General features: G+C 36.7%; 44 protein-coding genes and 2 tRNA genes (1 of these 46 running past the window's edge). 14 read left to right on the top strand and 32 right to left on the bottom strand.

Annotated elements, in window-relative coordinates; translation table 11 throughout:
• Positions 1 to 447: 447 nt before the first annotated feature.
• Positions 448 to 523: transfer RNA gene (locus ACFINE_RS01445), tRNA-Lys, on the bottom strand.
• Positions 524 to 960: 437 nt separating this feature from the next.
• Here ACFINE_RS01445 and ACFINE_RS01440 point away from each other — a divergent pair.
• Complete coding sequence (locus tag ACFINE_RS01440; RefSeq protein WP_375612149.1) at positions 961 to 2,529, top strand: TerC family protein; 1,569 nt, start codon at positions 961 to 963, stop codon at positions 2,527 to 2,529.
• A gap of 529 nt (positions 2,530 to 3,058) precedes the next feature.
• Here ACFINE_RS01440 and ACFINE_RS01435 read toward each other — a convergent pair.
• The 5 genes from ACFINE_RS01435 to ACFINE_RS01415 all read right to left on the bottom strand — a co-directional run bounded on the left by ACFINE_RS01435 (position 3,059) and on the right by ACFINE_RS01415 (position 7,096).
• Positions 3,059 to 3,283: a hypothetical protein gene (locus tag ACFINE_RS01435; protein WP_375620816.1), complete on the bottom strand. Its 225-nt coding sequence runs from the start codon at positions 3,281 to 3,283 to the stop codon at positions 3,059 to 3,061.
• 2,172 nt (positions 3,284 to 5,455) lie between these two features.
• Positions 5,456 to 5,662: a hypothetical protein gene (locus ACFINE_RS01430; protein WP_375620801.1), complete on the bottom strand. Its 207-nt coding sequence runs from the start codon at positions 5,660 to 5,662 to the stop codon at positions 5,456 to 5,458.
• A gap of 397 nt (positions 5,663 to 6,059) precedes the next feature.
• Positions 6,060 to 6,164 carry a hypothetical protein gene (locus tag ACFINE_RS01425; RefSeq protein WP_375613508.1) on the bottom strand — a complete coding sequence of 35 codons (105 nt, stop codon included), beginning with the start codon at positions 6,162 to 6,164 and terminating at the stop codon, positions 6,060 to 6,062.
• A gap of 127 nt (positions 6,165 to 6,291) precedes the next feature.
• Positions 6,292 to 6,483, bottom strand: coding sequence for a hypothetical protein (locus ACFINE_RS01420; protein ID WP_375620800.1), 192 nt, complete (start codon positions 6,481 to 6,483; stop codon positions 6,292 to 6,294).
• A gap of 536 nt (positions 6,484 to 7,019) precedes the next feature.
• Positions 7,020 to 7,096: transfer RNA gene (locus tag ACFINE_RS01415), tRNA-Arg, on the bottom strand.
• A 263-nt stretch (positions 7,097 to 7,359) separates the two neighbouring features.
• Here ACFINE_RS01415 and ACFINE_RS01410 point away from each other — a divergent pair.
• Together ACFINE_RS01410 and ACFINE_RS01405 are read left to right on the top strand one after the other, a co-directional pair.
• Positions 7,360 to 8,133 (top strand): NAD kinase, encoded by a 774-nt coding sequence (locus tag ACFINE_RS01410; RefSeq protein WP_375620799.1) that lies wholly within the window; start codon positions 7,360 to 7,362, stop codon positions 8,131 to 8,133.
• 146 nt (positions 8,134 to 8,279) lie between these two features.
• Positions 8,280 to 9,683 carry a DEAD/DEAH box helicase gene (locus ACFINE_RS01405; RefSeq protein ID WP_375620798.1) on the top strand — a complete coding sequence of 468 codons (1,404 nt, stop codon included), beginning with the start codon at positions 8,280 to 8,282 and terminating at the stop codon, positions 9,681 to 9,683.
• A gap of 57 nt (positions 9,684 to 9,740) precedes the next feature.
• Here ACFINE_RS01405 and gltX (ACFINE_RS01400) read toward each other — a convergent pair whose 3' ends face one another.
• The 7 genes from gltX (ACFINE_RS01400) to ACFINE_RS01370 form a co-directional block, all read right to left on the bottom strand.
• Positions 9,741 to 11,114 (bottom strand): glutamate--tRNA ligase, encoded by a 1,374-nt coding sequence (gene gltX / locus ACFINE_RS01400; RefSeq protein ID WP_375620797.1) that lies wholly within the window; start codon positions 11,112 to 11,114, stop codon positions 9,741 to 9,743.
• A gap of 10 nt (positions 11,115 to 11,124) precedes the next feature.
• The gene (locus ACFINE_RS01395) at positions 11,125 to 12,786 is read right to left on the bottom strand and encodes an NAD+ synthase (protein WP_375620796.1); all 1,662 of its coding nucleotides are present in this window, start codon (positions 12,784 to 12,786) and stop codon (positions 11,125 to 11,127) included.
• Between the two features lie 119 nt (positions 12,787 to 12,905).
• Positions 12,906 to 14,285 carry a class II 3-deoxy-7-phosphoheptulonate synthase gene (locus tag ACFINE_RS01390; protein WP_375620795.1) on the bottom strand — a complete coding sequence of 460 codons (1,380 nt, stop codon included), beginning with the start codon at positions 14,283 to 14,285 and terminating at the stop codon, positions 12,906 to 12,908.
• Between the two features lie 68 nt (positions 14,286 to 14,353).
• Positions 14,354 to 15,745 carry a glutathione-disulfide reductase gene (gor, locus tag ACFINE_RS01385; RefSeq protein WP_375620794.1) on the bottom strand — a complete coding sequence of 464 codons (1,392 nt, stop codon included), beginning with the start codon at positions 15,743 to 15,745 and terminating at the stop codon, positions 14,354 to 14,356.
• A 203-nt stretch (positions 15,746 to 15,948) separates the two neighbouring features.
• Positions 15,949 to 16,518: a DUF2059 domain-containing protein gene (locus tag ACFINE_RS01380; RefSeq protein WP_375612140.1), complete on the bottom strand. Its 570-nt coding sequence runs from the start codon at positions 16,516 to 16,518 to the stop codon at positions 15,949 to 15,951.
• A gap of 106 nt (positions 16,519 to 16,624) precedes the next feature.
• Positions 16,625 to 17,329: a ribose-5-phosphate isomerase RpiA gene (rpiA, locus tag ACFINE_RS01375; protein WP_375613478.1), complete on the bottom strand. Its 705-nt coding sequence runs from the start codon at positions 17,327 to 17,329 to the stop codon at positions 16,625 to 16,627.
• Positions 17,330 to 17,811: 482 nt separating this feature from the next.
• Entirely contained in the window at positions 17,812 to 20,070 is a 2,259-nt protein-coding gene (locus ACFINE_RS01370; protein WP_375620793.1) for a ComEC/Rec2 family competence protein, read from the bottom strand.
• Between the two features lie 111 nt (positions 20,071 to 20,181).
• On the opposite strand from ACFINE_RS01370, the gene gltX (ACFINE_RS01365) reads away from it, so the two are divergent.
• From gltX (ACFINE_RS01365) to ACFINE_RS01335, 7 genes are all read left to right on the top strand, one after another.
• Positions 20,182 to 21,612 carry a glutamate--tRNA ligase gene (gene gltX, locus ACFINE_RS01365; protein ID WP_375620792.1) on the top strand — a complete coding sequence of 477 codons (1,431 nt, stop codon included), beginning with the start codon at positions 20,182 to 20,184 and terminating at the stop codon, positions 21,610 to 21,612.
• Between the two features lie 261 nt (positions 21,613 to 21,873).
• Positions 21,874 to 23,169 carry a citrate synthase gene (gene gltA, locus ACFINE_RS01360; RefSeq protein ID WP_375613475.1) on the top strand — a complete coding sequence of 432 codons (1,296 nt, stop codon included), beginning with the start codon at positions 21,874 to 21,876 and terminating at the stop codon, positions 23,167 to 23,169.
• 707 nt (positions 23,170 to 23,876) lie between these two features.
• The gene (locus ACFINE_RS01355) at positions 23,877 to 24,629 is read left to right on the top strand and encodes a transporter substrate-binding domain-containing protein (protein WP_375620791.1); all 753 of its coding nucleotides are present in this window, start codon (positions 23,877 to 23,879) and stop codon (positions 24,627 to 24,629) included.
• 468 nt (positions 24,630 to 25,097) lie between these two features.
• Positions 25,098 to 25,850, top strand: a complete 753-nt coding sequence (locus ACFINE_RS01350; protein WP_375620790.1) for a transporter substrate-binding domain-containing protein — start codon at positions 25,098 to 25,100, stop codon at positions 25,848 to 25,850.
• Between the two features lie 79 nt (positions 25,851 to 25,929).
• Entirely contained in the window at positions 25,930 to 26,652 is a 723-nt protein-coding gene (locus ACFINE_RS01345) for an ABC transporter permease (RefSeq protein WP_375620789.1), read from the top strand.
• A complete protein-coding gene (locus tag ACFINE_RS01340) occupies positions 26,649 to 27,356 on the top strand; it encodes an ABC transporter permease (protein WP_375620788.1) in 708 nt (235 codons plus the stop codon). The genes ACFINE_RS01345 and ACFINE_RS01340 overlap by 4 nt, the downstream gene beginning before the upstream one ends.
• A gap of 79 nt (positions 27,357 to 27,435) precedes the next feature.
• Positions 27,436 to 28,209, top strand: a complete 774-nt coding sequence (locus ACFINE_RS01335) for an amino acid ABC transporter ATP-binding protein (protein WP_375620787.1) — start codon at positions 27,436 to 27,438, stop codon at positions 28,207 to 28,209.
• 20 nt (positions 28,210 to 28,229) lie between these two features.
• Here the strand turns inward: ACFINE_RS01335 and lpxB are convergent, their stop codons facing one another.
• The 13 genes from lpxB to ACFINE_RS01270 form a co-directional block, all read right to left on the bottom strand.
• On the bottom strand, positions 28,230 to 29,426 hold the full coding sequence (lpxB, locus tag ACFINE_RS01330) for a lipid-A-disaccharide synthase (protein WP_375620786.1): 1,197 nt from the start codon (positions 29,424 to 29,426) through the stop codon (positions 28,230 to 28,232).
• On the bottom strand, positions 29,419 to 30,291 hold the full coding sequence (locus tag ACFINE_RS01325) for an LpxI family protein (protein ID WP_375612129.1): 873 nt from the start codon (positions 30,289 to 30,291) through the stop codon (positions 29,419 to 29,421). Before ACFINE_RS01325 ends, lpxB begins: the two co-directional genes overlap by 8 nt.
• Before the next feature lie 2 nt (positions 30,292 to 30,293).
• On the bottom strand, positions 30,294 to 31,118 hold the full coding sequence (lpxA, locus tag ACFINE_RS01320) for an acyl-ACP--UDP-N-acetylglucosamine O-acyltransferase (protein ID WP_375609506.1): 825 nt from the start codon (positions 31,116 to 31,118) through the stop codon (positions 30,294 to 30,296).
• Positions 31,119 to 31,142: 24 nt separating this feature from the next.
• Positions 31,143 to 31,610: a 3-hydroxyacyl-ACP dehydratase FabZ gene (gene fabZ / locus ACFINE_RS01315; RefSeq protein WP_375620785.1), complete on the bottom strand. Its 468-nt coding sequence runs from the start codon at positions 31,608 to 31,610 to the stop codon at positions 31,143 to 31,145.
• A gap of 1 nt (position 31,611) precedes the next feature.
• The gene (gene lpxD / locus ACFINE_RS01310; RefSeq protein WP_375612127.1) at positions 31,612 to 32,658 is read right to left on the bottom strand and encodes a UDP-3-O-(3-hydroxymyristoyl)glucosamine N-acyltransferase; all 1,047 of its coding nucleotides are present in this window, start codon (positions 32,656 to 32,658) and stop codon (positions 31,612 to 31,614) included.
• 65 nt (positions 32,659 to 32,723) lie between these two features.
• A complete protein-coding gene (gene bamA, locus ACFINE_RS01305) occupies positions 32,724 to 35,120 on the bottom strand; it encodes an outer membrane protein assembly factor BamA (RefSeq protein ID WP_375613471.1) in 2,397 nt (798 codons plus the stop codon).
• Positions 35,121 to 35,322: 202 nt separating this feature from the next.
• Positions 35,323 to 36,471, bottom strand: a complete 1,149-nt coding sequence (locus ACFINE_RS01300) for an RIP metalloprotease (protein WP_375613470.1) — start codon at positions 36,469 to 36,471, stop codon at positions 35,323 to 35,325.
• A gap of 15 nt (positions 36,472 to 36,486) precedes the next feature.
• Positions 36,487 to 37,302: a phosphatidate cytidylyltransferase gene (locus tag ACFINE_RS01295; RefSeq protein WP_375613469.1), complete on the bottom strand. Its 816-nt coding sequence runs from the start codon at positions 37,300 to 37,302 to the stop codon at positions 36,487 to 36,489.
• A 732-nt stretch (positions 37,303 to 38,034) separates the two neighbouring features.
• On the bottom strand, positions 38,035 to 38,595 hold the full coding sequence (frr, locus tag ACFINE_RS01290) for a ribosome recycling factor (RefSeq protein WP_273790667.1): 561 nt from the start codon (positions 38,593 to 38,595) through the stop codon (positions 38,035 to 38,037).
• Positions 38,596 to 38,632: 37 nt separating this feature from the next.
• On the bottom strand, positions 38,633 to 39,352 hold the full coding sequence (gene pyrH / locus ACFINE_RS01285; protein WP_273790666.1) for a UMP kinase: 720 nt from the start codon (positions 39,350 to 39,352) through the stop codon (positions 38,633 to 38,635).
• 157 nt (positions 39,353 to 39,509) lie between these two features.
• Positions 39,510 to 40,433 carry a translation elongation factor Ts gene (gene tsf / locus ACFINE_RS01280; RefSeq protein ID WP_375620784.1) on the bottom strand — a complete coding sequence of 308 codons (924 nt, stop codon included), beginning with the start codon at positions 40,431 to 40,433 and terminating at the stop codon, positions 39,510 to 39,512.
• 102 nt (positions 40,434 to 40,535) lie between these two features.
• Positions 40,536 to 41,315, bottom strand: a complete 780-nt coding sequence (rpsB, locus tag ACFINE_RS01275) for a 30S ribosomal protein S2 (protein WP_273788135.1) — start codon at positions 41,313 to 41,315, stop codon at positions 40,536 to 40,538.
• A 167-nt stretch (positions 41,316 to 41,482) separates the two neighbouring features.
• Positions 41,483 to 42,319 carry a cell envelope integrity EipB family protein gene (locus ACFINE_RS01270; RefSeq protein ID WP_375620783.1) on the bottom strand — a complete coding sequence of 279 codons (837 nt, stop codon included), beginning with the start codon at positions 42,317 to 42,319 and terminating at the stop codon, positions 41,483 to 41,485.
• Positions 42,320 to 42,464: 145 nt separating this feature from the next.
• Here ACFINE_RS01270 and ACFINE_RS01265 point away from each other — a divergent pair, with 145 nt between their 5' ends.
• Complete coding sequence (locus ACFINE_RS01265; RefSeq protein WP_375620782.1) at positions 42,465 to 42,926, top strand: RidA family protein; 462 nt, start codon at positions 42,465 to 42,467, stop codon at positions 42,924 to 42,926.
• A gap of 134 nt (positions 42,927 to 43,060) precedes the next feature.
• Positions 43,061 to 43,483 (top strand): HIT family protein, encoded by a 423-nt coding sequence (locus tag ACFINE_RS01260; RefSeq protein WP_375607220.1) that lies wholly within the window; start codon positions 43,061 to 43,063, stop codon positions 43,481 to 43,483.
• A 7-nt stretch (positions 43,484 to 43,490) separates the two neighbouring features.
• On the opposite strand, the gene clpA is transcribed toward ACFINE_RS01260, so the two are convergent.
• On the bottom strand, positions 43,491 to 45,842 hold the full coding sequence (gene clpA, locus ACFINE_RS01255; protein ID WP_375613468.1) for an ATP-dependent Clp protease ATP-binding subunit ClpA: 2,352 nt from the start codon (positions 45,840 to 45,842) through the stop codon (positions 43,491 to 43,493).
• Between the two features lie 6 nt (positions 45,843 to 45,848).
• On the bottom strand, positions 45,849 to 46,220 hold the full coding sequence (clpS, locus tag ACFINE_RS01250) for an ATP-dependent Clp protease adapter ClpS (protein WP_375612119.1): 372 nt from the start codon (positions 46,218 to 46,220) through the stop codon (positions 45,849 to 45,851).
• A gap of 235 nt (positions 46,221 to 46,455) precedes the next feature.
• Between clpS and ACFINE_RS01245 the strand changes: the two genes are divergently transcribed.
• Together ACFINE_RS01245 and ACFINE_RS01240 are read left to right on the top strand one after the other, a co-directional pair.
• The gene (locus ACFINE_RS01245; RefSeq protein WP_375620781.1) at positions 46,456 to 47,805 is read left to right on the top strand and encodes a D-alanyl-D-alanine carboxypeptidase; all 1,350 of its coding nucleotides are present in this window, start codon (positions 46,456 to 46,458) and stop codon (positions 47,803 to 47,805) included.
• A 32-nt stretch (positions 47,806 to 47,837) separates the two neighbouring features.
• Positions 47,838 to 48,116, top strand: a complete 279-nt coding sequence (locus ACFINE_RS01240; RefSeq protein ID WP_375612117.1) for a hypothetical protein — start codon at positions 47,838 to 47,840, stop codon at positions 48,114 to 48,116.
• Positions 48,117 to 49,948: 1,832 nt separating this feature from the next.
• Here ACFINE_RS01240 and ACFINE_RS01235 read toward each other — a convergent pair.
• The 4 genes from ACFINE_RS01235 to rpoC all read right to left on the bottom strand — a co-directional run.
• On the bottom strand, positions 49,949 to 51,340 hold the full coding sequence (locus ACFINE_RS01235; RefSeq protein ID WP_375620780.1) for an L-serine ammonia-lyase: 1,392 nt from the start codon (positions 51,338 to 51,340) through the stop codon (positions 49,949 to 49,951).
• A gap of 340 nt (positions 51,341 to 51,680) precedes the next feature.
• Positions 51,681 to 52,370 (bottom strand): nitroreductase, encoded by a 690-nt coding sequence (locus ACFINE_RS01230; protein WP_375613507.1) that lies wholly within the window; start codon positions 52,368 to 52,370, stop codon positions 51,681 to 51,683.
• 205 nt (positions 52,371 to 52,575) lie between these two features.
• Entirely contained in the window at positions 52,576 to 52,779 is a 204-nt protein-coding gene (locus ACFINE_RS01225) for a hypothetical protein (protein ID WP_375613464.1), read from the bottom strand.
• A 715-nt stretch (positions 52,780 to 53,494) separates the two neighbouring features.
• Positions 53,495 to 57,671, bottom strand: the 3' portion of a protein-coding gene (gene rpoC / locus ACFINE_RS01220; protein WP_375613463.1) for a DNA-directed RNA polymerase subunit beta'. Its footprint extends 35 nt past the window's final position; 4,177 of the gene's 4,212 nt are visible here — the last part of the coding sequence; its start codon lies off the right edge, out of view; the stop codon is at positions 53,495 to 53,497.

Raw genomic sequence — 57,671 nt, 5'->3', positions numbered from 1 at the left:
GGAATACTGATGATTATTACAGAAGTTTTTTGTTTAAGCGGGAGAGTTATCAAAAAATATCCACGCTGCTGACACAACTAAAGTGTAAAGTTTCTTCTGTCTTTAAACAATATGCTAAAAATCCAAAAAAATTTAATCAATTTATATTAAAAGAAGTGAAAACTGTTGATTTTTATACCCCTTTAAATAACACAATTGTCGGTAAGAAGCTTCTCCTTACCAATTGCAACTTAAAAAAAGAAACAATACGCATTAAAAGATCTTTAAATGTCCTTTGGAAGTTCTTTGAGTCCCCTAAAAAGTACAAAAACCGATGACTAAGCTATATCAACAATCTTCACTTTTAAACAAACAGATATGGGGAAATCCTACTGCCCAATTTTATTTAGAAAATCGTACCTTAAAAAAATTACGCAATCAATAAGTTATTTACGGTATAAAACCAAATGGTGGGTGATGAGGGGATCGAACCCACGACCCGCTGATTAAGAGTCAGCTGCTCTACCGACTGAGCTAATCACCCATAAGTTTCTCAAAAAATGAGAATGAGCGTTTCTATAACGCTCCTAAGAGTGGATGTCTAGATATTTTGTTGTTTGTTATATGAACTCATTGTCTGTAAGGTTAAAAATATGATATTCACCACTTGATCTTATATAAAAATAAACTCATTATAAGAAGCTTTATAAATAAATGTTCTGATTGTTATACAGAACCTATAGTTAGAGGATTATCGAGCATAATGCCCGAGCGAAAATTAGAAGAACCTTCTTGTGGTTGTAAGCGGGATGGGGCATCATTTTGTTTTATCAACAATCACATGCATTCAAGCAATATTGTGCTGTTTTTTTCTTTGAATATAAGTTTTTTTACATTCAATGTTCATGATCCAATATACAAATAAAAGCCTATGAATTTTTTTTGTCAATCGCGCGCTTTTAAGCTTCTAAAAGGTAATGAATGATGGAATGGATCACTGATCCCCATGCGTGGTTTGGTTTGATCACGCTGGTTTTTCTCGAAATTGTTTTAGGAATAGATAACCTTATCTTTATTGCAATTTTAGCTGAAAAATTGCCACTGCATTTGCGTGACCGCGCACGCTTTATAGGTCTTACTTTAGCATTAATTATGCGGCTTTTCCTTCTTACCGTTATTGGATGGGTTATGAGACTCGATAGGGTAATTCTTTCACTTTCATCTTTTGTATTTAGTTGGCATAGCTTTATTTTAATCGGTGGTGGAGCCTTTTTGCTCGCAAAGGGAACGCTAGAATTACATGAAAGGTTAGAAGGAGTATCACATGAAAGAAAAACAGGCGTTGGTTATGCTGTTTTTTGGCAAGTAATCGTCCAAGTCGTGGTGCTGGATGCTGTTTTTTCACTAGACAGTATTATTACCGCAACAGGTATGATTGCAAAAGAGCAGGCAGCAGTTATGTATATCGCAGTCATAGCTGCTATGGGAGTAATGATGTGCGGATCTGGTGCTCTTATGCGTTTTATTAATCGTCATCCCACTATTGTAATCCTTTGTCTTGGTTTTTTGATGATGATTGGTTTTACTCTCATTGTTGAAGGATTTGGTTTTCATATTCCAAAAGGGTATTTGTATGCTGCTATTGGTTTTTCTGTTCTCATCGAAGCTTTTAATCAAATTGGACGTCGTAACCGTGAAAAAATGATTAAAACGAATGATCTACGCAGTAGAACAGCTGATGCTGTTTTGAGGCTCTTAGGAGGAGGAAGCAAAGATAGTCACCTTGCTGAGACTGTAGATGTTATTGCTGAACAGGCCGCAGCTTCTGAATTGTTTAGACCAGAAGAAAAGGAGATGATTCGTGGTGTTCTCGATTTAGCTGATCGCCCTGTTCGCTCTATCATGTCGCCGCGTAATGAGATTGAGTGGTTAGATTTAAATGCTGATGAAAATGAAATGCGTGAAGAATTACAAAAGGTTAAACATAGCCGCTTAATTCTTGCGCGTGAAAAAGTGGATGAATTTGTTGGCGTTGCATTGACAAAAGATCTTCTTTTGAATTTGGCTGAGGGGAAAAAGATTAATTGGAAAAAAGCTATGCGAGAACCCCTCGTTGTTCATGAAAACACAAGTGTTTTACGATTGATGGAGCAATTACGTCATTCTTCGATTCAGCTTGCAATTATTGTTGATGAGCATGGATCTTTTGAAGGAATTGCAACACCAACCGATATTCTTGAAGCTATTGCAGGAGACTTTCCTGATGACGATGAAGAACTCATGATCGCAGAACAACTTGAAAATGGCAGTCTTCTTGTTGAGGGATATGCTGATATCCGCCGTTTAAGTGGTTATCTTGGACGTAACCTTGTGGATGAAGCAGATCGTTATACGACTCTGGCAGGCTTTATGCTTTGGCAGTTTGGTCATTTACCAAATGAGGGAGAAAGTTTTGAAACTGATGGTTTACACTTTAAAGTGATTGAAATGGAACGCAGAAACATATCTAAAATCCTTATTTCTCCACTTGTATCACCAGAAAAAAGCTAATTCTTTTTATAAGCAAAATGAATAAAAAGATTTTTTTATGATTAAAAATTGAAAAGAATAAGCAGCTGATAACTCAATTGCATTTCATTATTTTTATATTTTTTTTAAGCGTAAAATAATGACATACAAAAGTTATATTATCAATGAACTTTCCATTATAAAAAATTTTCATTGATGATTGACGAAAAGCTGGAAGAGAGAAAATGGTGCAAAATTATTTGTCAATGGTCATTAATCTCAAAACAATGAATATATACAACATATTGATTTATAATAATTATTTATTACAATATTACCTTCACATCAAGAAAGCCTCTTTCAAACATCAGATTTCCGCCAATGGATAAAACTCCACCATTGTTGAGTTCACTCAACTGATGATGGCATCTTTAAACCAGACTCTGGCTCCTATAATCTTTTTAGATCTTCTTGATATTTCTTAAGGAGCTATTCCTTAGCTTTTGTTTCGATAAATTTAGCTATTTTTTTCCTTCCAAGAATGAAACTCCACCTCTCTGGAAAGCTTTTATTAAGAACTTTGTTTTTCTTCCAGATGGTTCATATTTTTTACTACTTTTGCAATGAAAGCGTAGCTGTGTTGCTTAGATTTGACTACTTCTTTGACTACAGCCAATGCACGTTCAAAATGAATCTGTTGGGTATTTTCATCAAAGCCTAAATGATCCTCTGCACTGAAACTTTGATAATAAGATTGTAAGGTTGCAACATCACCCAATAAAGCCAGTGCACCAATATGAAGTAAGCTATAATCTGCATCATCTACCTTGATAACCTTTATGTGCCTCCAACTTCACTCTATCGCCAAGGTGGTGCTCCATATCTGGAATAAAAGCATTTATGAAGATCAATTTTTTCTATCGCCTATTTCAAGACATAATCAAGCTTAATTCCAACCAATCTGCATATATTCCTTCTTCACAAACTCTCAACCCCTTTTTATAAAAATCAAGTTGTAGATCCTGTAAGTGCTGAGAATTGATAGGGATCAATTACCATACAGGCAGCAGATAAAATACCAGTACTAATCGAAACTCCAACATCAACTTACGGATAACCTTTGATAATTGCGTCATTATAAAGAATTTGTACTTCACAATCTGGGAGTTGATAACATGCTGAATAATTATCTAACTCTTTAATTTTTTCAACAAACCAATCAAGATTTTTGAAGAACACTGTTGCACTCTCCATGATTAAAAAATTCTTTGCTCTACCTCAAAAAAGGTTGTATCCATATCAAAAGTCAAAAGCGAAGCAGATTTTTGCAAACAAAAGTGATAACGCCGTGTAAGAGAAGAATCTTATCAATAAGGTCTTTGGTGATTTCTTTTGCAACGTCTAAACGAGATGGAATCTTATTCATAAAAAAAATATAATAAAGTCAATAGTTTGTGTGCAATTATTCTATATGAATCCCATTTAAAATCTACACTTTTATACGTGATTTAATTAACCATTTTTCATAAACAATTACCATGTATGGATAGACCATAAAACGCATGTAAACATTCAAATGAAGTGAACGCAGCTATCATTCATAACAGTTCATAAATTTTATGATACGTTTTTATCACACACAAATCGCATTATTAAAAACGTAATCGTTTGAAATTATCGATAACATAAATTGCATGCGTTTAAAGAATGGTATGGGGTTTACTCTTTTTTTGAGCTAAACCTTAAAAGAAATAATCATTTGAAACTATCATAGAATAGGTTTTAATTCATTAAGGGCACATAAAAGGATTTAAAGACAAGTCGATTTAAAGCGCCGCTTACTAAAAAGTTAGTCAATAATAAGCAGACATTATATAGATATTATCATCACAACAGGTAATGAAATTGATAATGTTATGTCGTAGAAATCAAGAGATTTTTAATGATATAACGCAGGCAAACAAGCAAAAAACGTTTTAAAAGTTACAGTTTAAAAATACGAAACCAAATGAAGTCCCCTCAAATTTGAGGATACTTATTAAGACAAAGATAAGTAGATAAATTTCAAAAGGATTGCAATCATATTACAAAGGCATGGTGTTTTACTCAATTTTGAGTCAAAAGCGACAATATTAAAGACTGCTCTACTCTAAAGTTAACGAGCTCAAATTTGGGCTGATTAATTTTGCCAGCCCAAATATGGACCGGCTTATTTGCAGAGAAATTAAGTTTAAATGCAAAGTGAAAATACGCTTATGAGAACCTCACTAAATGAACGTTTAAACGTTTAGAGACATAAAATGATATCTCTATAAATACGTTTGAAACCTAGATTTATAACAGTTTAAAAGCCTTAGATTTTATAAAAAGCGGTTGTTTATTATCTTATGAAAAGCTGCTTTTAAAAACCAATGTTCGTAAATGTAAACAACGGGTTTTGTTACAAATATTCACTTAATACGCATTTTCTCTTGAGAGTCTTGATATGAACCTACCAAGCATTGAGACATTTTGATAATGTACTTTGTGTCAAATGACCACTTCAAAAATGCGAGCGTTATTCTTAATACGCTTTATAGCCATACATAAAGTGTTTATAGGTTCTGTAATTCAAATGAGTGATTAAAGATCATATCTGTCATTTACGTTCCTTTTGATCAGTTTTAATCAATAGAATAGAGCGTTTGCAATATGATACGTTTTGTATACATGCATTCATTATTGACTTCTTTTGTATGATCTGTAGTACCTCTATTTAAAAGCAGCGTCATATCAATTGGCACAGCTTTCTTTTATGATACGTTTATAACCATCAAAGAAGACCCTCCACGTCTGTCATTTATTCTGTTTATCAATCTTGATAACATCATCACTTTCATAAACCTCTCAATTTATGGGAACCGAATATAAATCGCTATGTCTTTTTATTCTTGCATTGCCATATACATTACTTCTAATCACGATATAATCAGGAGATCTTGGCATTGCCATAAACAGAGCCGTAGACCTTAGTATGACACCCCACGCTAGCATTGCCGTAAACCTTGCCTAACAACCGCATGATCATAAACCGCGGCATTGCTATGAATACGTGCACTACCGGATAATTTTGCATTCCCATAAACCCGCGCTTAATGATAAACTCAAACGTTATAAGAAAGATGAGCATTGTCATAAACATGAACACCAAAATACACATGGGTTTTATCACATATAAGGGTATTGCCATACACATAGCCACCAATGGCAGCATTGCCATAGCCCCTTATATTTTCATAAACACAACCAGATTTTACAACACAGACATTATCAGCAACCCAGCAATTACCATCATGAGAGAGATTGCTTTCATTTTCAATAAAAGCATCCAGATCGCTTTTTTTACATCACCAAAATCGTTTAAAGCACGAATGCGATAATATATATATACATGACCAGTCACGAAATCCATTTGATTGATCTATTCATATTTTGGATGGTTTTTTCTGATTAACAGGAGCGGTTTCATTTGCAATGAAAGAAATAACGGAGGTGTTTTTTGATATAGTTATCATAATTAAACCTGTATGTTTTTAAAAGTTTTGAACAGACATTAAGCCAGCTCCAAACCAAATGTTTGTTGCATCAAGCGCTCTGTTCAAACTAATAATAACATATTCATTACCTAGTAGTAGAATACCAACTCCTACACCTGCATAAAGCGAAGCAATAATCCGCCCATATGGCTATGCTGCATGACCATAATAGAACCCAAAACCATCATTGCTACACTCGCAACACCAGCAGCAAAACGGATCAAAAGGACTAAGTGTTAACGCCATGAAAATAATTAAGTGCACTCATCACTATAGCTGCACAAGATAGTATGCGAGGAGCAAGAAATATAATCCCAATTCTGCCAAACGTAAAGAACATACTCCCAACTAAATAACCACCATAATTAGCGTTCAGTATATAAAAAAGTTGATTAAAAGTAAACAATCCCTCATCCAACATAACTGGCAATATTGGTGTATAGAGAAATCACCAGATACCCATATCAAAACCATATCGAATACAGCATTTTGAAACAATTCAAATCTTAACGGTTGTTTTTTCCCCCTTATTATTCCTTTAACTGATGATATTCCTCATCCGCGTTCCATATCACCATAACAGCCTTTAACTCCAAAAATAGAATAAAAGCAAATTTAGCTATCTATTTTAATGCTCAAAACAATATATTTAGCGGTCTACTATCAACATCGCCAGATCAGTTTTACAATAACATATTGAATTAATATGTATTTTTATGTTATAAATGTTTATAGTTAAATTGAAAGCATATTTAGATAACCTTGCTTTTTTATCTCGATATTCAAAATGACTAACCGAACAATTATATACGCAGCCGTAAATTTTACTTCTCTTAAAATCATTTGCTTATTCGCTGCAAAACTTAATAAACAACTCAAATAACCATTTTCATAAAAGAGGAAATTGGTTTCTTTTAGATAATATTGTTATTTAGTATGATATAAAGTTGAAAAATTTGGTGCACCCGACAGAATTCGAATCTGTGACCTCTGCCTTCGGAGGGCAGCGCTCTATCCAGCTGAGCTACGGGTGCTTCGCACTGATTATTAAAATCAGTTATGGTCTTTTAACTAATCATACTCTTAGCTTCAATGCTAAATTATCATTCTAATAAAAAAATTACTCGTTTGTAATTTATCTAACGACGCATTCCTTTTACTTTTTAATGATACTTTACCTTGAAATAACTTCTCTTTATTCAATGCTCTTTTTATTATAAAAAGAGCTTTTATTACAACTTCAAAACTCTCAAAAATAAGTTACAACATAAATTATAAGTATCAGGATAATTTTTAAATGGCTACATTACCAAGTCGCTTTCATTTTATTTCCGCAGAAACTGAGGAGGCTATCAAAGCTACCCATAAATTAATTTCCGTTTATGGTCATTCTTCTCTGGAAGAAACTGATATTGTTGTTGCAATCGGTGGTGATGGGACAATGTTACAAACCGTACGAGATGTCATGAACACAGGCAAACCTATTTATGGTATGAATCAAGGTTCTATAGGATTTCTTATGAATGAATTTCATGAAAAAAAATTGCCCAATCGTATTGCTGCCGCACATAAAAAAGAAATCCATCCCCTGCGCATGATTGCAAAATCTGAATGTCAAGATTCTATCGAGGCGCTTGCAATTAATGAAGTATCCCTCTTTCGGCAATCTTATCAAGCGGCAAAAATTCGCATCACCATTGATAACAACGTACGCATGGAACAATTAAGTTGTGATGGTGTCCTCGTCGCTACACCAGCTGGATCAACCGCCTATAATTTATCAGCACAAGGACCTATCTTACCTCTTATGGCTCCCCTTATGGCCCTCACTCCCGTTAGCCCTTTTCGCCCTCGGCGTTGGCATGGAGCTTTGCTTCCCGATACAGTAACAGTGCGCTTTGATATGCTTGAACCTGACAAACGCCCTGTAAACGCTGCTGCAGATAATATTGAAGTTAAATCTGTTCATTCAGTTACTATTTCAATGGCAACAGAAGTAACAGCTTCAATCCTTTTTGACTCAAATCATTCATGGGATGAGCGCATTTTATCAGAACAATTTCGCTATTAATGATTGTATTATGCGTTTTATATGTATATGATTGTTATAGTTATTTTTTTTTGTGAAACCATCTTAATACTTTTAAAGAGTGTAGAATATTGGTTATAATCATCATTAGATAGCGCAGTTAAAATCACAGAGCAGTTGATAAAAAAATGATACCATCTTTAAACAGTTTTGATGATTTAGGTCTTTCCGCAAAGGTTATTAATGCGGTGAAATCAGCGGGGTATACAGCTCCGACACCTATTCAAAGTGAAACAATTCCGCATGTCCTTCAAAGAAAAGACGTTTTAGGAATCGCCCAAACGGGAACAGGTAAAACTGCCTCTTTCGTATTGCCTATGCTCACTCTCCTTGAAAAAGGTCGTGCAAGAGCACGAATGCCCCGTACGCTCATCTTAGAACCAACAAGAGAAATTGCAGCTCAAGTTGAAGAAAATTTCGATAAATACGGAATAAATCATCGTTTAAACGTTGCTCTCTTGATTGGTGGGGTATCTTTTGAACTCCAAGATCGCAAACTTGAACGAGGAGCTGATGTTCTTATAGCAACACCAGGGCGCCTTCTTGATCATTGCGAGCGCGGTAAACTACTCCTGATGGGCGTTGAAATCCTTGTGATTGATGAAGCTGATCGCATGTTGGATATGGGCTTTATTCCTGATATTGAACGCATCTGTAAGCTAACCCCTTTTACGCGTCAAACTTTGTTCTTTTCTGCAACAATGGCGCCAGAAATTACAAAACTAACGAAACAATTTTTACATTCTCCCGTATCTGTTGAAGTTACAAAAGCTTCCTCAACAGCTACCACAATTACACAACGGCTTGTCAAATCTGGAAATAAATCATGGGATAAAAGAGCGGTTTTACGAGAGCTTATCCAAAATGAAGGTGCAGAGCTTCAAAATGCAATCATTTTCTGTAATCGAAAGAGAGATATTTCTGAACTTTTTAGATCGCTCATCAAACATAACTTTAATGTAGGGGCACTTCATGGAGATATGGACCAATATTCGCGCATGAACACCCTAGCTGATTTTAAAAATAATAAACTTACACTTCTTGTTGCTTCTGATGTTGCTGCCCGTGGACTCGATATTCCAGCTGTAAGTCATGTATTTAACTATGATGTTCCTACACATGCTGAAGACTATATCCATCGAATTGGTCGTACAGGGCGTGCAAATCGTAGCGGAAAAGCCTTTACAATCGTTACAAAAGCTGATCAAAAATATATCAATGCCATCGAGGAAATGAGTAATGAAAAAATTGAATGGCTCAATGGAGATCTCTCAACTTTAATAGCCGATGATCAAACAGAAGATATTGTTGTAAAGAAAAAATCTTCAAAACCATCAAAGAAAACTGCTCCAAAAGAGACTGTTGCTCACACTAAAAAATCTGTAGAAGAGAATAAAACAGAATATATCAAAAATGCAAATAATAAGGAGAAGCCATCTGAGCAACAACGCTCACGAAAAAATAAGAATTACACACCTATTGGATTTGGTGATGATATTCCTGCTTTCATGCTTATAAAAACGTGCAAATAAACCCGTTCTTTACTCTCTTTTAGAGTGAGATGAACAAAATGCTTAAAAAAGCCGCTCTTATTTTCTAGAGAGCCTTTCCGTTATCTTTTCACGCCCTAAAAGCTGCAAAATTTTTCCCATTTCAGGTCCATGATCCATGCCCGTAAGTGCCTGACGTAATGGCATAAATAAAGCTTTTCCTTTTCGACCTGTTTTTTCTTTTAATGCTGTTGTCCAAATTTTCCAACTTTCCTCATTCAAAGCACCTTCAGGTAAGAAATCGAGTGATTGGTGCACAAAAGCACGATCCTCTAGTGCTACTGTATCAAAATTCTGTTCATCATGAATGATTTTCCACCAAAAAACAGCCTCATTGACTTTATTAATATTGCTTCTTATCGCATTCCAGAAATATTCCGCCTTATCTCCCTCAATAGAAAGTTTTTTAAGGCGCATTTTTACTTCCTCATAGGTTAACTCATGGACAAGATGACTATTCAAAGCAAGAAGATCAGCAATATCAAATTTTGCAACGGATCTTGACGTATCTTGGAGATTAAAATGCTCTAAAAGCGCAGCTTGATTGGGATAAGGATGCACATTTTGCGATGTCCCAATCAAAACGGCAAGGCATTGAACAGCTATAGATTCAAATCCTTCTTCCCGTAGAGAACGAATAGAAAGATCATTATTACGTTTTGAAAATCCTTTTCCTAAAACTGTCGCCAATAAATTGGTATGAGCAAAAACCGGTAATTCTGCATTAAGAGCTTTAAAAAGAGCAATTTGAGCGCCTGTATTTGTAATATGATCATCCCCACGAATAATATGCGTAATAGCCATATCTACATCATCAACAATAGACGGCAATGTATAAAGATAGGTTCCATCTTCACGAATAAGAACAGGATCTGAAAGAGAAGCTAAATCAATCGTCTGCTTTCCCTTTATTGCATCATTCCAGCAAACTTCTGTTCGCTTTGTGTGTAAAGGATCACTTTCAAAATTAGGAAGAAGAAAACGCCAATGGGGTTTACGACCTTGTGATTCAAAGTTTTTTCTCTCTTCTGTTGTCAACTTCAATGCTGCACGGTCATAAACAGGAGGCAATTTGCGTGAAAGCTGGATTTTACGACGCCGCTCTAATTCCTCTGTTGTCTCATAACAAGGATAAAGAAGGCCACGTTGTTTGAGAATTTCTGCCACTTCATCATATCGATTAAATCGCTTGGATTGGTAATAAATTGCATCTGGTTGAATACCAAGCCATTCAAGGTCAACAGCAATAGCATCGATATATTCTTGTTTAGAACGTTCAATATCTGTATCATCATAGCGTAAAATAAATTCTCCCTTATACGCTTGCGCATAAAGCCAGTTGAAAAGCGCAATACGGATATTGCCAATATGAATATAACCTGTTGGAGAGGGAGCAAAACGAACTTTAACCATAAAATAATACTCAATTTTTATCGCGAAAATGATTGACTATAGGATAGCGACGATCGCGTCCGAAATTTTTGTAACTGATTTTTACACCAGGCGCAGATTGACGCCTTTTATATTCGGCACCATAAAGAAGCTGTTCAACTTTCGCAACAGTTTCTCGTGAATGTCCACGTTTAACAATATCACAAATACTCATGTCATTTTCTACAAGAGATTGTAATATATCATCTAAAATAGGATAAGGCGGAAGAGAATCTTCATCTTTTTGATTTTCCCGCAGCTCTGCAGAGGGTGCTTTTTCTATAATATTGGATGGAATGATCATTCCTTCTGGTCCTCTCAAATTGTGCAAGTGATTTTTATTGCGCCACTCCGCTAATGCATAAACCTGCATTTTATAAATATCTTTAAGAGGATTAAACCCGCCATTCATATCCCCATACAGTGTTGCATATCCCACAGCCATTTCTGACTTATTGCCTGTCGTTACCACCATTGAGCCGAATTTATTTGAAAGCGCCATTAAAAGTGTACCGCGTATACGACTTTGAAGATTTTCCTCTGTGACGTCAGAGGGTAACCCTGAAAAAACAGGTGCCATTGTCTTTAAAAAAGCCTCAACAGGTTGTGCAATCGGTATGATTTCATAACGACATCCCAAAAGATCAGCACATTCTTTGGCATCTTTTAATGATTCTTGCGAAGTATAATGATAGGGCATCATAATGGTGCGAACCCTCTCAGCACCAAGAGCATCCACCGCCATTGCCGTACACAGGGCTGAATCAATTCCTCCTGAAAGACCAAGAATAACATCCTTAAAGCCGTTTTTATTAACGTAATCTTTCAACCCCAAAACACAAGCTTGATAATCAGCCGCTAATCCATTGAGAAGACTTTCATTAGGACCTGAAATACAGTGCCATCCCGTCGTTGTTTTTTGCCAATGGCTTAAAGCAATATGGCTATCAAAGTGTTTCATTTGAAATATCTTTTTGCCTTGTCCATTCAAGGCAAAAGACCCACCATCAAAAACGAGCTCATCTTGACCACCTACTTGATTAGCGTAGATAATTGGCACTCCAGATTGTAGAGCCTGTGTATGAACAACGTCTATACGTTTTAATGTTTTATTACGATAATAAGGAGATCCGTTAAGGACAAGAATAATTTCCGCTCCTTTATCTTTAAGCTCTGTACTAAGAGAGGAATCATTCCAAAGATCCTCACAAATGACTATTCCTAATTTAATTCCATGATAGACAATAGGCTGAGGACGTGGACCTGAAGAAAATAAACGCTTTTCATCAAATTCAGCATAATTAGGTAAATCAAACTTCAAACATTCGGCAATGACTCTCCCTTCATCAAGAACCATGACAGCGTTGTAAATATTACCATTGCGCCTTAATGGAAGACCAATGACAATTCCTGGTCCGCCTACGGTTATCTTTGCTAATTTCTCAACAGTCTCTTCACATGTTTTTGTAAAAGCAGGTTTTAGAACAAGATCTTCCGGCGGATAAGCACTTATAAAAAGTTCCGTGAATAAAACAAGATCAGCCCCCTCTTCTTTGGCCTTTTGATGCGCCATGACAGCTAAAGAAAAATTCCCCTCAATATCACCGACAATAGGATTTAATTGGGCAATTGATACCCGAATATCATTTTTCATAAGCCTTTGTATCATTTCATCAGTTTAGCAACCACAACTTTATTCTTCATCATCGGAAACATCATTTTTTAAAATTCTTTTCTGCCATAATGACCTAAAAATATTAGGCAAATTTTTGCCTACCCCCCAGCAGCAATTGCTAACGATTCAGTCACGCGATTTTTTTTAAGGAGTTCAGCAACAAGAAAAGCCAATTCTAACGCTTGATCTGCATTTAACCGTGGATCACATTGCGTATGATAACGATCAGATAAATCGTCCACAGAAATGGCGTGCGCCCCTCCTGTACATTCAGTAACATCACGACCTGTCATCTCAATATGAATGCCTCCTGGATAAGTTCCCTCTCCACGATGCACTGCAAAAAAATTCTCTACTTCTTTTAAAACATAATCAAAAGGACGCGTCTTATAACCATTGGCAGTAATTGTATTGCCATGCATTGGATCACATGACCATATAACCGCACGCTTCTCGCGTTCAACAGCACGGATGAGTTTAGGCAGATAACTTTCAACTTTATCATAACCAAAGCGCGTAATGAGAGTAAGCCGCCCCAACTCGTTTTCAGGATTTAAAATATCAATTAATTTTAAAAGCTCATCAGGCTCAATGGAAGGACCACATTTTAATCCTATAGGATTCTTAATGCCGCGACAATATTCAACGTGAGCATGGTCAATCTGACGCGTACGGTCACCAATCCATAACATATGACCAGATGTTGCATACCAATTTCCTGAAGTTGAATCAATCCGAGTCAAAGCCTCTTCATAACCAAGCAACAGTGCTTCATGACTGGTATAAAAAGATGTTTCACGCAATGAAGAATGTGTTTTGGATGTAATCCCTATAGAACGCATAAAATCAATTGCTTCAGAAATACGCTCTGCCAATAATTCATAACGTTCTCCCTGCGGACTGTTAGAAACAAAACTCAACATCCATGTGTGAACATTTTCTAAATTAGCATAGCCACCTTGTGAAAAAGCACGCAATAGATTAAGTGTTGCCGCAGATTGGCGATAAGCCATAGACATCCGTTGCGGATCTGGAATACGAGAACCGGCTTCAAATTCAATGCCATTAATAATATCCCCACGATAAGCAGGAAATTCAACTCCCTCTTTTCTTTCAATATCAAAAGAGCGAGGCTTTGCAAATTGACCAGCAATACGACCAATTTTAACAACCGGTTTAGAACTACCAAAGGTCAAAACAATCGCCATTTGCAAAAATACACGAAAAAAATCACGAATATTATCAGCTTCATGTTCTGCAAAGCTTTCGGCACAATCACCACCTTGCAATAAAAAAGCTTGGCCTTTCGCAACGGCTGCTAATTCATTTTTTAAATCACGTGCTTCACCGGCAAAAACTAAAGGAGGATACCTTCTCAGTTTTCGCTCAACATCTTCTAACATAGACTTATCCGGATAAGTCGGAACTTGTTTAATTGGCCTTGTTCTCCAAGTGTCAGGCGCCCATTCTTTTATCATTACACTCTCTCTAAAGATTAATCTTACAGATTAGCATATCAAAAGCTTTTTACCGCAATATATGCTGTTTAACTTTCTATTTTCTTCCCATTTTCATATATATAACTTGGTTTATACATCGTTACCAATTCTTCTGCCATCGTTGGATGCACTGCCATCGTCTCATCAAAGATATCCTTCGTCAGCTTACCCTTGAGAGATATCCCTATAAGCTGAGCCATCTCACCAGCATTTTCCCCTAAAATATGAGCGCCCACAACAATACGGCTTTCACCATCAACAATGAGTTTCATAAGCATTTTCTCTGAACTACCAGAAAGAACATTACGCATAGGACGAAAAACTGTACGATAAATTTCAAGACGCTTATAACGCTTTACCGCCTCCTCTTCTGAAAGACCAACCGTTCCAATCTCTGGCTGTGAAAAAACTGCTGTTGTAATTAAATCATAATCAGGTGTTGTTGGAATATTTTCAAATGCTGTCTTAACAAAACACATTGCATCATGAATCGCAACGGGTGTTAATTGAATATGACCTGTTACATCACCAACAGCCCAAATATGGGGGATATTTGTTGTCATTTTCTCATCAACAACAACTGCACCAAATTCATTCACCTTAACACCTGCCCGCTCAAGTCTTAAACCCGTTGTATTTGGTACACGCCCCGTAGCCAACATAATCTGATCGGCTCTGATTATTTTCCCATTTGATAAAACAACTTCATAACAATTTTCTGCAGCCTGCACTTTAGAAATTGTTATGCCATAGAGAATAGAAATCCCTTTTTCAATCATTGCATCGCTGAGCAATTGCCGCAAATCATGATCAAAATTACGAAGGATTAAATCACCACGATGAAGGAGTGTTGTTTTTACACCTAATTCATGAAAAATATTAGCAAATTCAACACCAATATACCCTCCACCAACAATCACTATTGATTTTGGGAGTTGATTAAGGTCAAAAATCTCATTAGAAGTAAGGCAAAATTCACCGCCTTCTATGGACGTATTTGGTGCAAGTTTTGCCCCTGTTGCAATCAAAATTTTTTCTGCACTTACCCGCTCACCCGTGGCAGAAAGCTCTAATGTGTGATCATCTATAAAAGTAGCACGACTTTCATAAATATGCACATTGTTATTTTCTAATCCCTTACGATACAACCCTTCTAACCTTGATATTTCTTTATTTTTAGCTGCAACCAACTTTTCCCAGCTAAAAATTGGATCCGCATATTCCCACCCAAAACCAACACTTTTCTTAAATTCTTTTACATATTGTGATGCATAAACATAAAGTTTTTTGGGAACGCAACCACGAATAACACAAGTGCCCCCTATACGATATTCCTCTGCTATAGCGACCCGCTTGCCAAGACCTCCAGCAAGCCGTGCTGCACGCACTCCACCAGAACCACTTCCAATAACAAATAAATCAAAGTCAAAAGAGCCCACGAATTATTCCTTCTTATACATCTGCAAGAGTAGGCTAAGATCTTTTATTATCAAATGAAAGTCTTTTTTTCTTTTGAAGAAGCCTTTTTTATAAAGCAGTATTCTAAAAAGACTTATTCTCATTAAAATATTTAAAACGGCGGGAAAACCGCCGCTATTAAAAAAATCAGAAATTGCCCATTGTTGTCATGATATCGATCAAGCTATTTTTTATTTTCTGAAGATTCTGATTTTATAGGCATATTTGTAGGCATAGTAGAATTATTCAAATTAAGTGTTTCAGACATCTCTTTTTTCACATTTTCTACAAGATCCCGCATAAGAGCAGTACGCCATATATCAAATGCTGAATAAGAATCACGTGCAATATTGGGGACTTCTGTCAAAAACTTTTTACCGGTATCAGAATTATAAAATGTTGTTATCGCATCAAGCTCTTTTTGAGTAAAATATTTTGCATATACATGAGCAATCTCTTTTTCTAGATCAGAGCGCCTTTTAATTAAAGCAAGCGCCTGCTTATCAACAATATCAGAAATAGCTGTTGCCAAATTCGGATCATCGCTAATCAGTTCATTTTTGAAATCATGGACCGCATTTGGTAAAAAGCTATCAAATTGATCCGTTGCATGAATAGCTCTGATTGCCTTTCGCGCTGAATCTAAATGTTGATCACTCACACCTTGTGCATAAGCCATGCCAACATTCACAACAAAAATAGCAATTGCACTAAAATATACGACAAAACGCTGAAAAGAAAATATTATTTTCATTTAATGATTACCCCGATCGCTAATTATAATTTTAATTCGTTATTCTACCTAAAATCTTTAAGACCCTTTTTTACTGTGCTAACATATCATCATGTAAATGCCTTTTCTAAAAATCAAACGGTTCTAAAACTTTTATTTGACCATCAGCCATAGCGACAATTGCACGTGAAGCCAACCCCAAAAAAAGGCCATGCTCAACAACACCAGGAATAGCAAGAAGTGCATCTGATAATGGTTTTGGTTGCAAAATGCAGCCCCAAAATGCATCAAGAATAAAATGGCCACCATCTGTTTCAAAAGGATTTTTTCCATTCATTCGCAATGCAATTTTTCCAGAAAGCCCTAAATCATCAGCGACTTTTTCAATGGCTCTGCATGTTGTGTGGATACCAAATGGATTAACTTCAATTGGTAGTGCAAAAGCACCAAGTCTTTTTACCACCTTTGTTTCATCCGCAATGACAAGCATTGCACGAGATGCCGACGCTACAATTTTTTCATACAACAATGCTCCCCCTCCCCCTTTAATGAGCATCATCTCAGGACCAATTTCATCTGCTCCGTCAATATCAAGATCCAGCTCAGGTATTTGTTCTAAAGTGCTAACAGGCACTCCAAACTTATGACAGAGTTGTTCAGAATATTTTGAAGTAGCAACACCAGTCACCCGCAAACCATCCGCAACACGCTCACCTAGAAGATGAATAAATTCATTGACTGTCGAACCAGATCCGATACCAAGCCGCATACCATCTTCAACAAACTCAAGCGCTTTAATAGCTGCCATTTTTTTTAACTGCTGAACATTCATGAATGACTTTGCCTTCTATCCGTATAAGCAGCATTTATCACCCCTATTACCACCGATAATAATGATAATAAAAGATAACCTCTTGACGCAATCTATTTAAATTGACCATCATCTCTTGCTTGAAGAGATGTTACTCGTTATAGAAATATATGATAAGAATAAAATAGAATAATCAACAATTATCTTTTTTATTTCTTTGAGAATATTTGTTAGCATTTTTCTCATTCAATAAGAATTTTTGATTTATTTTGTGCTATCAATAGGATGCACAAAGATGCACATATCAATTTTTTTGAAAAAATTAAAATGATCAGATATAAAAAATCATCTATTTCTAGAAAACTGTAGATTATTATCTCATTTCAATAACGTTGATAAACTTACCAATTTAAATACCGTAAAATATTATGAGAAAAGTCTTCTGTTATTTTTTGTTTTGTCATTATCCAAATGTGAAGCAAAATATGACTGATTATATGTTTTTATGAATGCTGTCTGTGCATATTCCATGGTCTATGAAACCCTAGCGAAGACCAAATAATATCTCCACCTTTGGTCATCATAACGCTTCCTCGTGATAACAATTGTTGAGGTATAAATACTATTTTTGCCTTCTTGTAACAAGTTGGATTATGCATCACAAATGTCTGAATGAGAATATCTGCCTCTACACATTGATCTGTTTCTCTCTGTAAAACGATCACTTTTAATCCATTATCCAATAAAGATGTACATACATGATAATCACAAATAAATTGTCCGTGTAACGAAGGACCATATTTTGTTGGTTTAATCGTTTCATTCACACGAAATGACTTTTTCCATATGGATGTCGTGAACTTAGAAATATGGTAACGATCAATATATAATTTTTTATCATGAATAACGCCCACGAGGCGCATATTATCTGCTATAATCAGTTGTACAGGTGAATGCAATACACAAATAGAAACACCTGCCAAAATAAACAAACTAAAAAAGAGCCGGATGGGTGTTTTGCAAAAAGTCAGTCCAACCAAGCCTATGCTCAATAAAACTAACGCTGATAACGGCATAAAACCAGGATTCAAATCAGGAGAAATAGCCTTGATAGCATGTGCAATCTTTATTACAAGATCAACTCCAAAACCCATAATTTGAAGAGGAAGCCATTCGAATCCTCCTAACATTGCAAGAACTGCGATTAATCCAAAGGGAATGACAAAAATTGAGATGACAGGCAAAGCAAAGGCATTACTGATAATGCTCAAAGATGCCATATTAGAAAAATGATAAGCAGCATAAATTCCACTTGCACTCCCTGCAACAAAGGAAGAAGCACATGTTGAAAGAATCGATAAGAAAACAAAATTTATCACTCCCCCTCCAACATAAGAGGGAGTTGTTTTTCTTTTACGAAAAAATGATCTTCCACTCCACCAATCAAAAAAAGCGATCAAAGCAGCAGTCGCAGAAAAGGACATTTGAAAGCTAGGACCTAATATTTCATGGGGTGTCATCGCCAGAGTTATCAACCCTGCAATGGAAAAATTACGCATTGTTATAGCAGAGCGATTACACAATATAGCAACCAACATAACAGCAATCATCACAAAACTTCTTTGCGCTGATATTGCTAAGCCCGACAATAACAAATAAAAAGCTGTTATCATAAAAGCAACGATAGCAGCAAATTTTTTACTGGAATAATAGGAAGAAAAAACTGGAAAAAATGCTAAAAAACTACGGATACTCAAAAGAACTATGCCGCTTAACAACGCCATATGTAAACCTGATATTGATAAAATATGAGCTAATCCAGCTGTACGTAATGCTTCATTTGTCTCATTTGAAATACCAGCACGCTGCCCTGTTATGAGGGCAGCTGCAACACTCCCCTTTTCTCCTTCAAGGGCTATACGGATTCTTTGTGTCATCTTCGTGCGTAAATTTTCAATTTTCTGTAGAATGATAGCGAATATTCCATCAGGCTGCGAAACGGATATTTTTCTTGGTTTTCCTAAATAAACGCCTTGTGCTCCAATTCTTTTAAAATAATTATGAAAACTAAAATCGTAGCCTCCTGGACGCACCGGCCCAGAGAATGCACGAATCTTAACTTTTCCATGCAATCCATCACCAATCGCTAAGCCAGATGGCAAATATCTTGCCGATAAACGAACACGATGAAGACTATGGCGTAATACGGGATTTTCTGTATTCAAAATATCCAAAACTAAACGAAATCCTCCTTTGGCATCTGACTCAATAGAAACAATTCTTCCCGTCAATGTAGTGACAATGTCACTGCTTAGCATGGGTGTTGCAATACGCCACGTTTCTATTTTTGCCGCTAAAGCACCCAATATAATACAAAACAGAAACCCCACGGGAATCGTTATTTTTCGATAAAAACGTGCTACATAGAATATTCCCAGAAAAATACTGACCAACGCCCCCAATTGTCCCCAACTCGGTTCCCACTCTAAATGAAAATAGAAAATGATTCCTAGGGCAAAAAAGACTAAAATCAGCGAAAAAAGGATACCAAAAGAAACTTCTTTATTAATACAATCTTCTAACCATTTGCGAAAAAAAATGATTACTTCTTTTAAGAGTGTCAATAAAAAAAGTTTTTGTTGATTATAGCTACTGTTCTTTGCATCATCATACCTAGAAAAAACACTCTGCCCTATCTGACATGGCTTTTTTCTTTCTGTAACAGATTTTTCGGATAAACCCTCTTTACTTTTATAAAACATCAGTCCCCCACTTTAACTCGCAATACGGCTATTGCACGCCCCATCACTTATGCTAACATGACTTGTCTATAAAATTCCATAAGTAATATCTTAGTTTAAAGGAAAATATTCGTGTCTGTTATTACTCGTTTTGCCCCTTCACCCACTGGCTTCCTTCACATTGGTGGTGCTCGTACTGCTCTTTTTAATTGGCTTTATGCAAAACATACCGGTGGAAAAATGCTTTTACGAATTGAAGATACAGACCGAGAGCGTTCAACAGAAGCAGCTGTAAAAGCCATTATAGATGGCTTGCACTGGATGGGTCTTAGTTATGATGGCGCCCCTATTTCGCAATTCGAACGAGCAGAACGTCACCGCCAAATCGCTGAACAGTTGGTCAAGAATGGCAAAGCATATTATTGTTATGCTTCACCTGAGGAGTTAGCTGAAATGCGTGAAAAAGCCCGTTCAGAAGGGCGCCCACCACGTTATGATGGACGTTGGCGGGACCGTGACAGTTCCGAAGCTCCTAAAGATGTTAAGCCTGTTATTCGCATCAAAGCCCCTCAAGATGGAGAAACGATTGTACATGATCGTGTTCAAGGTGATGTCCGTTTTCCTAATAAAGATCTCGATGACTTCATTATTTTGCGTTCTGATGGTTCGCCTACCTATATGCATGCTGTTGTCGTTGATGATCATGATATGGGCATCACACATATTATACGTGGTGACGATCATCTTACCAACGCAGCCCGACAAATGATTATCTTTAAAGCAATGGGATGGGACATTCCTGTTATGGCCCATATTCCTCTTATCCATGGTGAAAACGGTGCAAAATTATCAAAGCGACATGGTGCGCTCGGTGTTGATGCCTACCGAACAATGGGATATCTTCCTGCTGCTTTGCGCAATTACCTTGTCCGTTTAGGTTGGAGTCATGGTGATGACGAACTGATGTCCCTTAAAGATATGATTTCTTGGTTTGATATTGAGGATATTAACAAAGGTGCTGCTCGTTTTGATCTCAAAAAGCTCGATTCCATCAACGGACACTATATGCGTATGAGTAATGATCAAGAACTTTTTGATGCCGCTCTTAATATTCTACCAGAAACCGATAGGGGAGCACAAATTATTGAAAGACTTGATGAAAAACGCCGTGTTCAATTTTTAAAAGCAATCCCGCATTTGAAAGAACGTTCAAAAACACTGTGCGAACTGATTGACAATGCCTCCTTCATTTTTACGCAACGACCTTTACAACTTGATGAAAAAGCTCAAATACTCTTAGATAAAAATGGACGAACCATTTTAAACGATCTTTATCTTGCTCTGAAAGCTTGCCCCTCTTGGGATACAAAAACTCTAGATGAAACACTTCGCTCTTGTGTACAAACACAGAATCTCAAATTTGGATCTATCGCCCAACCACTTCGCGCAGCTCTTACAGGATGTGCAACATCACCAGGTGTTTTGGATATTCTTATTTTATTAGGACGCAATGAATCCCTTCATCGCATCAAGGACCAACTTATCACAACAATATGCCCATGATGTGCACTGAGTATATTTCCTCAAATAAGGATCTATACAGATATCTCAACGCGCCCTAAAAGAGTTTTTTATGTTATATCATTGAAATACATTTCTTATTGAGTAATAATGATCAATAAGGAAATATTTTTAGATTGCATGTACTCACTTTTAGAGGCAATCTACCCTTAAATAAGTAAGAAAAGCTTCAGTTATACATCCCCCACTCTGATGAAGCAGAGTCTTAATTTTTAGAAGTGAAGGATCTGAAAGGAATACCGAATGTCTGAGAATAACGCATATATTATTGTGAATGATAAAAAAGTAGAGCTTCCCTTGCGTAAAGGCACGAGTGGACCTGAAGTCATTGAAATTGCTTCTCTCTATAAAAAAACCGATATTTTTACTTATGATCCTGGTTTTACTTCAACAGCTTCTTGTGAATCAAAAATTACTTATATCGATGGTGATAAAGGCATATTGCTTTATCGTGGTTATCCTATTGATCAATTGGCTGAAAAAGGAGACTTTCTCGAAAGTTGTTATCTTTTACTTTATGGTGAACTCCCAACACAGCAAGAAAAAAATGAATTTGATCGATGTATTATGCAGCATACCATGGTCCACGAACAATTTGCACGCTTCTTCCATGGCTTCCGTCGTGATTCTCATCCTATGGCCGTCATGGTTGCCTGCCTTGGCGCTATGTCTGCGTTCTATCACGACTCTATTGATATTACAGATCCTCACCAGAGAATGATTGCTTCTGTTCGTCTTATCTCAAAAGTTCCAACGCTTGCTGCTATGGCCTATAAATACAGTATTGGACAAGCATTTGTTTATCCACGTAATGATCTTAGTTATGCTGCAAATTTCCTCCATATGTGCTTTGCTGTTCCTTGTGAAGAATATAAAACAAACCCTGTGCTTGCTCGGGCGATGGATCAAATATTTACCCTTCATGCAGATCATGAACAAAATGCTTCTACATCTACGGTACGTCTTGCTGGATCCTCAGGTGCTAATCCGTTTGCCTGTATTGCAGCAGGTGTTGCATGCCTTTGGGGACCAGCACATGGTGGTGCCAATGAAGCATGCCTAAAAATGCTACAAGAAATAGGTTCTATTAAAAGAATTCCTGAATTTATTGCACGTGCAAAAGATAAAAATGATTCTTTCCGCCTTATGGGCTTTGGGCACCGTGTCTATAAAAATTATGATCCACGTGCAAAAATCATGCAAAAAACCTGTCATAAAGTTTTAAAAGAACTCAACATTCAAGATGACCCTCTTCTTGATATTGCAATAGAGCTTGAAAGAATTGCCTTAAGTGATGAATATTTTATTGAGAAAAAGCTTTATCCCAATGTTGATTTCTATTCCGGCATTACATTAAAAGCTCTAGGTTTTCCAACTGAAATGTTTACTGTCCTTTTTGCATTGGCGCGCAGTGTCGGGTGGGTGGCACAATGGAAAGAAATGATTGAAGACCCTGCACAAAAAATTGGTCGTCCTCGACAACTCTACACAGGCTATGCTATGCGTGACTATGTTCCTATAGATGAACGTGCAAATTAAAAAAAGAAATCAATAAAGCTTCAATTTACTGAAGCTTTATTGAGAGTAATCAAAAAACATCCTTTAAAAATTTTTATAAAACGTGATTTTAAAACTCTTTCTACAGAGATAACATCATCATAAAAATTTACTAAAAAATTCTAAGTTTTAGCTCTGTAAAGAAATTGAGAATACTCTTCTGCAAATTAGCCAAACATTTAGCAAAAAGAAATTGAAAAGTTTACCTTATAATCCTCATTATCTTTAATGAAAATGTATTCCCTATCATTCCCCCATGTTTAAAAGCCTTATTACATATTAAAATCTAGCAATGTCAGAATTTTTCTTTCTATCTTCTTCAGATAAAATTGCAAAAAGCTTACATTAAGTGCTTCTCTAATTAGAATAAAAACACTTTTACATTTTGTTCTGTTAAAAGCTGAAATTTTCTTTGTATTTAAGTTGATAGTTTTTCTTTTAAAGATAAATTATTGATTTTTAAATAAAATTATTAAAAATCACCCTATAATCAATAAGAGGTGACCTTCTTTCCTATATTTTTTATTCCTATACTTGATAAAAAGAATTTATTTTTTTGATAATGATATTCAGCATAATGATAGCAAAATGAACACAGATAAATTTTTTACATTGCTCCAAAAGAGCTTACAGATTATAAAAATTCATGATGGTTTCATATTTGCCAGCTTATCTAATAGGAGAACATAATGAAATTATTAGTAGGAGCTCTTATAATAAGCGCGACACTGTTTACCCTATCGGCCAATTCTCAAACGCTGAAAATTGCAAGCGATGCTTCTTATCCGCCATTTAGTTATATTGACTCAAATAACAAACTGCAAGGGTTTGATATTGATATATCTTATGCGCTTTGTAAAAAAATGAATGTTGAATGTACTATTGTCACACAAGACTTTGAGGGGATGATTCCCGGTCTTCTTGCCAAAAAATATGATGCTATCGTTTCTTCCCTTTCTCCTACAAAAGAGCGCTTACAAAAAATTGATTTTACAGATCCTTACTACAACACAGCACTCGCTGTTATCGTTACCAAAAGTTCGGAAATTAAAGAAATCTCAACACAAGCCTTTAGAGGTAAAAACCTTGGTGTACAATCAAATACAACACAAGCTGCATATGCGGAAGATCATTATGCCTCTGAAGGAGTTAATATCAAACTTTATCCTACAGCAACAGAAGTTAATCGTGATCTTTTAAGCCATCGGCTTGATATCATCATCTTTGATAAATTAAAAGCATTAAATTGGCTTGAAAATGAAGGAAAAGACTGCTGTCACCTCTTGGGAACTCTAGAAGAAACAAATTTTCCTATTGCAATTGCACTCCGTCAAAATAATAATGATCTTAAAAATAGTTTTAATAAAGCAATAGAAGAAATCCGCGCCGATGGAACCTATGAGAAAATTATGAGAAAATATTTTACTTTCGATATCAATTAGATAGCACTATGAATTAAAACTCAATCTGTATATTTAAGGAGTATTTTTTAAATCTTTATTGGACATGCAGATATAATTAGAAATTCGGCTTTTTTATAAGAAAATTTACATTTATCAAAATAACTTTTAATTGCTCCTTGAGAGCTAAACATTTTGTAGAATCTAATGACAACAATAAGGTTGTATTTTTATCGTATCAAAATCTAATTTTTTCTTTATGTCCAAATTTAATAGCCTTATTTTCAAGAAAAATCCGCAGTTTTGACTCATGAAATGATTCAAATCAAACATTTCGTGAAAATTAAGCTATCATACAAGCAATAAGATATTTATTCTTTTTTTATCAATAATGTCCAACATAATGATCTAAAATAAACATCAATAAATTTTTGAATTGCTCCCAAAAAGCTTACAGATTATAAAAACATAATGATTTCATATTGCCCGCTTATCCAATAGGAGAACATCATGAAACTATTAGCTGGAGCTCTTATAATAAGCGCTGCACTATTCACCCAATTGGCTGATGCGAAAACATTAAAAATTGCGAGTGAAGGCACCTATCCTCCCTTTAGTTATATTGACTCAAATAACAAACTGCAAGGATTTGATATTGATATATCTTACGCACTTTGTAAAAAAATGAATATTGAATGTACTATTGTCACACAAGACTTCGAGGGAATGATCCCCGGACTTATTGCAAAAAAATATGATGCTATCATTGCTTCCCTCTCTCTCACACAAGATCGCTTACAAAAAATTGACTTCACAGATCCTTACTACGATACAGCACTGGCTGTTATTGTTACCAAAGCTTCGGGAATTAAAGAAATCTCGACAAAAGATTTTAGAGGTAAAAATCTTGGTGTGCAATCCAATACAACACAAGCTTTCTATGCAGAAGATCATTTTGCCTCTGAAGAGGTGAAAATAAAACTCTATCCTTCCACAATCGAAGTGAATCGTGATCTTTTAAATCATCGACTTGATGTGATTATTGTTGATAAATTACAAGCATTAAATTGGCTTAAAAATGAAGGAAAAGATTGCTGTTCCCTCCTAGGAACTCTAGAAGAAACAAGATTTCCTGTTGCAATTGCAGTCCGTCAAAATAATAATGATCTTAAAAATAAGCTCAATGAGGCGCTAAAAGAAATTCGTTTGGATGGAACTTATGAGAAAATTATGAGAAAATATTTTACAAGTGATGTTTATTAAATATCAATATGATATTTAAATGAAACCCGTTGGTTATTGCTAAAAAATATTATCTAACTCTTTCATGAGGAACACAAGAATGATTGAAAATTTAGCATTGCTATCATTTAGCAATGGGGGATGGGGAGCGGTTATACTTTCCAGTGCAGGAATGACATTGTCATTGGCGTTATGTTGTGGCCTTCTAGGATTTCCTCTAGGACTTCTCAATGCAGTAATGATTCGATCCAATATTAAGATAGCTAAAGCTCTAGCACGTCTCTTTTCAACGGTGTTTCGTGGATTACCAGAGCTTTTAACTCTGTTTTTAGTTTACTACGGATTACAAAGCCTTATTCAAAATTTATTTGACTATTTTAATTTTGAAATCATGTTCAGTATCAATGCTTTTGTTGCTGGTGTTCTTGCTCTTAGTATGGTTCTTGCAGCTTTTTCTTGTGAAGTTTGGCTTGGAGCATTTAATATTTTTGATAAAGGTCAATATGAAGCGGCTAAAGCTTTAGGTCTTTCGCGAACAACCACATTTTTTCGTATTGTCTTTCCTCAGCTCATCCGAAATGCCTTACCAGGACTTTCTAATAATTGGCTTACTTTACTGAAAGATACATCCCTTGTTTCTACAATCGCGCTTGTTGACCTCATGCGACAAACGAATTTAGCTGTCGCTGCTACCAATAAACCCATGCTATTTTATTTTATAGCATGCTTACTCTATTTGTTATTTTCAGCGTTTTTTACTGCAATCTTACGCCATTTGGAAACATACACTCAAATAGGCTATAAAAAGGTGCTAGGTCAATGATTCCTGAGTGGCTTTATTTCCTTTTTAATCCTGATCTTTTAAGCCATTATGGACCAAAATTTATTAATGGCTTTATTATTACTGTTGAGCTTGTTTCTATTTCTTGTTCTCTAGGTCTTTTTTTGGGTATGATTATCGCTTTTGCACGTCTATCAAAGAATACATTTTTACAATATTTTGCAAATGCTTATGTCTATTTTTTCCGCGGCTCTCCTTTATTAGCTCAACTCTTTCTTTTTTATTATGGGCTTGGTTCAATGAACAGTTTTTGGCAACAGGTGGGGCTATGGTGGTTTTTTCAAAACGCGTGGTATTGTTGTCTTTTTATTTTTACACTCAATTCTGCTGCCTACCAATCTGAGATCTTTAAAGGAAGTTTTCTATCCGTAACAACTGGACAACGCGAAGCATCAAAAGCTTTAGGTTTAAGCAACTCTGTCACATTTTTTAGAGTTATTCTTCCACAAGCAATGATTGTAGCATTACGCCCCCTAGGAAATGAGTTGATTTTAATGATTAAATCCAGTGCTGTTGCCTCACTTATTACTGTTTATGATTTAATGGGGGTTGCTAAACTCGCTTATTCACGGACTTTCGATTTTCAAGTTTACGTTTGGGCTGCTCTTATCTATCTCTTTATCGTTGAACTCATTCATCGTTTTATTGTTTTTATCGAGCAGCGCCTCACTCGACATTTACGGTAAATAAAATGATCATAAAAAACTTTACCAAACCAAAATGTTGAATTAATCAAGTTCTTCATCAATGAAAGAATAAAATAAGATGAATTTGAAAAATAATAAATCGATCTCTCCCAGTAAAAAACCAGTGATCTCTATTCGAAATCTAAATAAATGGTATGGAAACTTTCAGGTCCTACATGATATCAACTTTAATGTTCAAGCTGGTGAACATATCGTTATTTGTGGACCATCCGGATCAGGAAAATCAACGTTAATTCGTTGTATTAATCAATTAGAACAAGCACAAAAAGGTTCAATCTGTATCCATAACGTTGATATCCATACTGCACCTATACAACAGCAAAAAAATGTTCTTCGTAAGATAGGAATGGTCTTTCAGAACTTTAATTTATTTCCCCACATGAGCGTTATACAAAATTGTATTTTAGCACCTATGACAGTTCAGGGCCTTTCCAAACAACAAGCAAAAGAACGGGCAATTCGTTACTTAACGCATGTTGGTATTGAAAAACACTGTGAAAAATATCCTTTACAACTTTCTGGTGGGCAACAACAACGTGTTGCGATTGCCCGTGCACTTTGTATGGAACCCGAAGTCATGCTTTTTGATGAACCAACCTCTGCCCTTGATCCAGAAAGTGTGGGAGAAGTTTTGGAAGTGATGGCTCGATTGGCCGATACAGGGATCACAATGCTTTGTGTTACCCATGAAATGGGCTTCGCACGTAAAGTCTCAGAAAGAATACTCTTTCTAGAAAATGGAAAAATTGTTGAAGATACAGCCTCTGAAGAATTTTTTACCAATCCTAAAAGCCAACGTGCTTGTAATTTTCTTGCTAAAATTAAATATTAATCATTAAAATATTGCTTTATTTATACAATTTTATTCCTGCTTTTTAAAAGAGTGATAATTGTTTGTGCGCCAACAACCCCCGATGGTACTTCAGTTTTCATTTTCTGTTCTACCATCTCAAAGGAATCAAGTTGTGCCTGTCGCAATAAAGGATTAGCCAAAAGTTGTTCTACCTGTCTTGCTAACATGCCAGGACGGATTAATTCATTCAAATATTCCGAAACAATAGGCTTATCAGAAATAATATTTGGAAGAGCAGCACTCCATAACATCATTTTAGGAAAAATAAATATTTTAGAAAAGAAATCAAGTTTATAGCAAAGAACCATAGGAACTTTTGCTAAGGCTAATTCAAGTGAAACAGTTCCATGTGCAGCAAGAGCAACATCTGCTTGTGCAAAAGCACGCCATTTTTCATCTTCACCAACTACAATTTCTATCTTGCTTTTCCAGCCCTGCACAAAGTCCCAGATTCTATCTACCAAATGAGGTAAGGTTGGTAAAATAATACGTAAATGAGGAATACGTTGTACAAGAATCTCTACTGTTTCTCGAAAAATAGGCATTAAGGAACGAATTTCTGAATTGCGTGATCCTGGCAAAATAACTAATGTAGGCGATAATGTTTGTGTATCGATCAAATTTCTGTGTTCTAATTGGCTTTTTTTTTCTGACTGAACTCTCAAAAGGGGAGTATATGTCAAAAGACGATGTCCAACATAAGTCGTGGCAGGGCCTCCCAAATCTTGCATAATCTTTTCTTCAAAAGGAAAAACCGCTAAAACATGATCAACAAATCCACACATAGCTTTCGCACGCTCTGGCCTCCATGCCCAAACGGTCGGTGCAATATATTTAATGATAGGAATAGAAGGCGCTAAAGCACGTACCTTTTTTGCAATACGATGCGTGAAATCAGGACTATCAATAATAATTAAACAATCAGGTTGTTCTTGTGCAATAAATTTGGATAAATTGCGAATATGTAGCAACAACAATGGTAGTTTTTTCAACACCTCCTTTAAACCTATTAAAGCAATATCATGGGAATCAAAAAAGCTTTTTAAGCCTAATGCCTTTAAATGGCTCCCCCCAACACCAATCAAATGAATATTGCATCCTATCTGTTGTGATAAACAAGAAATTAGATCGGCCCCAAGTAAATCACCAGATTCCTCACCTGAAACCACTGCAATCTTTAAGAAACAATTATTCATGACCAAACTTTTCAAATGTCTCTATAAATAAAGAATATTTGTTGGCTTTTTCTATTGTTGTTTTCACTGATAATATTAGACTTCTATTTGCCTCCACCGCAACACCAGATAAACCACTCTTTGCAATATTCATTATTGTCGCGGGCCCAATTGATGGCAAATCAACGCGATTATCCTGTTGTGGTTTTGCGCATTTTACAAGAATGCCACCTTTAAGGGGAATTTGCCCTCTTTCTCGCATTTCACAAATACGCCACAACATATTATCAGTTCCCTCAGCGCCCTCTAGAGCAACCACCCTTCCTTGGACAACGACAACGGCTTGCCCGATATCTAATTGACCTAAAAGCTTTGCTGCTTCTACTGCTAAAAAAATATCTTTTTTCTCTTTTGGAGTAGCGCGCCGTACTGTTAAATTAAATTCTATGGGAGCTAAAAGATCTGGGACTATTTCGTGAGCACCGATAACACAAAAACCATGTGCTTCAATAACTCGTATAAAAGCTTTTAATAATGCATCGTCTCCCCTCTTCAAAGCTCCGATTAACTTAGGAAGAGCTAAAAATGTTGTCCAGTCCAGTCGCAATTGTTTAAGAAGTGGACGCTTTTTTACACCACCTGCCAAAACAACATTATATACACCAGCCTCTTTTAAAATTTTAACGAGTCGTGCTAACTCTACAATTGATAGCTCGCAATGCTCATAGCGATAAAGAACAGAATCTGCCTCACCATGCAAAAGCACAAGAAAAGGATTTTCTCCATTCTTCTCAAGAGTCTGCGCAACAGTAATCGGTAGAACACCATTTCCTGCTATAATAGCAGTACGGCCGGAAAGAAAACTTCTGGCTCCCCAAATAGGCATTTTTAATCCTTATGTTCTTTTATTCTAACACCTTCAAATTTTGGTGTACAATAAAAACGCTTTCCTTCTTCTTTAATAAAATTAACAACTTCAGAAACAGACTGAGAAGAAGAATAGAAAGAAGCAACATCACTGACACGCTCTTTAAATGGTTTGCTATGATCAAAAAGCATAGCAACCGCATGACGGAGTGCATGAATATCTTGACGCTCAAGTCCTGCACGCTTCATGCCAATAATATTGAGTCCAGCAAGTTTTGCCTGCACACCAACAGCTGTTCCATAAGGTATCAGATCACCAACCAGTGCAGATACGCCGCCGATAAATGCATGATGTCCAACACGAACAAATTGATGAACAGCAGCACCACCACCAATAATCACATAATCACCAATAGTAACATGACCAGCAATCATTGCGTTATTGGCAAATGTTACATGATTGCCTACATAACAATCGTGAGCGATATGCGCATAACAAAAAAATTGGCAATTATCACCAACAACTGTCATTCCTACACTCGAATCGGACCCCCTATGCATTGTTACACCTTCACGAATCGTACAATTCTTACCAATAAAAAGAGTTGTAGCCCCTCCTTTATGTTTATTATTTTGCGGATCTGCCCCCAAAACGGCATGAGAAAATACTTTACTCTTGGCTCCTAACGTTGTCTTTCCCATTATTACAACATGACTTGTCAAACTACATTCATCACCAATAACAGCCTCTGAACTAATATGGCAAAATGGTCCAACGCGTACATTCTCACCAAGCTGCGCTCCCTTCTCCACAAGAGCAGTTGGATGGATTTTCGTACCGGACATTTTTAAATTCCCATCAAATATCGTTTATTCTTCTTCGACAATCATTGCTGCAATTTCTGCTTCAGCGACGCGGACATCTTCTACTTTTGCAACACATGAAAAACGTCTCATACCAGATCTTTTTTTCAAAAGCTGAACATGAATCTTGAGCTGATCACCAGGCATAACCGGCTTACGAAATTTCGCATTATCAACCGTCATAAGGTAAACTAAATTTGTTTGCTTATTGCCTAAATTTAAAAGTGCTATTGCTCCTGCCGTTTGTGCCATAGCTTCTAAAATCAAAACTCCAGGCATAACAGGCTTTGAGGGAAAATGTCCCGTAAAATGTGGCTCGTTAATCGTTATATTTTTAATACCAATCGCTTCTTGTTCACCATCAATATCAACGATACGATCAATTAATAAAAATGGATAACGGTGCGGTAATATTGATAATAGCTTTTCAATATCGACAGCCTCTAAGTTTTTAGTTTTTTCATTGCTGATCATATCAGCGTTTCTCCTTTTTAACTTTTCCCATACTGCGCAACGCCGCTACTTCACGAAACCATTGTTTAAATGGTCGCGCTGGACTACCTCCCCATTTTTCGCCATCCGGAATGTCATTCATAACACCACTACGAGCAGCAATCTGAACAGATTTACCTATTATGATGTGATCAGCTACTCCCACACTTCCGCCAAGCTGAGACATATCCCCTATAGATGTACTTCCCGCAATGCCACATTGAGCGGCAATAAGACAATAGCGTCCAATTTTGACATTGTGGGCAATTTGTACAAGATTATCAATCTTGCTTCCTTCACCAATAACAGTATCTTGAAATGTTCCACGATCAATTGTCGTGTTCGCACCAACTTCTACACCATCCTCAATAATAACGCGACCAAGCTGTGGAATTTTCTCGATTCCAGAAACGCCCCCAACATAACCAAAACCATCTTGCCCAATGCAAACACCAGGATAAAGCTGAACCTTATCACCTATTATAGAACACTGAACTGTTACCTTAGGAGCAATATAGCAGTCACATCCAATACGGCAATTTTCACCGATAACAGCTGTGGATGAAATAAGAGTTCCTGCACCAATCTCAACATTTTTACCAATAACAGCTCCCGCTTCAATACACACATCATGTGCCAACTTAGCCGTTGGATGAATATGCGCATGCGATGAAATCCCCTTCTGCCCCAACCAAGGCATTGGCTTGACAGAATCTGGAAACAAAATACGACCAATCTGAGCAAAGTCACGCTGTGGTGTGGATGTCACCAAAATTGCCATAGTTTCGGGAACTTTAAAAACAATCTCATTCGTACACAAAACAGCAACAGCAGAACTGTCCAGTAAAGCATCAGAAAACTTCCGATGCTCTACAAAAACAAGCGAACCTTCCACAGCACTCTCAAGTGAAGAAAGAGTATTGATAACTTTATGAGAAAACTCTGGATTAAGAAGCTTTGCACCCGTCAACTCAGCAGCATTTGCAACTGTCAATCGTCGGGACGGCGTAAAAAAAAATGTATCCGCCATCAAAACACTTTCTCTCCCAGCTTAAGCTATTCTCTTCAAGTTTTTCCTTCTTAAAATCGCTCAAATCAGAACTTCGTAGAAATACCAAAGTTCAATTGTTGCAAACGATCACCTTCCTGCTTCGTTATTGGCCAAGCATAATCAAAACGCAAAGGACCAAACGGAGAATCCCACATCAAACTCACACCTGCAGATGAACGCCAAGCACTTTTGGTATTGGTAACAGACGGTTCACCCTTAAAAACGGCTTTATAATTATTGCCATAAAGCGTGGCAATATCCGCAAATAAAGCACCGCGCAACCCAAATCCTTCAGGCACGACAGGGATAGGGAACTGTACTTCAGCAGTCGCATTCATATATGTCGTTCCCCCCAAGAAATAAACCTCACCCTTACTGGAAACCTGACGCGGACCTATTCCATTATATTTGAACCCTCGAATCATATCAGAATTTACTTTAAACATATCGAAAATACGAACACCATCTCGGCCCATTCCGTGGATATAACCACCCCCAAAGGAAAGCAAACCAACGATATCCTTCTGGTCAGAAAGAGTCTTGTACATCATCGCCTTACCCGTGGTCTTCAAGAACTTTGCACTCCCACCAAGCCCTGCATATTCCTGAAGCAGATGCACGTACCACCCATCATGGGGGGATCTCATATCATCAATCGTATTATAGGTGAAACCATAACTAATTGATGAACGTTTCCAAGGGCTGTGTTTTGCAGCTTGAACAATCGCACCAGAATATTTCCCATATAATTCTATTATGTCACTCTCTTTGTCAAAATCATACTCTCCGCCAAAATCATATTCTTCCTGCACATAAGAATAAGCTACATTAGCAGATAATTGATTATTAATAGGTAACGAAAACCGCAGCGATCCACCTGTCTGCCGTACATCATAGGCTTTATCAGCACGATAAGTACTACGAAAAACATCAACACCAGCAGATAAACGATACCCTAAGAAATAAGGATCAACAAATGATAAATTATAATTACGAGATTTTTCTTGCCCCGCACCTAATCCTAAACGAACATATTGACCACGTCCCCCAAGATTACGTTCAGTAACAGAAACTTCAAGTGACATACCAGGACTTGTTCCCCCTGTTGTATACCCTCCAGAAAGAGAAAGATCTCCTGTTGAAGCTTCAACGACATCTATTACCAAAACAACTTGGTCAGATTGATCTGTAGGAACCATTGAAATATTAACGGCTTTGAAGAAACCTAAACTTTCTAGACGACGTTTTGCCCGCTGTAATAAAGTTTGATTGTAAGCATCTCCTTCGTTTAAATCAATCTCACGGCGAATGACGTAATCACGCGTTTTCTCATTGCCACGTATATCAATACGTTGAATATAAGCACGTGTACCCCGTTCAATATTATATAAAATTGAAATTGTATGATTTGCTAAATTACGATTTCCCCGCGGTTCAACTTTAGCAAAAGCATATCCCGAATCAGCAACTTTGTTATTAATAGTTGCAACAGACTGTTCAATATCTTCTGCACTATAAACATTACCTGGCTGGGTTTTAAGCATCCTTTTCACAGATTGAACGTCAATTCCATCAACATCACTCTCAACCTGAATATCGCTAATTTTATAGAGCGCACCCTCATCAAGAACGAAAGAAATTTTATACGTATTGCTTGCTGCATCAAAAGTTGCTTTAGAAGAGACTACACGAAAATCTGCATAACCACGGTTATAATAAAAGCGACGTAAAGCTTCTTCATCAACAGCGAGGCGCTCTTCACTGTAAACATCACCTCCCAACAACTTCGAAAAAATTCCTGAAGTTTTTGTTGAAATCACATCACGCAAACGACGACTTCCAAAGACATTATTTCCCTTAAAAGTGATATCACCAATCTTTGTTTTTTTCCCTTCAACGACATTAAATACCACATTAACCCGCCCTTTTCCAAGGTTAATCGTTTGAACGTTAACAGTGATATTATTACGACCAAGAGTTTTATAAGCCTCACGAATTGTATTTATATCAGCAGAAAGCTTAGCAGAATTAAAAGGCTCATTCGGTTTTAAAGAAATAAACCGCTTAAGATCTGGGTCTTTAAAAGATTTATTTCCTTGAAACAATATTTGATTGACAACCTCATATTCTTTTACGAATACAACCAATTTATCACCCACCGGATTTATTTTAACATCATAAAATAAACCCAATTCGAAAAGGTTCTTCACAGCACTATCAACATCACCACTGGAAACACCTTGCCCAACCTTAATCCCCATATTGTCTCGAATCGCCTGAGAACTTACAAACTTATTCCCACGAACCTCAATAGAGCGGACTACAGACGCTTGTATTTCTCCGACCGCAGCAATTGACATAAAAACCGTTGCTGGGGCAAACATCCCCATCTTTAACACCAATACAGATGCTGCATTTAAAAACTTTGAATTCGTAGTCATTGGCTTTTTTACCTTACTCTCGTTCCTTGGACATGATGCCTTAAAAGCTAACTGCCATAACAACCTTTTTACAGCGAGACTTTTCATTCCTTAATTACTCATTATAATGTACAACGCCACAACATTTTGTAGACATGGTAAACAACCTTCAATTTGTTTTTGCTATTATTACTTAATTTATAAAGCGTTTTCCATAATTTAATTAGCTAAACCAACAAAAATAATCATTAAAAAAGACAAAGATCATAAAAAGGAGAAGAATGGAAAAACCTAAACGAAAAACGATTCCCTGAATTTTAGCAGATATTTTCCTCCCAGTAATGACCTCAATGACATGCAATAAAAGATGCCCACCGTCAAGCGGTAGAATCGGAAAAAGGTTAATAAGCCCAACACTTATTGAAAGAAAAGCTGCCAAATTCAACAAAGAGATAAAACCTGTCTCGCTCACTTTCCAAGCAATTTTAACGGTTTTAGAAGGTCCACTTAGCCGACAACGATCCTCTTTGCCTCCTATTAAACGACTCATAAAAAGAACGGTTTGAGTGGCGATAAACACAGTACGGTCTGACGCTTTTCTTACAGCTGTTACAAAACCATAGCGAATATGTTTTATATAAGTTGGATCTAAACGTGCAGGATTATTTAAATCAACAGGAACACCTACACCTATCATAGCACTTCGTGTTCGATTACCAAATCCATCATCTCGCTCAACGACTTTCGGGGTAATCATCGTTGTAAAGACTCGCCCCATGCGTTCTATTTTAAACTCTATGGGTTCTCTTCCGTGAAAAGCTACATAATTCATCAAATCTTCAAAGCTTTCAACCCGTCGTCCATCCATTTCAACAAAACGATCACCTAATTCCAAACCGGATTGAAGAGCAGGGCTATCTTTTACCAAAGAACCAACAACGGGCTCAATGGCTACACGACCATAGATAAAGAAAAAAAATGTTAGAATAACAACAGTAAAAAGGGCATTGAAGAAAGGACCGGCAAAAACAGTTGCTGCTTTTTTCCAAGCATGCGCACTAGCAAATGAACCATCAACAATCAGAGATGATTGGGATGATTCCGTATCGATTTTTTCCTCATCCCCAACAAATTTTACATAACCTCCTAAGGGGATAAGTGCTAAACGCCACTTCGTGCCATGCTTATCTGTATAACTCGCTATTTCTGGTCCAAATCCAAGCGAAAAAATTAACGCCTTAATACCACACCACCGACCAATGAGATAGTGCCCAAATTCGTGCACAAAAATGATAATCATAATGATGAAAAGAATACTCAAACTTCTTAAAAGAAAATCACCCATAGTGACGATATGATTTAAAAGTTCCAAACTATCTTCTCCCAATTAGATCATACTAAAAAGATTAAAAGGCGCATCCATATCAGACATAAATGAACCAATTAAATAAAGAAGAAAAGCTGCCCCTACCAATCCATCTATACGATCCATAAAACCACCATGTCCAGGCAATAAAGAACTAGAATCTTTAACAGAAAACCGTCTTTTGAGCCATGATTGCCCTAAATCACTCAATTGTGAAACAATTGACAAAACAAGTGTAAGGAGTGGCACAAAAAAACTGGCTAAATTTATATCAAAAAATCCAAAAGCAACCCATATACCACCGAAAACTCCGACAAATGTACCACCAAGTGCTCCTGACCATGTTTTATTAGGAGAAAATTGTGGTGCTAATTTAGGGCCCCCTAATGCACGTCCGATAAAATAACCACCAATATCTGTTCCCCACACTATCGTAAATAAGAAAATAACAACTTGGAACCCCAACATTTCATGATCCCGTAGAAAGCATAAAGCAACAACAGGAAAAGATGCATATAAAAAACCACAAAAAACCCAACCACTCTTTTTTATAGATATAATAGCTAACACTGTAGCTAAAACGATTAAAACACAAAAAATCAATGAAGCAGATACACTCAATACTAAAAAAAAGCCAAAGATTAAATAAAAGATACTTGCTAATATTTTTTGTAAAATACACCATTTCTCTTTAGTAATACTCATCCACTCATAAAGAACAAAACCGCCAATACACCATACAAATAAAAAAAAGAAGTTTCCTCCCAACCATGTTAGATACAACGCAATAATGCCAAAAACAAAAGCTGTCAGAATACGATAAACCAAATTAGACAAAACAACATCCAAACAATAAAAATAGAAAATACAAGCTCTAAAATTAACGCAAGAAAAACTCCCCTACGCAGTATTTTTATCTCATACCTGTATAATTTCTCTTATAATTTATCATAAATAATTCAGTCTACTAAGATAGCGCTTATGAAACTAATAATCAATGAAAACAGCTTCAAAAATCTCCGTCAAAATTATAAAATATTTTTTTAATATTTTCTCAAATATAAAATGAAAAAGCAGTTACCTCTGCCCCATACAAATTAACTAATATAGGTTTCGTATAAAAACACTTTTCTATCAACTATTCGTCATTAAAAAATGAATTACGCCACATAACATCTGCTTGATCAATTATACTCACATGTTTTATAATGAGAAATAAGAGAAAGGTTAGACTTGTTTTTTTGCATTATATTCTTTCCTCAACCTTCATCTTAGAATATTTGAATAATTTCTAATAATGCTTTCATTATGCATTTTAACAAAGACGTGCTCAACTAAAAACCCGCACCATGCTGTTAAATAGTGTCTCCCAGCAAAGGGCATGATTTATCACGCAGACTAAAAAATTAAAACATCTGCCCTTTCAAATCAGTCTCTCCCATATCAAAATGATAGAACACCTTCCTGCATCACACCTTGCTACCACAGAGCACACCACTCCCCACAATTATCCCTAGAAACAATTTACAGGCTGGGAGTAAATATCCTTTTTCTAGTGACAAAATCGTCTTAAACGTGCATAATTTCAGATTCTTTTACGGCTAAAATTTTATCAATATCAGCAATAGTTTCATCCGTGAGTTTTTGAACTTTTTCAGACAAACTATGGGCTTCATCTTGTCCAATTTCACCATCTTTTTCTAACTTTTTCAAATTGTCCAGACCATCCCGACGAACATGACGTGTAGCAACACGCGCTTGCTCTGCATAGTGATGCGCAATTTTTACAAGTTCTTTACGGCGCTCTTCATTCAATTCAGGCAAAGGAATACGTAGATTCGTACCATCAGTTATGGGATTTAAACCAAGACCAGAATCGCGAATAGCGCGCTCTACAGCTCCGACCATCGTTTTATCCCATACAGAAACAGAAAGCATCCGAGGTTCGGGAACAGAAATATTAGCAACCTGATTGATATGCACAACAGAACCATAAGATTCAACGGTCAACGGCTCTAATAAACTGGCCGATGCACGTCCAGTCCGCAAACCACCTAATTCATGTTTAAAAGCCGTAATGGCACCATCCATGCGACGTTTCAAATCATCCATAATTGATGTAACATTCATATTTCTGTCTCCTTCAATTGTCCTTTGAAGCTTACCCTTATTCCGATACTATTGTAAAGCGTCCTGTTCCATTCAAGACCTTAGCCAAACCGCCTTTTTCATGAATGGAGTACACAATAATCGGTACATTGTTCTCACGTGCTAAAGTGACCGCCGTTGAATCCATAACAGATAATCCCCATTGCAAAACTTCAACATGTGTTAATTGGTCAAAACGCTTAGCCGTAGGGTCTATTTTTGGATCTGCTGAATAAATACCATCAACTTGTGTTCCTTTAAGAAGGACATCCGCACCAATTTCTGCTGCACGTAAAGTAGCAGCAGAATCAGTGGTAAAAAATGGATTTCCTGTACCACCTGCAAAAATAACAACTTTTCCCTGATTCATATAAGCTATTGCTTTACGTTGCGAGAAACTTTCACAAATTTGTGGCATAGCAATCGCAGAGAGTACAACAGTTTCAACCCCTAATTTTGTCAAAGATGTTCGCAATGCTAAAGAGTTAATAGCAGTTGCAAGCATTCCCATATGATCACCTGTCACTCGGTCCCCACCATGCGAAGCAACAGCAACGCCACGAAAAATATTTCCCCCACCGATAACAACCGCAACTTCTATCCCCATTGTGCGCACTTCTGCAATATCAGCGGCAATACGGTCTACAACAGAAACATCAATGCCAAAATTCTGCCCTCCCATAAGAGCTTCACCAGAAGCCTTTAAAAGAATACGTTTATACGGAAGTGCTAATGCCATTAATAATCTCCCCAAAAGCCCATTTACTTTTTGCTTTTGACATCACGAAGGGCACCACTTTTTTCACGTGACGCCCTCTCAACAATTACATTGTTCCCCTCAGAGATTCTACAACCAATGATATGACTTTAAATCTCTGATCAAGAGTTTGCAATAACTAGCCTTTTACAGCAGCAGCAACCTCTGCAGCAAAATCAGACTCCTCTTTTTCCACACCTTCACCTAATGCAAAACGAATAAAGCCTGTAATTTTTGCTGGGGCACCAATTGATTTCTCAGCATCCTTTAGAGCGGCCTCAACAGTTATATCAGGATTAATAACAAAAGCTTGAGAAAGCAAAACAACCTCTTCAAAAAACTTACGCATACGTCCTTCTACCATTTTTTCAATGATATTTTCAGGTTTTCCAGACTGACGCGCTTGATCTGAAAAAATTGCTTTTTCTCGCTCAACAGCAGCAGCATCAACATCTTGTGCTGTAAGTGCTAATGGATTGGTTGCCGCAATATGCATCGCGACCTGCCGACCAAAAGCAAGAGCAGCCTCTTTATTTCCTGTTGTTTCAATCGCAACCAAAACACCAAGTTTTCCAAGCCCATCAGCCACACTATTGTGTATATAAGTCGCAACAACACCATTCTCAACAGACAATTTAGCGGAACGACGAAATGTCATATTTTCGCCAATTGTACCAATTGCATCTTTAATCGTAAGCTCTACAGTCTTCTCAGAACCTGGATAAAGAGAAACAGAAACAGATTCAACATCCCCTGGCGTATCTAAGGCAGCAGTTGCTACTTTACGCACGATGTCTTGGAATCCATCATTGCGCGCAACAAAATCTGTTTCAGAATTAATCTCAACCAAAACTGCATGTGAATCTTTTGATACGACTCCGATTAATCCCTCAGCTGCTGTACGACCAGCCTTTTTATCTGCTTTAGCTATTCCTTTTTTACGAAGCCAATCAACAGCAGCTTCCATATCACCATTGGTCTCTGCTAGGGCGGCTTTACAGTCCATCATACCAGCGCCAGATAGTTCTCGAAGTTCTTTTACTTGTGCAGCAGTAATGCTCATATTTGCCTCTTTATTTTATAACAGTGAAAGCGTGCAAAATCCCTCTGCACGCCTATAACTTCTTCTTTAGACAATAAAAGTACCTTAATTAGGCATTTTATATTATTCAGAAACTTCTGAAACTGCATTTTCTTCCAAAATAGGCTCCACAGGTGCATCAACTTGAGCTCCTAAATCGATACCCATTGCTCCTTGCTGGCGTGCAATACCATCAAGAGCAGCACGGGCAAAAAGATCGCAATAAAGAGAAATTGCACGTGAAGCATCATCATTACCTGGTATTGGATGTGTTACGTCATCGGGATCACAATTGGTATCAATAATAGCAATCACTGGAATACCTAAACGCTTTGCTTCTTGGAGTGCAATATTTTCTTTATTCGTATCGATAACAAAGATAAGATCTGGAACAGAACCCATATCTTTAATACCACCAAGCGCACGATTAAGCTTTTCACGATCACGTTCAAGATTTAAACGTTCCTTTTTAGTAAAGCCTTGCGCTTCAGCAGCAAGAATTTTATCAAGCTTCCGCAAACGATGGATCGAATTGGAAATCGTTTTCCAGTTTGTGAGCATGCCGCCAAGCCAACGTGCATTAACGTAATACTGGGCAGAACGATTCGCCGCATCTGCGATAATGTCAGATGCTTGTCGTTTCGTACCAACAAAGAGAATACGACCACCACGCGCTACAGTATCTGAAACAAGTTTAAGTGCTTGGTGTAAAAGTGGAACAGTCTGAGCAAGGTCAATAATATGGATATTATTACGCTGACCATAAATATAGGGAGTCATTTTGGGATTCCAGCGATGAGTCTGATGACCAAAATGCACACCGGCTTCTAAAAGCTGGTGCATAGTAAAATCGGGTAGTGCCATAAATCTTATCCTTTCCGGTTCAACCTCCGCGGAAAAAGCAGGAAGACCTGCTACCGGCGGATGCTTGCTAGAAGTTTCTCACAGATCATTTGCAAACACCCAGACTCCGCGTGTGGAATAGCGCAAACATACTAATATTTGATTCTTTTTCAAGTTATTTTCTTTAATCATTTAATATTTGCATTTTCACATTGATTAAGATCTTTTCCAAGTTCCAAGAATTCGAGACTGTTCAATTTTGCACGCACTGAAAAAGTTCCATAATCTATATGAAGATCACGCATGACACCATTCTCATGTAAGAGAAAACTGCTACGATAAACCGGCAAACCATCTTTATTTTCTCCATCATCAAAATAAGAAATTGTAACAGGCCAATATTCTTCTTCATCCAATTTTCTTACTTTTTCCGTTTCGCTATCAGATAAAAGCGTCTTCTTTTCCCCTATGACGATACTTTCTTTTATAACTTTATCTGCTTTATTTGTCCCATCAAATACAGTAACATTGTAAAAATGATCTCCTGCTTTTGCATGGCGGATAATATTTTTTAGTTGCATCATTGGAAATTCAGCCATTGCAAGCTTATACTCTTTTTCCTTTGGCTTTTTTAAGGTAACTGTGATACCATCTTGCGTACGCTCCGCAACCCCCTCGGCACGATGCACAACCTCTTCTCCCTCTTGATCTGTAATATTAAAACGAAATGTACGGCTGTCTCCTGTTTCATAACTCGTCGTCTGTTGATCCGTCAAACGTACTGGCATATCTTCAATGTGAACACGGCTAATGAAACGAAAACGTGTGCTATAGCCTTGGCATGCCGAACCAGTAAGCTCGTAAACCATTCGTCCTGACATCGCAGAAATTGTCATTTCATGAGAAACACTATCGAGATGAAAATCATAAATTGCTCGATGAGGCACAATAAAAATGGGCTCTTCAGCTCTCGCAGTACATAAAAAAACAATATATAAAATTATTATAAATAATGATCTAATCATTCCCAACTTCCGAACTTTATCCCCGTTGCATAACATCATACAATAAGGCAAAAAAGGTTAATTTCTCAATTAACCACACATTTTCTTAAATCAAAAAATAGATTATGCAATGAATATATTATAGAGCAGCTATGGAGTTAAAATTATGACCAATATGATTGAAAAAAACTTAGAAAAATTCGGAATCACTCTTCCTGAAGTAATCTCCCCCCTTGCCAATTACATCACCACTTCACAAAGTGGCAATCAAATCTTTATTTCTGGACAACTCCCTCTTATTAATGGAAAACCAATAGCCATCGGTAAAGTTGGTGCAACTGTGAATACCGAACAAGCCCAAAAAGCATCTGAAGCTTGCGCTCTCAATATTCTCGCGCAACTCAAGGCAACTCTGGGTGACTTAAATAAAATAAAACGTGTGGTCAAAATTACTGTTTTTGTGGCTGTAGATTCTCATTTTACCGATATTCCTTTTGTTGCCAATGGAGCTTCTAATTTATTCGTCAATATCCTTGGTGAAATTGGAAAACACGCCCGTTCTGCTATTGGTGTTGCCTCTCTTCCTATGGATGTTCCTGTAGAAGTTGAAGCCATTATAGAAATCTAAACCTTCATTAAGACAGTGCATTATCCTAAATATAACTGAAGTCAAAATACTTCTTTGTCTTACACTCTGATAAACCTTGCATTTTTTCGTTTTTAAATTAGAATCTTAAACTTACGATAAAAGGAAATATTTGTATGAAACAAGCTTATGACAATAACAATATTTTTGCTAAATTGATTCGCAATGAAATCCCTTCTGTTCGTGTCTACGAAGATGATGATGTTATTGGATTTATGGATATCATGCCACAAGCACCAGGTCATACGCTGGTCATTCCTAAAAAAGGCTCTAGAAACTTACTTGATGCAGATCCTGAAACATTATTTCCTGTTATTAAAGCTGTTCAAAAAATTGCAAATGCTGTCAAAAAAGCCTTTCAAGCAGATGGCATAACTGTCATGCAATTTAATGAAGCAGCTAGTCAACAAACCGTCTATCACCTTCATTTTCATATTATACCACGTATGGAGGGAATAGAGCTTACCCCTCATAATGATATGGTAACGCCTCCAGAAATACTTGAAGAGAATGCAAAAAAAATTCGTGCAGCTTTATAACACACTCTTAAGTTGTTGTACTTTTTTTTCCTACACGTTTTTTTGTAAAGTTTTCCATTTTACTTTTCTTTGAACTTACAGATATATCGGAAGATGAAATTTCTAACTGTAAGCTTTCTTTTTTACCATTTGATTTTTGTGTCAATACGCGAACGGTCCCACCATTGCGTAACTTTCCAAATAAAATTTCATCAGCTAATGGCTTTTTAATATATTCTTGTATAACACGCCCTAATGGGCGTGCTCCCATCTGAGAATCATATCCTTTATTAGAAAGCCATAAAGTTGCAGAAGGGCTTAATTCAAAACAAATTCCCCGATCAGCTAATTGTGCTTCAAGCTGAAAAATAAATTTTTGCACTATCTGATTGATGATTAAATGAGATAAAGGTGCAAACGGAATAATTGCATCTAACCGATTACGAAATTCTGGTGTAAATAACCGATTGATTGCTTCTATATCCTCACCATCACGATGTACTTTCCCAAATCCAATAGCTGATTTTGCCATATCTGAAGCACCAGCATTGGTTGTCATAATCAAAATAACATTGCGGAAATCAATTTTCTTACCATTATGGTCTGTTAATCTACCATAATCCATTACCTGCAATAAAATATTAAATAACTCTGGATGCGCTTTCTCAATCTCATCTAGCAATAGAACTGCGTGAGGTTTCTGATCAACGGCATCTGTAAGGAGACCTCCTTGATCAAACCCTATATAACCTGGAGGTGCTCCGATTAAACGTGCTACCGTATGCCGTTCCATATATTCTGACATATCAAAACGCAATAATTCAATGCCTAAAGATGATGCAAGCTGTTTTGCAACTTCAGTTTTTCCTACACCTGTTGGTCCTGAAAATAAATAACTTCCTATTGGTTTATCCGGTTCGCGTAAACCTGCTCGCGCCAATTTTATGGATGAAACTAAGACGGAAATTGCCTGATCTTGACCATAAACAACATGTTTGAGTTCTCTTTCAAGCTTACTCAGTATCTTCTGATCATTCCGGGAAACTGTTTTTGATGGAATTCTTGCAATTGTAGCAACAGTCGCTTCAATTTCTTTAACACCTATACTCTTCTTGCGTTGTTTTTGTGGCAAAAGCTTTTGCGCTGCGCCACTTTCATCAATAATATCAATTGCTTTGTCAGGTAACCTACGGTCAATTATATAACGTGAAGATAATTCTACAGATGCCTTCATCGCCTGATCTGTATATTTAATCTGATGAAAATCTTCAAAGTAAGGCTTCATCCCCTGCAAAATCTTAATCGCATCTGTAACAGAAGGTTCATTAATATCAATCTTCTGAAAACGACGCTCTAAAGCACGATCTTGTTCAAAGAATTTGCGATATTCTCTGTAAGTCGTCGAACCAATACATCGCATAGTTCCAGAAGATAACACAGGTTTCAAAAGATTTGCTGCATCCATATTTCCCCCTAATGTCGCTCCTGCTCCAATTAAGGTATGAATTTCATCAATAAATAAAATAGCATCTGGATACAGCTCAAACTCTTTAATAACTTGCTTTAAGCGTTCTTCAAAATCACCGCGATAACGTGTACCTGCAACAAGTCCCCCCATATCAAGAGAAAATATTGTTGCATTTGATAAAACTTCAGGCACTTGCCCATCAACAATACGCTTTGCCAACCCCTCAATTATAGCTGTTTTCCCTACTCCAGGATCACCAACCAAAAGCGGATTGTTTTTTGACCTTCGACATAAAATCTGTATCATGCGTGAAATTTCTATTTCACGGCCAATTAATAAATCAATTTTTCCATTACGTGCTTTACAATTGAGATCAACACAATAATTCGTTAAAGCACTTGTTCCTCTTTCACCATTATCCGAAATCTGCTGATCTAATTGCTCTTCAAGTCCTTCAAGTAACATGGATAACCCATCATCACGCGTGACACCCTGTGAAATAAAACGTACAGCATCGTAGCGTGTCATTCCCATCTCTTGAAGAAAATATGCTGCATGGCTTTCACGTTCAGAAAAAATTGCAACAAGAACATTTGCCCCCGATACTTCATCTTTTCCAGCTGATTGTGCATGAATCACCGCACGTTGGATAACACGCTGGAAAAAAGCTGTAGGCTTTGTATCCTCATCAGCTCTAATCTGTTCATCTAACTCTGAGCGAAGATAATTGGTTAAGCGCTCTCGCAATTCCTCCACATCTACTTGGCAAGCCTGAATAACGGAATTTGCATCGGCATCATCTAACAGCGCAAGTAGAAGATGCTCTAGTGTTGCATATTCATGCCGTGCTTGAGTAGCAATTGTTAATGCACGATGCAAAACCTCTTCAAGACTAGGTGTAAAAGATGGCATAGCTCCTCACTTCCATTCCATTACACATTGTAACGGATGTTCATTTTGACGCGCACATTCCCTCACTTGTAATATTTTCATTTCAGCGACTTCATAAGTGTAAGTCCCACATTCTCCTATCCCATTGTGATGAACATTTAACATTATCCGCGTTGCCTCTTCGAAACTTTTTTTAAAAAAGTTCTTCAAAACGAAAACAACAAAATCCATAGGTGTGTAATCATCATTAAGCAAAAAAACTCGACATAATTTAGGTTTTTCGAGTTTTTCTCTAGCCTTAGGCATTATAACCGCACCATGCCTACCTTCATCCCAATTCTTGCCCTTTTCATTATGCATAATATGAGCTATAGAGTTTATTATGAGCATCTGTCCCATTATCGTTTTCCATGCAGCACATTTTTATTAATTTTAAATTCTTTCATAACTATTGCAATACCTGTTTGTATTAGAAAAAAAATTTCCCTCTATGGTTAGACTTCAATCACTCACTCATAAAATAACTTCTGTAAACAAATTAGTAATACCATTCGTCTAAACTGCATCAATAAATTACAGAAAAGGAAGCTTTATAGAAGTTTTTTAGGATAAATGGAGAAATAGGATACTGCAAGTGTATATTAATTATCAAAAAATTATGCGCTACTGTAAAACAATAGCAATTTCTTTTGTTATGTTAGCTTTTTCTTACTGTTGGGCATCCGCCACACCTCAAGGGGCCTATCCTGATAAGTATGCGGCTATTGTTATAGATGCTACTACGGGAAAAACTTTATTTCAAGCCAATGCAACACTGAAACGTTATCCTGCTTCTTTAACAAAAATGATGACATTGTACTTACTCTTTGAAGCTATGCAGATGCGTCGTGTGACACCAAATACACCAATTCCTGTTTCACATTATGCAGCAATGCGTCCACCGACAAAAATTGGATTTAAAGCAGGCCAAACAATTTCTGCAGAATCAGCAGCTAAAGCACTCATTACAAGATCCGCAAATGATGTTGCTGCTGCCATTGCAGAATATCTTGGAGGTAGTGAAAAAAAATTCGCTCAAATGATGACAGTAAAAGCCCGTAAACTTGGCATGAAACATACACATTTTGCAAATGCTTCAGGACTTCCGGATGTGCGCAATTATTCTACAGCACGAGATATAGCGACTTTATCATTAGCTTTACGTAAACATTTTCCCAAACAATATAAATTGTTCAAAACAAAAAGTTTTAATTTCCGTGGACATAAAATTAACAGCCATAATAAACTTGTTAAAATAATGAAAGGTGTCGATGGAATTAAAACAGGCTACACACAAATGTCAGGTTCTAATTTAGCAACTTCGATGCGTCTTGAGGGGCGCTCTATTGTCGCTGTTGTTATGGGAGGTAAATCATCTACTGCACGTGACGAGCATATGGCTAGCTTATTGAATCAATATTTGCCCAAAGCAAGCCAAATGAAAAGTGGTGAACGTTTAATAGCTTCTGTACGCTATCACTTACCCACTGGGGCCAATACTCCTATACCGACCATTAAAGCTGATTCAAGTAATTTTGACGATGAAATTTCGACTATGTTGACAGCATTTGCAGAACAACCTAAAAACTCCAATATCGCAATAACGGCTGTCAATAAGGTAATTATACCAATACCGAATCCTCAAAAAACTATACCGGCTGAGACTCATAAAATTGTAACAGTCTCTTTGTCCGAAAATGCCGGATGGGCTATCCAAATTGGTTCTCTTCCTAGTGAAGAACAAGCAAAAACTCTACTTTTAAAAGCAAAAAATACAGCTTTTTCCACTTTAAAGAACGCATCTTCACATATGCAACTGTTTGAAAAAAATGGGCAGCGTTATTACCGAGCGCGCTTTACAGGGTTTCAATCAAAAAAAGCTGCATTTGACGCTTGCTCTACATTAAAGAAAGCAAATTTTAACTGCTATACTGTAGCCTACTAAAAATTTTTGAATTCTGCGTTAAGGATAGTATTATGACAGATAATGCTTTTGCTTCATTCCATAAAAAAGAAGTTTTATTGAAGCAATCATCCCTCCTTTCATTGCGTTCTCTTCACGATGCTGCCGCAAAACTTACTGGTTTAAAATATAATTCTACTGCATTAGATACACAGTCTCTTGTTAACCTTCTCATTTGCCAAACAATGCGCAACCGTCGTCTCATAATGCCTCCTGTACGCATTCATTTACGCGTTGCGAGCCAAACTGGTAATGTGCCTATTAAAATCCGTTTAGGAGCAACAAATATTTAATTCTACAGACCCTCTCTAAAAAATTATTTTATTATTAACCATTATCTACAGCCTTAGAAAACCTTTTGATAAACATACTTTTTTCTTAAATTGTTGAATTTTCTGACAGCTTTTCCAACTATCCAATATCTCCAAGCTTTCAATAAAACATTGTTAAGGACATAAAAATACCCAATATTTTTCCACTTTTGGATTTAATATAAAAAATTATCCTTGATATCTTTCTGGAAAAAATGAATAGCTTCATTAGATGAAAGCTTATCATTTGGTGGGATTATTGTAAAAGTTCAATAAAAAAAATCCCTCTTAATAACGCTCCCTATACAACATAAACGCTGTAAAAAAAACAATCTCACTTCTCTTACTTGTATTTATGTCAACAGGCACAGAAAATTGGAAAATACAAATACTATCGATGAAAAAACGTAAATAAATTATCAGATTAAATATTATGATAACGATTCCCATAAGATTTTAATTTATAATTATAATTTATTTTTTGCATATTGAACAAGAGATTTTCGTAAAATACTCTTATTTTACTTCTTATATTGAATCAGTCAAAATCGCTCGCTTGCTCATCACGAGCAAAATTGACATATAAAGCATTTACAAAAGGAATCAAAGTATCCCTTATGAATCATTTCAAGTACTAGGATCTTTTGTAATATTGAAAGTTGAAAAAAGGATGATAGTGCTGGTTTTCTCCCTTTATAAATAAAGATGCTAATACTCTATAGATTTTATACCATTCATGGAAAACTTACATTATATTATTCATATGCAAGATACTGATTTATAAAGATAATTAATTATTTTGTTTGTTAGATGAGAATCTCGAATATCGTAAGATTCTCTCATTTAAAATCTGTTTATGTTGAATCAATCAAACCCGTCTCTTGCATGTTATGAGCGAGATTAGTGTGTAGCGTGAAACTGTCCCAAAAAGACTAAAAATGCCTATAATGAACCGTTTCAAATGCCAAGTGCTTTAGTCCCCCTGTACAGAGGGGGGGGGGCTCTGGTAAAGTGTGTAACCATGCCAGCGTACTTCTTTTTATTAAGCATAAAGATAGAGACAGCTCAATGGATTTACCGTTATATCATTCACAGGTGCCATCGCGAAATGAGCTTGGGGGGAGGCCTGAGAGATATTTTTTTAAAACGAACTCACGAACGCGTAACACGACAATGTTCTATCGTGTGCATTCTATTCTCATGAGAATTTTTATAAATATTTCTTAATGTATACGTTATTATTTATTTTAATTTTTTTGTCGGTACAAAATTTATAAATAAAAAAGATATTTCCAATATATCTCTTAATTATTGTAAATTAGTGTTTTTTTCAAGGCATTTTTTATCATACTAGGTAGAAAAAAACTTCACTTTTAAAAAATTAAAACCTTTAAAATTCTACTTTCTTCATCATAATTATTCAGACTTAAAACAAATTTTCCTTGGATACTCAGGCATAATCTTCCATTACTTAAAAGATATATAGCTATGGAAACTTTTTAAAGCCATAAAACCCAGCTAAAAATAATGGCAGATTGATCACTAATTTTACTTTACGCTTTCTTATTTTTTCCAAATTACACTTTTCCCCACTTTAGAGACAAATCAAACAGATGTACAACACTCTCCCCTCCAAGCTTGCATGCAACACCTATTATTCGTTAAGAAAACACTGAATCATCTCAGATTTATTTCAAACTACTGCTGCATTAAAGTGGAATTTTGATTTATAAGGAACAAAAAACATAAGCTTTATTAGGAAATACGATCTCTCTCCAAAAAGTCCAGTTATGGATTGAAAAATGTTCCAGCTCTTAACAAGATATCGCATTGACTGCAAGACCACCTTTACTTGTCTCTTTATAGCGTTCACTCATATCATGACCAGTCTGGCGCATTGTTTCTATACAAGCATCAAGAGAAACAAAATGATCTCCATTACCATATAATGCAAGAGAAGAAGCCGTTACCGCCTTAACAGCTCCCATTGCATTACGCTCAATACAAGGCACTTGTACAAGACCTGCAACAGGATCACATGTCATTCCCAAGTGATGTTCAAGCGCAATTTCTGCCGCATTTTCAATTTGAGCTGGTGTTCCACCTAACGCTGCGGTCAACCCTGCTGCGGCCATTGAAGATGCCGTTCCAACTTCACCTTGACACCCAACTTCTGCACCAGAAATAGAGGCATTATGTTTGATAACACCGCCTATAGCTGCTGCTGTTAATAGAAAATTATGTATTCCCTCTCGATCTGAATCATCATTAAACTGAAGATAATAACGCAAAACGGCTGGGACGACACCGGCTGCTCCATTTGTTGGTGCTGTAACAACACGACCACCTGCTGCATTTTCCTCATTGACTGCTATAGCATACACCGAAAGCCAATCATTTGCCCAAAGTGGATAATTGTAATTTTTCTTTTGTTTTTCCAAAAGCGTTTCATGCAGCTTTTTAGCGCGCCTTAAAACACGCAATCCACCAGGCAACTCACCTTCTTGTGAAAGACCTCTATCAATGCAATTTGTCATCGCTGAAAAAATTTCATCAAGCCCTACATCAAGAGAAGAACGCTCTATCTTTGTTTCTTCATTTAAGCGCTTCATTTCAGCAATTGAAAGTCCTGATTTTTCTGCCATTGATAACATTGTACAAGCAGAATCGAATGGATATGGTACCTCAAATGCTTCTGGTTGTATATTATCATTCATATGGCTTAATTCATCCTCAGTCACAACAAAGCCACCACCGATAGAATAATAAATCTGCCGCAACAGAACATTCCCATCAGTATCAAGTCCTTCAAAGGCTAGTCCATTTGTATGTCCAGGGAGGATTTGCTTTCGTTCAAAAATAAGATCACGTTGCACATCAAACTGATAAGCGGGATGACCTTCTGGTTGCACTTTTTTTTCACGTATAACTTTTTCTAACAAAAACCCCATGCTATCAGGATCAACAGTAGAAGCTTTTTCTCCTAAAAGTCCTAATATGATAGCTCTATCTGTTGCATGACCAATACCCGTGAAAGCTAAAGAACCATAAAGATAAACACGTATACGAGAAACTTGAACATCAGACGACTGAGAAAAATCCCCTATCTTTTGCAAAAACATATTAGCAGCAGTCATTGGTCCCATCGTATGTGAGCTAGAAGGACCAATCCCAATTTTAAAAAGTTCAAAAACAGATAGAAACACGTATCACCTTAAACTATAGTACAGCTTGAGCATATATGCTTTTTCATAACGTTTCTTCCATTTAAAATCAAATTGCGAGATAAACTAAAAAAATGACAACAATAAACACGAATGTCGCTCGTCTTGCTACCACCCAACACTTTCTTTCTATAGTGTTTTCCATTAGCCAACCTTTAAAACGGACAATGCCCCTAGAGTCACCACTCCCAATGTTCCAAACGTAGTAAAATAAGTGTTAATATGCAATATTAAAATTCAATAAGGATGAGAAATCTTATCGGAAATATTTTTCATAATGCACTAAGTTCTTCAAAACATATGCTTAATTGTATAAAATATTTTATGGGTATGTTTCAATGAAACGTACAAATTTTTCTAACGATTCTCGTTCTGTCTCAAAATTGTTTTCTGGAGCACTCATATCGCGATAACCAAGTGCCATACCACAGATAATATGGCGATCAGAAGGAATAGATAAAAGCGTACGAATCTGTTTATGATAATCAGCAAAAGCAGCTTGAGGACAGGTATCTAATCCAAATCCACGTGCAGCTAACATAATGGTCTGCATAAACATACCCAAATCAAGCCAACTCCCCATTTCCATGTCGTGATCCATTGTAAATAAGAGTCCTACAGGTGCATCAAAAAATAAAAAATTTCGCGCCTTTTGATGAAGTATTTTTTCTTCATCACCTTTTTGAATTCCAAGACTCTGATAAAGATCCAAACCAACTTTTCGACGCCTTGAAATATAAGGCTCACGCCACTGACGTGGATAATAACTATATTCACGCTCTCCTTTTACACCTGAAAGCACAAGTTGTGAAAGCTCTTGCCCTATTTTCTGTAATACACTTCCTGTAAGCACAATTACTTGCCATGGCTGAATATTTGTTCCAGATGGTGCACGTGCTGCAAGTTTTAAGATTTCTTTGATTGTTTCCAAACTAACTGGCTGATCAGTAAAAGCGCGAATTGACTTTCGTGACAATATAGATTGAAAAACACTCATAGGAGAAACTGTCATTGTTTTTACTTTCTTTATGAAAAATAGTTTTTTCTTATCAAGAATAATATACTGCGAAAATACCTTTGCAGCTTTTTCAAACACTCTATTTCTTTAAATGACTTACACATTTCACGCAGTGGTAAATATTCCCCTTAGAGATAGTATAATCTATCTCTTTTAAGAGAAAGAAATTAGTCTAAAAGAAGACAAAATAAATTTATAATCAATGACTACCCCCCAACTCCGCTAAGCTCTCAAAAAAACTCTCTTCAATTCGTTCTAAATCCTGTAGAAGATCATCAACATCATGCTGCATCTGCTTTAAATCAGTTCGTTTTTTATGAATTCCTGCTATTAATTTCTTAAGCTTTTTCTCATCATCAGGTGGTTTTCCAACCATTGTCAACATATCAGATATTTCAGACAACGAAAATTTTACTCTGTTAGCATACAGAATTTGTTTTAACTTATGACGATCCGTTTATGTATAAAGCCGTGTACTTCCACACCGAAAAGGGATAAGAAGTCCCTCTTCTTCATAGCAAAGTTCGAGCTATTATTGAAAACTCACGTGTTAATTTTCCAATTGAATAATATTCGTACATTATATTATTCTGTCTGCATAGATCACATTGTTATAAGAAATATGTCTATTTTTTATAAAACTTAGTGAGCACCTTAATCTCTACTTTTCTGCATTCTAATTTAGAAGAAAATACATTCACAAACATTGTATAGTAGAGAATCAATTATTTTTTAGATTATAGAAAGGACTCTTGATCTTTCATCATAAGTCCTTTTAAATTTTTATAGAAGATATCAATCAAAAATTTTCCTAAAGTTCAAAATCAATCTTATTTGATTTGTAGATAATCAACTCTTTTCCTTGAATATGATTTTTGAGTTTCACATATTTTGGAAAAATTCTATACTGCTTTTAGAAATTAAGAAACTTTAAAATAAAGTAACAAAAAAGATAAGCATCATTACAAAATAATAAGCTACTAAAGATGTTTAAAATAACTATCGCCTTATAATTTTTGATATTTTTCAAAAAAATATACAACTTCTGCATTTCGAAATAAAAAAACGTCTAAACTTTCTATTCAGACGTTTTTATATTATGTGATGTTGTATTTAAATTATTCAGCAACGGCCCCGGTTGTCATATTTGTCAACATAGCCTTAGCCACTTCGTTATTACTAGACTTACGCTGCTCATCTACAATCAAATCATCACGAACTGCAGCAATACGACGGATTTGAGAAATTGTACCACCCGTACCTGCTGGAATAAGACGACCGACAATAACGTTCTCTTTAAGTCCTTGCAAAGTATCAATTTTACCAGAAACTGCTGCTTCAGTAAGAACACGTGTTGTTTCCTGAAACGATGCCGCCGAAATGAAAGAAGGCGTTTGAAGAGAAGCTTTTGTAATTCCAAGAAGAATGGGATTACCAGATGCAGGTTTCTTACCTTCTGCAATCAAATTATCATTGATTTCATCAAGTTCAATACGATCAACATTATCACCTGGAATATAACCAGAATCTCCAGATTCAGTAATTTCAACTTTTTGCAACATTTGACGAACAATCACTTCAATGTGCTTATCATTAATAAGAACTCCCTGCAAACGATAAACCTCCTGAATCTCATTAACAAGATAAGATGCCAAAGCTTCAACCCCCTTAATCGCCAAGATGTCATGAGGTGCTGGATTACCATCAAGGATATAATCTCCCTTTTCAATTTGATCGCCTTCTTGGAAGTGGAACAACTTACCTTTTGGAATCAAGTATTCTACTGCCTCAAGAGTTTCATCATTTGGTTCAATAATGATACGACGTTTATTCTTATAACCACGGCCAAATCGAATTGTACCACTAACTTCAGCAATAATCGCATGATCCTTTGGACGACGCGCTTCAAAAAGCTCAGCCACACGAGGAAGACCACCCGTAATATCTTTCGTCTTGGCACTTTCCATTGGCAAACGAGCAATAACATCACCAGCCTTAACATGAGCACCAAGCTCAACAGAAAGAATAGTTTCCACTGACATCATATAACGGGCTTCACCTCCCTTATACAATTTAGCAATGGATTCACCTTCTTTATCCGTGTGAATAATAATAGCTGGTTTAAGATCCGCACCACGTGGATTAGCGCGCCAATCAATCACCAAACGCTTCGTAATACCCGTAGATTCATCAGCTGTTTCAGTGACAGATAAACCATCAATCATATCTTCAAAACCCACATAGCCTTCAACTTCCGTTAAAATTGGACGTGTATAAGGATCCCATTCTGCTATACGTTGGCCACGTTTAACCACATCACCATCATCAACAAAAATATGAGCACCATAGCTAACACGATGTACAACGCGCTCTTTTCCTAACTCATCCTTGATAAGGATAGCCATATTACGCCCCATAACAACCAAATGGCCTTCAGAGTTACGAACTACATTACGATTACGAATCTCCACCTTACCTTCATAAGATGCCTCTAAATACGATGAATCAACAACCTGCGCAGTTCCTCCTAAGTGGAAAGTACGCATAGTAAGCTGTGTTCCCGGCTCACCAATGGATTGAGCAGCAATAACACCAACGGCTTCTCCCTGATTAACAGGTGTTCCACGCGCCAAATCACGACCATAGCATTTTGCACAAACACCAAGACGTGTTTCACATGTTAATGCAGAACGAATTTGAACAGATTGAATCCCAGCTGCTTCAATCTTCGCGACATCAGCTTCCTCAATCATTGCTCCACCTTCAAGGATAACCTCTCCAGAGACAGGATGTAGAATATCAACAAGCGCTGTACGACCAAGAATTCTTTGCCCAAGGGAGGCAACAATTTGTCCTGCATCAACAATCGGCTGCATGGTAAGCCCTTTTGCGGTACCACAATCAACTGCTGAAATAATAGCATCCTGTGCAACATCAACAAGACGCCGTGTTAAATAACCAGAGTTCGCCGTCTTTAACGCAGTATCAGCAAGTCCTTTACGTGCACCATGCGTGGAATTGAAGTATTCATTAACAGTTAGACCTTCTTTAAAATTTGAAATAATGGGTGTTTCAATAATTTCACCCGATGGTTTTGCCATTAATCCACGCATACCGGCCAATTGTCTCATCTGGTTAGCAGAACCACGAGCACCAGAGTGCGACATCATATAGATAGAATTCATCGGCCGTTGACGACCTGTTTTAGGATCAAAATCGACAGCTTGAATACGTTTCATCATTTCATCTGCGACGCGATCTGTACATTTACCCCAAGCATCTACAACCTTATTGTATTTTTCACCTTGTGTAATCAAACCATCATTATATTGCTGTTCGTACTCCTTAGCCAAAGCTTCTGTTTCTGCGACTAAACGCGACTTACTATCAGGAATAACCATATCGTCCTTACCGAATGAAATTCCTGCACGACAAGCATAAGAAAAGCCAAGCTGCATAATACGGTCACAAAAAATAACCGTCTCTTTTTGTCCACAGTGCCGATAAACATGATCAATCATTTTAGAAATGTTCTTTTTCGTCATCTCTTGATTGACAATATCAAATGAGATATCCGCACTTTTTGGCAAAAGCTCACCGATAATCAAACGACCAGGTGTCGTATCATAAAGTTTAGAGACTTCTTTTCCATCCTTCCCCATATTCTTAACACGGCCTTTAATCTTCGTATGAAGCGTTATAACCTTATTTTCCAAGGCATAATGAAGCTCACCTATATCAGAAAAGGCCATTCCTTCACCTGGTTCTTTTTCAGAAACAATTGAAAGATAATAAAGACCAAGAACCATATCCTGTGAGGGAACAATAATGGGAGCACCATTTGCCGGATGAAGAATATTATTGGTGGACATCATCAAAACACGGGCTTCAAGCTGTGCTTCAAGAGAAAGCGGCACGTGAACCGCCATCTGATCACCATCAAAATCTGCATTAAAAGCAGTACACACCAGTGGATGAAGTTGAATAGCTTTGCCTTCAATTAAGATAGGTTCAAAAGCCTGAATCCCCAAACGGTGCAATGTTGGCGCGCGGTTGAGTAAAACAGGGTGTTCACGAATAACCTCATCCAAGATATCCCAAACTTCTGGATGTTCTTTTTCAACAAGCTTCTTTGCCTGCTTTACCGTTGATGAATAGCCTTTTGCATCAAGCCGTGCATAAATAAAAGGCTTAAATAATTCAAGAGCCATTTTTTTGGGAAGACCACATTGATGCAATTTTAATTCAGGACCCGTCACGATAACAGAACGCCCCGAGTAATCAACACGCTTCCCAAGTAAGTTCTGACGAAAACGTCCTTGCTTGCCCTTCAACATATCTGATAAAGACTTAAGAGGACGTTTATTGGCTCCAGTAATCACACGCCCACGCCGTCCATTATCAAACAATGCATCAACAGCTTCTTGTACCATACGCTTTTCATTGCGTACGATAATTCCAGGAGCTCGCAATTCAATCAGCCGCTTCAAGCGGTTATTACGATTAATAACACGCCGATAAAGATCATTCAGATCTGATGTCGCAAAACGCCCACCATCAAGCGGAACCAATGGACGCAAATCCGGTGGAATAACCGGAATTGTTTTCATAATCATCCACTCTGGCTTATTTCCAGATTCAAGAAAATTTTCAACGATTTTAAGTCGTTTAATCAATTTTTTCTGCTTTAACTCTGAAGTTGTTTCAGCTAATTCAAGACGCAAATCATTAGCGATTTTATCTAACTCCATACTAGCTAAAAGCTCGTAAATAGCTTCAGCGCCAATCATAGCTGTAAACTGATCTTCTCCAAATTCATCAATAGCAAGCATATATTCTTCTTCAGAAAGAAGCTGATGGAGCTTAAGAGATGTTAACCCTGGTTCGGTTACAATATAATTCTCAAAATAAAGAACCCGTTCAATATCTTTTAAAGTTAAATCTAAAAGTGTAGAAATACGACCTGGTAATGATTTAAGAAACCATATATGCGCAACGGGTGCCGCAAGTTCAATATGCCCCATACGCTCACGACGTACACGCGAAAGAGTAACCTCTACACCACATTTTTCACAAATAATGCCCTTATACTTCATGCGTTTATATTTGCCACATAGACATTCATAGTCCTTAATAGGGCCAAATATACGTGCACAAAAAAGACCATCACGCTCTGGTTTAAAAGTCCGATAATTAATCGTCTCAGGCTTCTTAATCTCACCATACGACCAGGACAAAATTTTCTCAGGACTCGCAATAGAAATACGAATAGAGTCAAATGTCTGCGCTGGCGCT

This window comes from Bartonella sp. AA97HXZ (assembly GCF_042196985.1).
Taxonomy (GTDB): domain Bacteria; phylum Pseudomonadota; class Alphaproteobacteria; order Rhizobiales; family Rhizobiaceae; genus Bartonella.
The sequence above is the reverse complement of the archived record's forward strand: the minus strand, read 5'-3'. Positions and strand labels throughout refer to the sequence as shown.

What these genes read in the sequence shown, in the direction of transcription:
- gltX (WP_375620797.1), bottom strand. Translation starts at nt 11,114, where the DNA reads ATGGTTAAAGTTCGTTTTGCTCCCTCTCCAACAGGTTATATTCATATT.
- ACFINE_RS01260 (WP_375607220.1), top strand. Translation starts at nt 43,061, where the DNA reads ATGAAACAAGCTTATGACAATAACAATATTTTTGCTAAATTGATTCGC.
- lpxD (WP_375612127.1), bottom strand. Translation starts at nt 32,658, where the DNA reads ATGGCGGATACATTTTTTTTTACGCCGTCCCGACGATTGACAGTTGCA.
- ACFINE_RS01335 (WP_375620787.1), top strand. Translation starts at nt 27,436, where the DNA reads ATGAATTTGAAAAATAATAAATCGATCTCTCCCAGTAAAAAACCAGTG.
- ACFINE_RS01405 (WP_375620798.1), top strand. Translation starts at nt 8,280, where the DNA reads ATGATACCATCTTTAAACAGTTTTGATGATTTAGGTCTTTCCGCAAAG.
- ACFINE_RS01340 (WP_375620788.1), top strand. Translation starts at nt 26,649, where the DNA reads ATGATTCCTGAGTGGCTTTATTTCCTTTTTAATCCTGATCTTTTAAGC.
- tsf (WP_375620784.1), bottom strand. Translation starts at nt 40,433, where the DNA reads ATGAGCATTACTGCTGCACAAGTAAAAGAACTTCGAGAACTATCTGGC.
- clpA (WP_375613468.1), bottom strand. Translation starts at nt 45,842, where the DNA reads ATGCCATCTTTTACACCTAGTCTTGAAGAGGTTTTGCATCGTGCATTA.
- ACFINE_RS01390 (WP_375620795.1), bottom strand. Translation starts at nt 14,285, where the DNA reads ATGATAAAAGAATGGGCGCCTGACACTTGGAGAACAAGGCCAATTAAA.
- ACFINE_RS01430 (WP_375620801.1), bottom strand. Translation starts at nt 5,662, where the DNA reads ATGACAATGCTCATCTTTCTTATAACGTTTGAGTTTATCATTAAGCGC.
- rpsB (WP_273788135.1), bottom strand. Translation starts at nt 41,315, where the DNA reads ATGGCACTACCCGATTTTACTATGCACCAGCTTTTAGAAGCCGGTGTG.
- ACFINE_RS01420 (WP_375620800.1), bottom strand. Translation starts at nt 6,483, where the DNA reads ATGTTGGATGAGGGATTGTTTACTTTTAATCAACTTTTTTATATACTG.
- fabZ (WP_375620785.1), bottom strand. Translation starts at nt 31,610, where the DNA reads ATGATCAGCAATGAAAAAACTAAAAACTTAGAGGCTGTCGATATTGAA.
- ACFINE_RS01350 (WP_375620790.1), top strand. Translation starts at nt 25,098, where the DNA reads ATGAAACTATTAGCTGGAGCTCTTATAATAAGCGCTGCACTATTCACC.
- ACFINE_RS01380 (WP_375612140.1), bottom strand. Translation starts at nt 16,518, where the DNA reads ATGAAAATAATATTTTCTTTTCAGCGTTTTGTCGTATATTTTAGTGCA.
- ACFINE_RS01410 (WP_375620799.1), top strand. Translation starts at nt 7,360, where the DNA reads ATGGCTACATTACCAAGTCGCTTTCATTTTATTTCCGCAGAAACTGAG.
- ACFINE_RS01240 (WP_375612117.1), top strand. Translation starts at nt 47,838, where the DNA reads ATGACAGATAATGCTTTTGCTTCATTCCATAAAAAAGAAGTTTTATTG.
- frr (WP_273790667.1), bottom strand. Translation starts at nt 38,595, where the DNA reads ATGAATGTTACATCAATTATGGATGATTTGAAACGTCGCATGGATGGT.
- bamA (WP_375613471.1), bottom strand. Translation starts at nt 35,120, where the DNA reads ATGACTACGAATTCAAAGTTTTTAAATGCAGCATCTGTATTGGTGTTA.
- pyrH (WP_273790666.1), bottom strand. Translation starts at nt 39,352, where the DNA reads ATGGCATTAGCACTTCCGTATAAACGTATTCTTTTAAAGGCTTCTGGT.
- gltA (WP_375613475.1), top strand. Translation starts at nt 21,874, where the DNA reads ATGTCTGAGAATAACGCATATATTATTGTGAATGATAAAAAAGTAGAG.
- ACFINE_RS01265 (WP_375620782.1), top strand. Translation starts at nt 42,465, where the DNA reads ATGACCAATATGATTGAAAAAAACTTAGAAAAATTCGGAATCACTCTT.
- ACFINE_RS01345 (WP_375620789.1), top strand. Translation starts at nt 25,930, where the DNA reads ATGATTGAAAATTTAGCATTGCTATCATTTAGCAATGGGGGATGGGGA.
- ACFINE_RS01230 (WP_375613507.1), bottom strand. Translation starts at nt 52,370, where the DNA reads ATGACAGTTTCTCCTATGAGTGTTTTTCAATCTATATTGTCACGAAAG.
- ACFINE_RS01325 (WP_375612129.1), bottom strand. Translation starts at nt 30,291, where the DNA reads ATGCCTATTTGGGGAGCCAGAAGTTTTCTTTCCGGCCGTACTGCTATT.
- ACFINE_RS01270 (WP_375620783.1), bottom strand. Translation starts at nt 42,319, where the DNA reads ATGATTAGATCATTATTTATAATAATTTTATATATTGTTTTTTTATGT.
- lpxB (WP_375620786.1), bottom strand. Translation starts at nt 29,426, where the DNA reads ATGAATAATTGTTTCTTAAAGATTGCAGTGGTTTCAGGTGAGGAATCT.
- ACFINE_RS01395 (WP_375620796.1), bottom strand. Translation starts at nt 12,786, where the DNA reads ATGAAAAATGATATTCGGGTATCAATTGCCCAATTAAATCCTATTGTC.
- ACFINE_RS01370 (WP_375620793.1), bottom strand. Translation starts at nt 20,070, where the DNA reads ATGTTTTATAAAAGTAAAGAGGGTTTATCCGAAAAATCTGTTACAGAA.
- ACFINE_RS01440 (WP_375612149.1), top strand. Translation starts at nt 961, where the DNA reads ATGATGGAATGGATCACTGATCCCCATGCGTGGTTTGGTTTGATCACG.
- ACFINE_RS01355 (WP_375620791.1), top strand. Translation starts at nt 23,877, where the DNA reads ATGAAATTATTAGTAGGAGCTCTTATAATAAGCGCGACACTGTTTACC.
- lpxA (WP_375609506.1), bottom strand. Translation starts at nt 31,118, where the DNA reads ATGTCCGGTACGAAAATCCATCCAACTGCTCTTGTGGAGAAGGGAGCG.
- rpiA (WP_375613478.1), bottom strand. Translation starts at nt 17,329, where the DNA reads ATGAATGTTCAGCAGTTAAAAAAAATGGCAGCTATTAAAGCGCTTGAG.
- clpS (WP_375612119.1), bottom strand. Translation starts at nt 46,220, where the DNA reads ATGGGACAGATGCTCATAATAAACTCTATAGCTCATATTATGCATAAT.